This is a genomic window from Pseudomonas fluorescens (assembly GCF_000967965.1).
GTDB lineage: Bacteria > Pseudomonadota > Gammaproteobacteria > Pseudomonadales > Pseudomonadaceae > Aquipseudomonas > Aquipseudomonas grandcourensis.
This window is the reverse complement of sequence record NZ_LACC01000017.1, coordinates 115,344-165,166: the sequence shown is the minus strand read 5'-3', so window position 1 is coordinate 165,166 and position 49,823 is coordinate 115,344. Positions and strand designations below refer to the sequence as shown.

The following is a 49,823-nucleotide window of genomic DNA, read 5'->3' as shown; positions in this document are numbered from 1 at the left end:
CGAGACCTTTTGGTTACTTTTAAGGCGCTTGTTAAAAGTGACTCGCCGTAAGGGCGAAACCATAAGCCGCCGTTACCGCAGAAACGGATATGTACTCAATCAAAAAAGCAGCCTGGTCGGCCCGAAGGCCGCCAAGGTCAAACCCTCAAACCGACTCTTTGCGAACCCGAAACCAGGCAGCATAAAGGGCAGGCAAAAACAGCAGCGTCAACGCCGTAGCCACAATCAACCCCCCCATGATCGCCACCGCCATCGGCCCGAAAAACACACTGCGCGACAACGGAATCATCGCCAACACCGCCGCCAGCGCCGTCAACACAATCGGCCGGAACCGCCGCACCGTCGCCTCGATGATCGCCTGCCAGGGCTTGAGTCCCGCCGCGATATCCTGCTCGATCTGATCCACCAGAATCACCGAGTTACGCATGATCATCCCGGACAAGGCGATGGTCCCCAGCATGGCCACAAAACCGAACGGCTGACGGAACACCAACAGAAACAGCGTCACCCCGATCAACCCCAGCGGCGCGGTCAGGAACACCATCGCCGTGCGCGAAAAACTTCGCAGCTGCAGCATCAGCAAGGTCAACACCACCACGATGAACAACGGCACGCCGGCCTTCACCGAGTTCTGTCCGCGCGCCGAGTCTTCCACCGTGCCACCGACATCCAGCAAGTAGCCATCCGGCAATTCAGCGCGGATCGGATCGAGGGTGGGCATGATCTGCTGCACCAGCGTCGCCGGTTGTTCCTTGCCGTAGATGTCGGCGCGAACGGTCACGTTGGGCAGGCGATTGCGATGCCAGATGATGCCCTCCTCGAAACCGTATTCCAGGGTCGCGATCTGCGACAGCGCGACACTGCGACCGTTATCGGTCGGGACCGCCAGGCTCGGCAGCAATGACAGCTCGGTGCGCTCATGCAAGGTGCCGCGCAACAGGATCTCGATCAACTCGTTGTCTTCACGGTACTGGCTGACGCTGGAACCGGTCAGGGAGCTTTGCAGGAACCTCGACAGGTTTGCCGTGCTCACACCCAGCGCCCGCGCACGGTCCTGATCGATGTTCAGGTACACCACCTTGCTCGGCTCTTCCCAATCCAGGTGGACGTTGACCACATGCGGGTTCTCGCGAACCTTGGCCGCGACTTTACGCGCCAGTGCCCGCACTTCCTCGATGTGCTCCCCGGTCACGCGGAACTGCACCGGATAGCCAACTGGCGGGCCGTTTTCCAGGCGCGTGACCCGAGAGCGCAGAGCCGGGAATTGCTCGTTGAGGGTTGAGATCAACCAGATGCGCAGGGTTTCCCGTTCTTCGATGGTTTTCGCCAGAACGACAAACTGGGCGAAGCTCGCCGCCGGCAGTTGCTGATCGAGCGGCAGGTAGAAACGCGGCGAACCTGTGCCGACGTAGGCCACGTAATTGTCGATCCCGGCCTTGTCCTTGAGCAGCGCTTCAAGGCGCTTGACCTCGTCGGCGGTGTTGCTCAGCGAAGCACCTTCGGCCAGTTTCAGGTCGACCATCAATTCCAGGCGACCCGATGCCGGAAAGAACTGTTGCGGCACAAAACGGAACAGCACGATGGAGCCGATGAACAACAGCACGGTCGCCAGGATCACGGTTTTGCGCCAGCGCACGCACCATTCCACCAGACGCCGGACGCGCTGATAAAACGGCGTGCCATACGGATCGGGCTGGCCGGCACCATGCTTGGCTGCGTGAATCTTCGCCAGGTCCGGCAGGAGTTTTTCCCCAAGGTACGGCACGAAGACCACCGCGGCCACCCACGACGCCAACAGCGCGATAGTGACCACCTCGAAGATCGAACGGGTGTATTCGCCAGTGCCCGACTGCGCCGTGGCAATCGGCAGGAAGCCGGCCGCGGTGATCAGCGTACCGGTGAGCATCGGGAACGCGGTACTGGTCCAGGCATAGCTCGCCGCTTTGACCCGGTCGAAGCCCTGCTCCATTTTGATCGCCATCATTTCCACGGCGATGATCGCGTCGTCCACCAGCAAACCCAGGGCCAGTACCAGCGCGCCGAGGGAGATCTTGTGCAGGCCGATACCGAGGTAATACATGCAGGCGAACGTCATCGCCAGCACCAGCGGAATCGCCAGGGCCACCACCATGCCGGTGCGCACGCCGAGGGAGAAGAAGCTCACCAGTAACACAATGGCCAGCGCCTCGACCAACACTTGCACGAACTCGCCAACACCGGTTTTCACCGCCGCCGGTTGGTCGGAGACTTTGCGCAGCTCCATGCCGGCCGGGAGGTTTTTCTGGATGCGGGCGAACTCGATTTCCAGTGCCTTGCCCAGCACCAGGATGTCACCGCCGTCCTTCATCGCCACCGCAAGGCCGATGGCGTCTTGCGCCATGAAGCGCATGCGCGGCGCCGGTGGATCGTTGAAACCACGGCGCACGTCGGCCACGTCGGAGATGCGGAAGGTGCGATCACCGACGCGGATCGGGAAATTCTTGATCTCGTCGACCGTCTGAAAATTCCCCGTCACCCGTAGCTGCAATCGTTCGCTGCTGGTTTCGAAGAATCCTGCCGTGGACACCGCGTTCTGTTCTTCAAGGGCTTGCTGGACCGCCGCCAGCGGCAAGCCGAGGGTGGCGAGCTTGACGTTGGAGAGTTCGATCCAGACTTTCTCGTCCTGCAACCCCAGCAATTCGACCTTGCCCACATCCTTGACCCGTTGCAGCTGGATCTGGATGCGGTCGGCGTAATCCTTGAGCACGGCGTAGTCGAAACCCGCGCCGGTCAGGGCGTAGATATTGCCGAACGTGGTACCGAATTCATCGTTGAAGAACGGCCCCTGGATCCCCGGAGGCAAGGTATGACGGATGTCGCTGATCTTCTTGCGCACCTGATACCAGAGCTCCGGGATCTCCACCGAGTGCATGGAGTCGCGCGCAATGAAGGTCACCTGGGATTCGCCGGGACGGGAGAACGACACGATGCGTTCGTATTCGCCGGTTTCCATCAGTTTCTTTTCGATGCGTTCGGTGACCTGGCGCGAGACTTCCTCGGCGGTCGCCCCCGGCCAGTTGGTGCGAATCACCATGGCCTTGAAGGTGAACGGCGGGTCCTCACTCTGGCCGAGCTTGGTGTAGGAAAGTGCGCCGACGATGGCCAGCAACAGCATCAGGAACAGGACGATCTGGCGATTACGCAGCGCCCATTCGGAAACGTTGAAGCGCATCGGGGCTTACTCCTTGTCCGCCAGATTGACCACGCGATTGGAGCGATCCACCGGGCGCACCTGCTGCCCTTCGAGAAGCACATGGACACCGGCGGCCACCACCCAGTCGCTGGCGTTAAGCCCTTCAAGCACCGGTACGGTTTTTTCGCCAAAGGCACCGATTCGCACCGGGGTTTTCTTCAAGGTGTTGTTGGCACTGACGACCCAGACATAGGTCACGCCGTTTTCCGCCGTCAGCGCAGACAGCGGAACGGATAGCGGAACCACGTCGGCGGCCTGCACGAACACTCGGGCGCTCTGGCCCAGTTCAACAGGAACCTTGCCGGAACTGAAGGCAATGCGGGCCGCGAAGGTGCGAGATTTTGGATCAGCCGACGGCGACAGTTCACGGATACGCCCTTCGAATCGCTGATCGGGCTGGGTCCAGAGTTCCACCGACACCGGTTCACCGACCTTGAAGCGACCGAAGTTCTGCTCCGGCAGGCTGATCAAGACTTCACGCTCGCCATCGGTTGCCAGTGTGAACACCGTTTGCCCGGCAGCCACGACTTGCCCGACTTCCACCAGACGCTTGGCCACGACGCCGTCCTGTGGCGCACGCAGTACGGCATAGCTGGCCTGGTTATTGGAAACGTTGAATTCGGCTTTGATCTGCTTGAGCCGCGCTTCGCCTGAGCGGTAGAGGTTTTCGGCGTTGTCGTATTGCGAACGACTGACCAGTTGGCGCTCCATCAGGGTCTTGTAGCGATCACGCTCGGAACGCACCAGGTTCAGATTGGCTTCAGCGGCTGCGACCTGGGCCCGGGTGGCCTCCAGTTGCAGGCGCACGTCCTGGGGATCGAGCTCCGCCAAGGCTTGATCAGCCTTGACCCGCTGCCCTTCCTCGACCAGTCGTCGGCTGACTTTGCCGCCGATACGGAACGCCAGGTCCGGCTCATACCGCGCGCGAACTTCACCGGGATAGCTTTCCATGGCCTGCGCCGAAGGCTCTGGCTGGACCACCATGGCCGGGCGCACGCTGACCTGCGGCGCCTCTTCATGACCACACGCAGACAATAAAAAAGCCAGGGTGACTGGCAACGCGAGGGGCAAGGCATAGCGGAACATGGTGAAGGACCTTTCGCTAATGGTGCTTTGAATAATTATACTGAGCAGTATGTTATTAATAGCAAACTCACCAGTCCAGTAATAAAAACGAATATGCCAAACAATCTTTCAGCACCCAATGGCCCAGGCAGACCCAAGGACCTGGTCAAGCGCCAGGCAATTCTCGATGCGGCGAAAGCGCTGTTTTTGAGTAAGGGGTATGCCAATACCAGCATGGATGCCGTCGCGGCCGAGGCCGGTGTGTCGAAGCTGACGGTCTATAGCCACTTCAACGACAAGGAAACGCTGTTCTCCGCCGCGGTGATGGCCAAGTGCGAGGAGCAGTTGCCACCGCTGTTCTTTGAACTGCCGGAAGGCGTGGCCGTGGAAACCGTGCTGCTGAACATCGCGCGCGGTTTTCATCACCTGATCAACAGTGATGAATCGGTGAACCTGCACCGCTTGATGATGACCCTGGGCAGCCAGGACCCGAAACTCTCGCAGATCTTCTTCGAGGCCGGGCCGGAGCGCATGCTGCACGGCATGGAGCGCTTGCTGAGCAAGATCGATGAAAGTGGCGTGCTAAGCATCGACAAGCCGCACAACGCGGCCGAGCACTTCTTCTGCCTGCTCAAGGGTGCGGGTAATTTCCGCTTGCTGTACGGCTGCGGCGAGCCGCCGGTTGGCGAAGAGGCAGAGAGCCATGTGCGGGAAGTGGTGGGGTTGTTTATGCGGGCTTATCGGCCTGAGCAGATCTGATGGATTTGCAGTATCGGGGCTTAAGCTATCGCGAGCAGGCTCGCTCCTACACTGGCTCTATGCAACACCATAGATCCCTGTAGGAGCGAGCCTGCTCGCGATGGGAGCAACTCGGTCTTACGGCTTGAGCGCCTTCTTCGGATAGATGTCATACCGACTGGACTTGCCATCCAGCGCATGACTCGGCTTAGGCCCCTCAATGCACGGTGCTTTGCGCGGACGCTTGACCACCACCCGGTGGCTGGCCAGGGCCAACGCGGCCTCAAGCAGTGCCGGCGCATCCGGGTCATCGCCCACCAGCGGCCGGAACAGGCGCATTTCCTTCTTCACCAGCGCGGTTTTCTCACGATGCGGAAACATCGGATCGAGGTAGATCACCTGGGGCGGTTCGCCCTCCCAGTTGCGCATGACCTCAATCGAATTGCCCTTGAGCAAGCGCATGCGCGCCACGATCGGCGCCACGTCGAAATCTTCCGCGCCACGGGCCAGGCCGTCTTCCAGCAAGGCACCAATCAGCGGCTGACGCTCGATCAGGCTCATCTCGCAACCGAGGCTGGCCAGCACAAACGCGTCCTTGCCCAGCCCTGCCGTGGCGTCCAGCACCCGCGGGCGCACGCCTTGGGCGACGCCGACAGCCTTGGCAATCATCTGCCCGCTGCCACCACCATACAACCGGCGATGGGCCGCACCGCCCTCGACGAAGTCCACCCGCACCGGCCCCGGTGCATCCGGCCCCAGTTGTTGCAACTGCAAACCCTGGTCGCCCACCTGCAAGGCAAATTCGCCGTCCTCCACTTGCATTGGCAAGCCCAGGCGCTCGGCCCATTGCTCGGCTTGTGGCTCGAAAGCCGCGTCGAGGGCCTGGACATGGATGCGGCAGGCCGCAGGTTGATCAATCATCGGAAAACACGCTCAAAAAATTAATGATCGGCAAAAACTGCCGATAACAAAACTATCGAGCATTTTGCCAGAGCTGAGCGTCGACCGAGAGAAATGTCAGACATTCAACCCACATTCACAGGTTTTATCTCGCCCTACGGCGACTACAACCTGCGAAACACCCAGACACTGAGCGGCGTCAGCCACATCTGGCAGGATTTCTTTGCCCGAGCGCTGGCCGAACAGTCGGGTGAAGTGCTGCCTGAATCGCTGAATTTTCCACCGGTCGATCTCGAAAGCCCGGTTGAACCCACGGTCGGCAGCGACCTGCTGGCGCACATCGTGTCCCAGCGTGAATGCGACGTGAAGGACAACGAAATCCGCCCGCCCGAGCCGCTATTCCTGCCAATTGCCGAATTCGAAATGGACCTGGCCGACAAGCCGTTCCCACCATTCCCGGCGGACGAAATCGTCGCCCAGCAAAAACAGCAGGACTTCGAAAGCGGTTGGGTTCGCCCGATCGTATTGAACGCCGGTCAGCCGGTGCCAGAAGCTGGCCCTGCCCCGCAACCGCGTTCGCTGCACCTGCCCATCGCCGAGTTCGAACTCGACCTGCTCGACAAGCCGTTCCCGCCGTTCTCGCCGCAAGAACGGGTGGAGCAGCAGAAACAACTCGATTTCGACAATGGCTGGGCGCGCCCGATCATCTTGCAGAACCTGCGCATCGCCGCTTGACCCTCCGCCGCGCCCTCTTCCCTCAGCCTTTGAAAAACTGATTGGCCTTCTGATACGGCATCGACCGGGACGTGAAACCGAACGTGCCTGACGTCTGGATTTCTTCGGCAGCGCGGAAGAATTCGCCATAGGCCGCCAATGCCAGCGCCGAACCGACGCTGATGCGTTTAACGCCCATCTCACCCAACTGCGCGACCGTCAGCTTCAAGCCGCCCGACATCAACACATTCACCGGTTTTGGCGCCACGGCACGCACCACCGCCAGCACATCCTCGGCGCTACGCAGGCCCGGCGCGTAGAGCACATCGGCACCGGCCTCGGCGAATGCCTGCAAACGGCGGATGGTGTCGGCCAGATCGGGATTGCCGTGCAGGAAGTTTTCCGCCCGGGCAGTCAACGTAAAGTGGAACGGCAGACTGCGAGCGGCAGCCACAGCGGCTTCGATGCGCGCCACAGCGTGTTCGAAACAATAGATCGGGCCTTCTTCGCGGCCGGTGGCATCTTCGATCGAACCACCGACCGCGCCGACCTCTGCCGCGCGCAAGATACTTTTGGCGCAATCGGCCGGGTTGTCGGCAAAACCGTTTTCCAGGTCGACGGCAACCGGCAGGTCGGTGGCGGCGACAATGGCTTGAACGTTCATCAGGGTGTCGTCGAGGGTCAATCCGCCATCGGCACGGCCCTGGGAAAAGGCATAACCGGCGCTGGTGGTCGCCAGCGCCTCAAAGCCGAGGCTAGCGAGCATTTTCGCTGAACCGGCATCCCACGGATTGGGAATCACAAAAGCCCCGGGGCGGTCGTGAAGGGCTTTGAACGCCTGGGCTCGAAGGGTTTGCGCATCCATTGGGCAGGCTCCTGAAGAGGGGAAAGAATCCGCCTCAGAGCAGGCCAAGTTGCTCGGCGACGGGTTCTCTGTATAGCTCAGGCAGCGCCGGCAAGCCAGGCAAACGCAGCATCAGCCGGGCATGAAAACGCTGCGCCAGCTTCGCCGCCAGCAGGTTGTCCGCCGTGTGCAGGAAGATATACGGCGTTCGGCCTTCTTCGATCCATAGCGCGATTTTCTCGACCCATGGCTCCAGGAACGTATCGTTGGCTTCAAGCGTCGGGTGGCCGATAAAACGCACCTGCGGGAATTGCGTGAACGCCGCAGGGCGCGGCGGCACCCGGGGTTTCTTCGATTGGGCGTGGAGCACCGAGGGCTCGGTCGAGGTGCAACTGAACAGCGCACGGGGGTCGAGACAGATGCGTTCGACACCGCGATCCAGCAGCAAACGGTTGAGCATTCGCTCGCTATCGCCCTTGGCGAAAAACTCGTCATGCCGCACCTCCACAGCCAGCGGTCGCTGCAGGGCATCAATAAATCCAGCCAGCTCAGGCAAACGTTGGGGTGTGAAGCTTTTCGACAGCTGCAACCACAGTGGCGACACCCGCTCACCCAGCGGGCGGAGCAATTGCACGAAGGTTTCGGCTGCGGTCAGTTGCTCGCGCAGATCGCCTCCGTGGCTGATCTCGCCGGGAAACTTGGCGGTGAAGCGAAAGTGCTCGGGCATGGTCTCGGCCCAACGCTGCACGGTGCTGGCAGCCGGGCTCGCGTAGAAGGTCGTGTTGCCTTCCACGGCATTGAAAACCCGGGAATAGAGATCAAGAAAATCGGCGGGTCTGGCGTCCGGCGGATACAGGTAGTCGCGCCAGGCGTTTTCGCTCCAGGACGGACAACCGAGGTAATACGGCAGCAACATCAGATGTACAGGTCGAGACCCAGCACATCCGCTTCCCAATCGACGAAACCGGCGGTGCTCAGGTAGCTGGCCAGGGCTGTCGCCACGCTTTTGCTCATGGCACGGTGGTAAATCATGTCTTGCTGACGGGCGGGGAGATTGCTCAGTTTTTGCGCAGAGGCTTTGGCGGCGCGGGCAGCCAGTTGCTCTTCAGTCGGGAACTCCAGCTCGCCTTCGATATCAATGGCGTCGTCTTCCACCACACGGCCTTTGCGAGGCTTGCGCTTGATGGGGTAGGACTGAGAGGAAAGGCCGTCTATACGCATACATGCATACTCGGAATCAGTGATGGCAGTTTAGTGGCGCAAAACCCACTTCGCAAACCGCCGAGTGATAACTAGAACACATAAAAGGCAAAAGGTTTAAAAGCTGGGGTTAGAAACTGATGATTGGCTGTATCTGGAATGCTTACTGTGGCGAGGGGGCTTGCCCCCGTTGCACTGCGAAGCAGTGCCAAAACAATAGAATCCGATTCGCCTGTTACACCGCATCAGTTGATCTGCGACTGCTGCGCAGCCGAACGGGGGCAAGCCCCCTCGCCACAAAGCTCCCTTGCCACAGAATTGCGCGTATCAACGCGCTTTAGGCGTCGCCACCTTGTCACGCAGATAAACCGGCTGCGCCTCATCGGCCACGATCCCCTCGCCGCGTTCCCAGGCAAACCGCGCCAAAGTCAGCAAGTCTTGCGCATGGGGCAACATGCCCGCGTCCTGCCCGCTCAGGCTGACGTCAATACGCTCGGCATAACCCCAACCGGTGCCTGCGCCGAACCATTCGCCGCTGGCATCGGCCGGCAATCCAACGGACTCCGGCGGCAATACCGCTTCGGCACCCACCAGGCGCATCTCCCCGGCCGTTTCGCGGTAGCAACCCCAATACACTTCATCCATGCGCGCATCGATGGCGGCGGCGACCTGAGTGGCGCCGTGTTCGCGCAGCGCACGTTGCGCCAGCACGGCCAGGTTCGACACCGGCAGCACCGGGCGCTCCAGGGCAAACGCCAGGCCTTGCACCACGCCGATGGCAATGCGCACGCCGGTGAAGGCGCCCGGGCCACGGCCGAACGCAATGGCATCGACCGCTTGCAGCGTGGTGCCCGCATCGGCCAGCAATTGCTTGATCATCGGCAACAGCTTCTGTGCGTGCAGGCGCGGGATCACCTCGTAATGGCTCGTGACCTTGCCGTCATGCAGCAAGGCAACGGAGCAAGCTTCAGTCGCGGTGTCCAGGGCCAGCAAGGTGCTCATCGATGTATCCACAAGAGAGATCAGAAAAAAGTGCGTCAGTATAAACAACTACGGCCCGCAAGCGGGCCGTGGATGATGCAGCGGATCAGACTTTTCAGCTCAGGGCTGCAAGCACCTTGGCGGTGATCGCTTCAACCGAACCGACGCCTTCGATGTGGCTGTACTTCGGCTTGCCATTGGCAGCCGACAGCTTCTGGTAGAAGTCCACCAGCGGCTTGGTCTGGGAGTGGTAGACCGACAGGCGATGACGCACGGTTTCTTCAGTGTCGTCCTTGCGCTGTACCAGCTCTTCACCGGTGACGTCGTCTATGCCAGCCACTTTCGGCGGGTTGTAGACGATGTGGTACACGCGGCCGCTGGCCTCGTGAACACGGCGACCGGCGATACGCTGGACGATTTCTTCGTCTTCAACGGCGATTTCAACCACGGCATCCAGTTCGACGCCTGCAGTCACCAGGGCTTCAGCCTGGGGAATGGTGCGCGGGAAACCGTCGAACAGGAAACCGTTGGCGCAGTCGGACTGGGCGATGCGGTCCTTGACCAGTGCGATGATCAGGTCATCGGAGACCAGGCCACCGGCATCCATGATGCTCTTGGCCTTGATGCCCAGCTCGGTGCCGGCCTTGACCGCTGCACGCAACATGTCGCCGGTGGAGATTTGCGGAATGCCGAATTTTTCGGTGATGAACTTAGCCTGAGTACCTTTACCGGCCCCGGGAGCTCCCAGCAGAATGACGCGCATCGATGTGCTCCTCAATTTTTTATATGGATAACGTCAGATTCGCCTCGTGGGGCCAATCTCAAAAATAGGGTCGTGACCGCCCAAACGGTCAAAGGCTGATCAAGATACACAGCAGGCTGCGCCCACACAAGACGCCAAAAGTCGGAGAAACCGCTGCCTCTTGCGACCATTGCGCGCAGTTTCCCAAGTCGCAACCCCATCATTAACTGTCGCCTGACAGCACTTTTGCACCCGTCAAACGGCGGCATCCGGCTCACCTGCCGGATGCCTGATCCCACGGCAAAAACCTTAGCCGGTGTTACGCAAACCGGCGGCAATCCCCGCCACAGACACCAGCAAGGCCTGTTCTACCGGGCTGCCCTGCGCCACGTCCTGCACTCTTGAACGGGCCAGCAACTCGGCCTGCAATAGATGAAGCGGGTCGAGGTAGGTGTTGCGCAAGCGGATGAACTCAAGGGTCGCTGGGCTATGTGCCAGCAGCTGCGACTGCCCGGTCAGGCCCAGAACGATGGTGCACGCCTGCGACAATAGGTCGCGTAAGTGCGCACCCAATGGCAACAGTTTCGGCTCCACCAGACGCTCATCGTAGGACTGTGCAATGTCGGCATCGGCCTTGGCCAGGACCATTTCCAGCATATCGATGCGGGTGCGGAAGAACGGCCACTGCTCGCGCATTTGCCCCAGCAGCTCACCTTCGCCACGTTCCAGCGCCTTGCTCAGGGCCGCCTCCCAACCCAGCCAGGCCGGCAGCATCAGGCGCGTCTGGGTCCAGCCGAAGATCCATGGAATCGCCCGCAGGCTTTCGATCCCCCCGGCCCGGCGCTTGGCCGGACGACTGCCCAGCGGCAAACGACCGAGTTCCTGCTCCGGCGTGGACTGGCGGAAATACTCCACGAACTGCGGGTTTTCCCGCACCACGGCGCGGTAGGCACTGACACCGTCTGCGGCCAGCTCGTCCATCAAATGGCGCCACTCGGGTGTAGGTGGCGGCGGAGGCAGCAAGGTCGCCTCCAGCACGGCGGCCAGGTACAGATTGAGGTTTTGCTCGGCGATGTCCGGCAGACCGAACTTGAATCGAATCATTTCGCCCTGTTCGGTAGTGCGGAAACGCCCCGCCACCGAACCCGGTGGCTGCGACAGGATCGCCGCGTGGGCCGGGCCACCGCCTCGCCCCACGGTGCCACCACGACCATGGAACAACAGCAGTTCGACGTCGTGCGAACGGCAGATATCCACCAGCCGCTCCTGCGCCCGGTACTGCGCCCAGGCCGCCGCGGTGGTGCCGGCGTCCTTGGCCGAATCCGAGTAGCCGATCATCACTTCCTGCGGCCCTTGCAGGCGCGCGCGATAGCCCGGCAACAGCAGCAGCTTCTCGATCACCGGCCCCGCGTTGTCGAGGTCGGCCAGGGTTTCGAACAGCGGTACCACGCGCATCGGCCGCAGCACGCCGGACTCTTTGAGCAGCAATTGCACGGCGAGTACATCGGAAGCCGCACCGGCCATGGAAATCACATAGGAACCGAGGGATGCCGACGGCGCAGCGGCGATTTCCCGGCAGGTCGCCAGCACCTCGGCGGTGTCGGCGGAAGGTTTGAAGTACGTCGGCAACAAGGGCCGACGATTGCTCAATTCGCGCATCAGGAAGGCGATGCGCTCTTCCTCGCTCCAGTCCTCGTAGCGACCCAGGCCGAGGTAGTCGGTGATTTCGGTCATCGCGGCGGTGTGCCGCGACGAGTCCTGGCGTACATCCAGACGAACCAGGAACAGACCGAATGTCACTGCCCGGCGCAGGCAATCGAGCAACGGCCCGTCGGCGATCACGCCCATGCCGCACTCGTGCAAGGAGCGGTAGCAAAGCTCCAGTGGATCGAGCAGTTCGCGGTTGTCTTGCAGTACATCGATCGGTGCCGGTGTTGGTGTCGACAACGCAGCGTGTGCCCAGTTACGCGTTGCCCGCAAGCGATCGCGCAGCTGCTTGAGCACTGCCCGGTACGGTTCGGCGCTGTCTCCCGCCTTGGCCTTCAATTCATCGCTGGCCTGCTGCATCGACAGCTCGGCGGCCAGGCGATCGACATCGCGCAGGTACAAATCGGCCGCCATCCAGCGCGCCAACAGTAAAACTTCTCGGGTCACCACCGCCGTCACGTTCGGGTTGCCGTCGCGGTCGCCGCCCATCCACGAGGCAAAGCGAATCGGTGCAGCCTCCAGTGGCAGGCGCAGGCCGGTGGCAGCGTGCAGGGCCTGATCGGCCTTGCGCAGATAATTGGGAATGGCCTGCCACAGCGAATGCTCGATCACCGCGAACCCCCACTTGGCTTCGTCCACCGGCGTAGGGCGCGTGCGGCGGATTTCCTCGGTATGCCAGGCTTCGGCGATCAGGCGTTGCAAGGTGGTCTTGATCTGCTCGCGCTCGGTACTGGTCAGGTCACGGTGATCCTGAGCCGCCAGTTGCGCGGCGATGGCGTCGTACTTCTGGATCAGCGTGCGGCGTGCAACTTCGGTGGGATGCGCCGTGAGTACCAGCTCGATCTCCAGCCGACCCAATTGCCGGGCCAGCGCGTCGGCGCCATGCCCCTCGGCGCGCAGGCGCGCGAGCAACTCCGGCAGCACCCGGGCTTCGAACGGCGCCTCCCGGGATTCCTCGCGACGGTGAATCAACTGATATTGCTCGGCGATGTTGGCCAGGTTGAGGAACTGGTTGAACGCCCGCGCCACCGGCAGCAACTCGTCTTCGCTCAGCTGGTTGAGGCTGGCGCTGAGTTCGGCGTCCATGGAGCCGCGTCGGTCAGCCTTGGCGCCCTTGCGGATCTGCTCGATCTTGTCGAGAAAACCGTCGCCATATTGCTCACGAATGGTGTTGCCCAACAGCTCACCCAACAGGTGAACGTCCTCGCGCAAGCGTGCATCAATATCGGTCATCAGCAGGTCTCCAGCAAAAAATCCGGGCGGCTAAGAAACAAGAGAGTGCCGCCCCAGACAGGTTCTTACAAGCAAGACGACGAAGGGCCTGTAAACCCTGCCTGTTGAGGCTAGTCTGAACGGTAAGCCGTACAACGGTTGTCACCGGCCAGTGCCGGACACTCACTCTGCCTGCCACGAGCGGGAGCGCAATGAGGTCAATATGAAAATCCGCGAGCTTGCCCACCACTGGGAAGAAAACGCCAAGGGTCGCCTGACCGACACCGGCTACTCGATTCATCTGGACGTGGAGTCTGCCGCACGGCTGGCTGCGCTCGTCGAGATGTACCCCAAGCGGCATCCCGAAGAACTGCTCGGCGATCTGATCGGCGCCGCACTGGAAGAACTGGAAAGAAGCTTCCCGTACGTCAAAGGCACGACCGTGGTCGCCACCGATGAAGAAGGCGATCCGCTGTACGAAGACATCGGGCCGACCCCGCGCTTTCTGGCGCTGTCCCGTCGGCATTTGCACGATTTGTCGGTGCCGGACGACAAACAGAAACACTGATTTCCACAGAACCTGTGGGAGCGGGCTTGCTCCGGGCGGCGTTCCGACGAAAGCGGTGTATCAGTCAACATTATTGTTGAATGTTAAACCTCATTCGCGAGCAAGCCCGCTCCCACATTGGATCGTTGTTGTTAGTTAGAACCGGGTTACTGCTCCAGCTTCTGCGGCGTCTCCTGCCCCATGCAGCGCACGGCTTTTTTCTTGCTGTCGACCAACACGCCGGTCAGACCTTTTTGTTCCATGTCGAACAGCACCAGCACGCCATCGATGCACTGCGCCACTTGGGCGGCCGGTTCCAGTGAGACTTTGTAGTCTTCACCCGGCACGGTCTTGAGCATGGTGAATTCGTTGAGCAGCAACGCATCCTCAGGCTTGGCGAAGTGCAGGTAGCCGTACCACCACAGGGCACCGACGGTGCCGAGGATGCTGCAGATACCGGTGATGATCAGCGGGATGGCGTTACGTTCTTCACTCATTGCGGACTCTCTGGTGGTTCATCTTCTGAATTCGGGGGTGCCGGGTAGTTGGGGATTTCACCCAGGCGGCGCAGGCCGTTGAAATGCTGCGGATCATCGAGATAACGCAGCATGACCTTGCGCCAGACCGGGTCGGCGAACGTCTGCACATGACCGCCACGGGTCAGTTGCAGCACCCGTGGCGGCGGCGCAGCTTGATACAGTCGGATGCCGTTGGAAAGAGGCACGATCGGATCGTCGATGCTGTGGTAGAGCAGTTTCGGCACATCTTTAAGCTGCGCCATGGAGTTGATCGCGCTGTCGCCGTCCGGCACCAGCCACGACAACGGCACCTGGAACGGCCAGGTCATCCACGAATTGCTCAGGGCAAACTGACCGATGCTTCGGTAACTGGCGGGCACACCGTCGAGGACAATAGCCTTCAGTTGTTTCTGCCGTTCCGGGTGCTGAACCAGATAATGCACGGCCATCGAGCCACCGAGGCTCTGGCCGAGCAGGATCAGCGGCTTGCCTTTGACCTCCGGCGCCTGGTCGAGCCATTTGTAGGCCGCGTCGATGTCCTGATAGATCGCCGGCAGGCTTGGCTCGCCTTCGGACAGGCCATAACCGCGATAGTCCACAAGCAACACCTGGTAACCATTTTTCGGCAACCAAAAGCTCCCGCCGAGGTGCATGGGCAGATTTCCGCCGTTGCCGTGCAGGTGCAACACCGTGCCTTTGACCTCGACACCCTGCTTCGCCGGCAGCCACCAGGCATTCAGCTTGAGGCCATCGGCGGTGATCAGGGTGACGGTGCGGTATTCGAGCCCGGCCTTTTCCGGGGTGAACAACTGGCCGGGTTCGGGGTAGAACAACAGTGAGCTGCAACCGCTCAAGACCAGGAGAAGGCAGAAAATGCCGAGGATTCTCATCCGTTGAAACCTCGCGAAAAATGGCATTGGAATGCGTCTCCCTGTAGGAGCTGGCTTGCCAGGCCCTACAGGGAATATCACCAGGATTACAGGATGTTGGAGTAATCCGCCTCGATCCGGTCCAGGCTCAGGTGGTTGAGGAAGTTGGAGAAGCACATCCACGCCGACAACGCGTTCATGTCGCGGAACTGTTCCGGCAGGTACTTGGGCGGCACTACCAGGCCTTCGTCCACCAACTGGCGCAAGGTACGCATGTCTTCCAGGGTGGTCTTGCCGCAGAACAACAGCGGTATCTGCTCCAGCTTGCCTTTGCGCACAGCCAGCTGAATGTAGTTGTAAATCATGATGAAGCCCTTGAGGTAGGACAAGTCTTTGGTAAATGGCAGACCTGTCGGCACCGAGCCGCGGAAAACGCGACTGGCGTTGCTGTAGCTCTCGGGCATTTCGAAGCCTTGCTCACGGAAGAACTCGAACACCTGCAGGAAGTCGGCGCCCTCCTCCACCATGTGAATGGCGCGGGTGCGGTTGGTGAGTTTGCGCAGGCGGCTCGGGTACGAGGCGAAGGTGATGATTTCCATCAGGATCGCCAGGCCTTCCTGGGTCACCGTCGACGAGGGCGGGCCCTTGGCGAGGAAGGTGCAGATCGGCTGGTTCAGGCCATTGAGCGTGGTGCCGACATGCACCAGCCCTTCATGAACTTCCAGTGCCCGCACGTCGCGGTCGTTGAACATCGCGTCGGCGCGGATCTTGATGTAGTCGGCACCCGCCGCCGCATCGGCGACGATGCCGTCGGACTCGAACACCCGGATGGTTTCCTCGGCCTCGCCGAACACCTTGTTCAAGCGGTGTTGCAGCAGATTGACGGCATCTTTGGCGGTCAATGTCTTCGGCTCATCCTTGAGGTCGCCACGGCCGTCGATGTTGTTCAGGTATTCGGACAACATCATGCTCAGGTCGGACAGCGTCGGGTCACCGGCGTGGAACGCGTCGGACGCGGCGCCGTACAACTCCTGGGAAATCAGGCCGAAATCCTCGGTGCCGCGCGCTTCGAGCATGCGCACCACCATGCGGTATTCCTTGCACATGCGGCGCATGATCTGGCCGACCGGGTTGAACTGGCCGAGCTGGCGGGTGATGTCGCGCTCGATGTTCTGAAACTCCAGCTTCACTTTGCTGGAGTCGAACGCCAGCGGCCGGTTGAGATAGTAGTCGCGATCCACCGCCGGCATTTCCTTGCCCTTGGCCTTGAGGAAACCCTTACGAATGTTGTCGTCCCACTTGACCGCATCGAGGACACGGATCGGTGTCTGCGCCAGCACGATGCGATCGGACAAAATGCGTATCGACTGTTGGTAATCGTCCACCCGAAACTCCTGTAGAAACCTGTTGGTGCTGCTTATTTGGCTTTGGCCTGACGCTGGTAGCGTACGGCTTCGACGAACACATCGGAATTGGCCGGGTCGTCGAGATAGGCGGTGACTTGATCCATGTGGTTGTCAATCAATACGCCATCGCCGTCGTGAGTCTGGAAGCTTTCGCCGCTCAGGGCTTTTTGCTTGATGGCCTGGTTGATCTGGTCGAGGTCGAGGTTGTAGACCACCAACTCATGTTTGTCGGTCAGCTCAAAACCGGCCAGGGTGAAGTGCCCGCCGAACTGCGCCGGCACCTTCGCCGACAGGTACCAGCGGTTGCCATGGCGCGTCACTGTAAAGGGATAGGCCTCCCGCTCCTTGGGTCTGGCCCGGTAATAGCTGACGGCCTGATAGCGGTTGTCGCCGATACGGGTCAGCTCGAGGTTGAGCGGCTCGCCCCAGGCATTGGTGCTGGTCCATTTGCCGAGCAATCCCTTGGGCGCGGGTTCGCTTGCAGGCAGCGGTTCCTTGAAGGCCACCAGACAGCCACTGAGCAGCAGGAACGACAAGGCGATCACAACGACACGCCAGGCTTTCATTCAAAACTCCCTATGAACATACCGCTGACCTGTAGGAGCGAGCCTGCTCGCGATGAGGGTGTGCCAGACAACCTCTATGTTGAATGTTAAGCCGCCTTCGCGAGCAGGCTCGCTCCTACAGGGATAACTCCGCCCGGAATCACACCGACGCCAGCACCAGGTGCATGTAGCGCGTCAGGATGCCGAGCATTTCCTCTTCGGCGGCGGGCTCGTCTACATTGAGCAGGCCCTGATATTCCATCCGGCCGATTATCGCCGTCAACACCTTGGCATCCTGATGCGGCTCGCGCGAGCCCAACACCTGGAACAGCTGGCAAGAGCCCTGCAACAGGATTTGCTGATGCGAGCGCACCAGTTCGGCCAGGCGCGGGTTGAGCAATGCCTCCTGACGGAACGCCTGCTCGGCCATCAAATGTTCGCGGCGATTGACCAGTTGCCGGTGAACGTAATCGGTCATCAGCCGTGCAATGTCGTCCGCCAGCTTCGAGCGCGCCTGCGGGCTGCCATCACCACTGTCGATCATCTCGCGCAGCAGGCCCTCGTTGTTTACCCACAGTTTGCCCATGTACGCCGCACTGCGTTCCACATATTGGGCGAATGTATCGGTGAGCAGGTCATCGATATCCTTGAAATAGTAAGTGGTCGCCGACAACGGCACTTGTGCCTCGGCAGCCACCGCACGGTGCCGTACGGCCCGTACGCCGTCACGCACGACAATGCGCATGGCGGCATCCAGGATTTCCTGTCGTCGCTGTTCGCTGCCCTGTCGGCTGGCCTTGCGGCCCTGGTACTGAACGCTTTCAGCGACCGCTGTGGCGATACCCGCTGCACCTTCTTGAGCCATTGCACGAATCACGACAGGTATTTCCTCTCAGATGAAAGTAACAAGTTGATACGTTTGTACCAGACAGGCAATAAAAAGCCGCCTCAAAGGCGGCTTTTTAATTGAAACACTTACGCTTGCGGCCGCATGTGCGGGAACAGGATCACGTCGCGGATCGACGGGGAGTTGGTCAGCAGCATCACCAGACGGTCGATACCGATGCCTTCACCCGCCGTTGGCGGCATGCCGTACTCCAGCGCACGAACGAAGTCAGCGTCGTAGTGCATGGCTTCGTCGTCGCCGGCGTCCTTGTCGGCCACCTGGGCCATGAAGCGCTCGGCCTGGTCTTCCGCGTCGTTCAACTCGGAGTAGGCGTTGGCGATTTCGCGACCACCGATGAACAGCTCGAAACGGTCGGTGACGTTCGGGTTGTCGTCGTTACGACGGGCCAGCGGCGACACTTCGAACGGGTACTGGGTAATGAAGTGCGGCTGTTCCAGCTTGTGCTCGACCAGCTCTTCGAAAATCATCACCTGCAGCTTGCCCAGGCCTTCGAAGCCCAGCACCTTGGCGCCGGCCTTCTTCGCGATGGCACGAGCCTTGTCGATGTCGTTCAGGTCGTCAGCGGTCAGCTCGGGGTTGTACTTGAGGATCGAGTCGAACACCGACAGACGCACGAACGGCTCGCCGAAGTGGAACACCTTGTCGCCGTACGGCACGTCGGTGCTGCCCAGAACCAGCTGCGCCAGTTCGCGGAACAGTTCTTCGGTCAGGTCCATGTTGTCTTCGTAGTCGGCGTAGGCCTGGTAGAACTCCAACATGGTGAATTCAGGGTTGTGACGAGTCGAAACGCCTTCGTTACGGAAGTTGCGGTTGATCTCGAACACTTTCTCGAAGCCGCCAACAACAAGGCGCTTGAGGTACAGCTCCGGCGCGATACGCAGGAACATGCCCATGTCCAGCGCATTGTGATGGGTTTCGAACGGCTTGGCTGCCGCGCCGCCAGGAATGGTCTGCAGCATCGGCGTTTCCACTTCCAGGAAGTCACGCTTCATCAGGAAGCTGCGGATGTGCGCGATGACTTGCGAACGCACGCGGAACGTCTGGCGCACGTCTTCGTTGACGATCAGGTCAACGTAGCGCTGGCGGTAGCGCTGTTCGGTGTCGGTCAGGCCGTGGTGCTTGTCCGGCAGCGGGCGCAGGGATTTGGTCAGCAGGCGCACGTTGGTCATTTCAACGTACAGGTCACCCTTGCCGGAACGGGCCAGGGTGCCTTCGGCGGCAATGATGTCGCCCATGTCCCAGGTTTTCACCGCGGCCAGGGTTTCTTCGGACAGGGTCTTGCGGTTGACGTAGACCTGGATGCGACCGGTCATGTCCTGGATCACCATGAACGAGCCACGGTTGAGCATGATACGACCGGCAACCTTGACCGGGATCGCAGCCTCTGCCAGCTCTTCCTTGGTCTTGTCCGCGTACTGTTTCTGCAGTTGTTCGCAGTAGTTTTCGCGGCGGAAGTCGTTCGGGAAGGCATTGCCCTTGGCGCGCTCGGCAGCAAGCTTTTCCTTGCGCAGGGCGATCAGGGAGTTTTCTTCCTGTTGCAGGGCTTGCGGGTCGAGTTCTAGGTCGCTCATGTCTTTAAAAATTCCATCAGGTTCGTTGTCCCCAGCCTGCGGCTGGGGATCGCGGGCAAGCCCGCTCCTACAAGGATCGCGCTGAGTCAGCCGATCCTGTATTGCATTGCTTACAGCCCGGACTTCAGGCTCGCTTCCAGGTATTCGTCGATGTCGCCATCGAGCACCTTGTCACAGTCGCTGCGTTCAATGTTGGTACGCAGATCCTTGATCCGCGAGGCATCGAGCACGTACGAACGGATCTGATGACCCCAGCCGATATCGGACTTGGTGTCTTCCAGCGCCTGGGACGCCGCGTTGCGCTTCTGTATTTCCTGCTCGTACAACCTGGCCCGCAGCATTTTCATGGCGGTGTCTTTGTTGGCGTGCTGGGAACGTTCGTTCTGGCAGCTGACCACGGTGTTGGTCGGTACGTGGGTGATACGTACGGCCGAGTCGGTGGTGTTTACGTGCTGACCACCGGCACCCGAGGAACGATAGGTGTCGATCCGCAAGTCTGCCGGGTTGATTTCGATTTCCACCTTGTCATCGATCTCAGGCGAGACGAACACCGCGGAGAACGAGGTGTGGCGACGGTTGCCGGAATCGAACGGGCTCTTGCGCACCAGACGGTGCACGCCGATCTCGGTCCGCAACCAGCCAAACGCGTATTCGCCCTTGATGTGCACGGTCGCGCCCTTGATCCCGGCGACTTCACCGGCGGACAGTTCCATGATGGTCGCGTCGAAACCGCGTTTGTCGGCCCAGCGCAGGTACATGCGCAGCAGAATGTTGGCCCAGTCCTGGGCTTCGGTGCCGCCGGAACCGGCCTGGATGTCCAGGTAGGCGTTGTTCGGGTCCATTTCATGGCTGAACATGCGGCGGAATTCCAGCTTGGCCAGACTTTCCTCGAGACGGGCCAGTTCGGCGACGACATCGCCCACTGCGCCTTCGTCGTTTTCTTCGACGGCCATGTCCAGCAGGTCGCGGCAATCGGCCAGACCGGTGTTCAATTCGTCCAGGGTATCGACGATCTGCGCCAGCGCAGCGCGCTCACGGCCCAGTTCCTGGGCGTATTCAGGTTTGTTCCAGACACTCGGATCTTCAAGCTCGCGATTGACTTCGGTCAGACGCTCATGCTTTTGATCGTAGTCAAAGATACCCCCGAATAGTTTCGGAGCGCTCGGACAGGTCCTTGATGGTGTTCAGGATCGGGTTGATTTCCATGACGGGCAGCACTCGTTGGCGAACTTTTGAAAGCCGGCGAGTATACCGTAATCAAGCGCCCCCGGCAGCCCGCATGGCGGGTTTACCGGCGAATGGTTTCAGTCAGCGGCCACCTGCCAACTGCAAATCAAGCAGTCACCACCCACCTGTGGCGAGGGGGCTTGCCCCCGTTCGGCTGCGAAGCAGTCGTAAAACCAGTCAATGCGGTATGTCTGGCAGACATAGGCGGCGGTTTTGGGGCCGCTTCGCGACCCAATCGGGGCGGTGCGGCGATCCGACAAGCCCCCTCGCCACAGGTTCATCACCATCAGGTCGAGCGTTACTCGACCCCCACCTGATTACGCCCATTGTTCTTCGCCGAATACAGCCCCTTGTCCGCCGCTGAAATCAGATCACGGCAGTTGCTGCCCGCTTTCGGCGTGATGGTCGACAGGCCGATGCTGATGGTCAGGCTCGAACCTTCGGTTGGCGAGGTATGCGGGATCTTCAGGGCGGCCACGGTCTGGCGCAGCTTCTCGGCCACCAGCCGTGCACCGCCCTGGGAGGTGTTGGGCAGTACCAGAGCAAACTCTTCGCCGCCGTAGCGGGCCGGCAAGTCCGAAGGACGGGCGCTGGCGTCCTTGATCGCCGTGGCGACCTTGCGCAGGGCTTCATCGCCTTCCAGGTGGCCGAAGCTGTCGTTGTAGGCCTTGAAATAGTCCACGTCGATCATCAGCAACGACAACTGGCTCTGCTCACGCAGCGAACGGCGCCACTCCAGCTCCATGTATTCATCGAAGTGCCGACGGTTCGACAACCCCGTCAGGCCATCGGAGTTCATCAGGCGTTGCAGCACCAGGTTGGTGTCGAGCAATTGCTGCTGACTGACGCGCAACGCGCGGTACGCCGCGTCCCGTTGCAGCAGGGTCATGTAGGAGCGCGAGTGATAGCGAATGCGTGCGACCAGTTCGATGTTGTCCGGCAGCTTGACCAGATAATCGTTGGCCCCGGCGGCGAAGGCCGCGCTCTTGATCAGCGGATCTTCCTTGGTCGACAGGACGATGATCGGAATGTCCTTGGTCGCCGGGTGATTGCGGTACTCGCGCACCAGGCTCAGACCGTCCAGCCCCGGCATGACCAGATCCTGCAGGATCACTGTCGGCTTGATGCGCACCGCGTGGGCGATGGCCTGGTGCGGATCGGCGCAGAAGTGGAAATCGATGTTCTCTTCGTTCGACAGTCCACGACGCACGGCTTCGCCGATCATGGCCTGATCGTCCACCAGTAACACCATGGCGGCGTTTTCGTCGGTCTTGAAGTCGTCGAGCTGTAATTCATTCATGTGCGGTCACCTGAGTACTACCTGAGCCAGGAATGAGGGAAAAAGTGCTCATTTGGCGAAAATCTCCAGCAATCGTGGCGCTATCTTGTCCAGCGGGCGAATCTCCACGGCAGCGTCGATGGCTGCGGCCGCCTTCGGCATGCCGTACACCGCACTGCTGTTTTGGTCTTGTGCGATGGTCAGGTAGCCCTGTTGGCGCATGAGTTTAAGCCCTTGGGCGCCATCACGCCCCATGCCTGTAAGCAAAACTCCTACGGCGTCGCCATTCCAGTAACTGGCCACGCTCTCGAAGAACACATCGATGGAGGGCCGGTAGATCTCGTTGACCGGTTCGGCGGTGTAGGCCAGCGTGCCGTTTTTGAGCAAGCGAATATGATGATTGGTGCCGGCCAGCAACACCGTGCCGCCTTGCGGCGGCTCGCCCTCCTGGGCCAGGCGCACGTCGAGGCCGCTGGCGCTGCCGAGCCACTCGGCCATACCGGCGGCAAACACCTGGTCAACGTGCTGCACCAGCACGATGGCCGGAGAGAAATCACGCGGCAGTCCCTTGAGCAAGACTTCCAGCGCTGCCGGCCCACCCGCGGATGAGCCAATGGCGATCAGGCTCTGGCGAGAGCCCGAACTGCGCAACGGTGCCGGCGTCGAGCGCGGGCTGTTGCCCTTGTCGCCGATCAGCCAGACGATGTTCATGATCTTGCGCAACAACGGCGCGGCCGCTTCCTGGGCATTGCCGGCGCCGAGGGCCGGGGTGTCGACCACGTCCAGCGCACCGTGGCCCATGGCCTCGAACACCCGGTGCACGTTCTGCTGGCGATCCACGGTGACGATGACGATGGCACAGGGGGTCTCGGCCATGATCCGCCGCGTAGCCTCGACGCCATCCATTACCGGCATGATCAGGTCCATCAGAATCAGGTCCGGCGTGTCCAGCGCGCACTGGCGCACCGCTTCGGCACCATTGCCGGCGACCCAGACCACCTCGTGGGCCGGCTCGAATGCCAGGGCGCGGCGCAGGGCCTCCACCGCCATGGGCATGTCGTTGACGATTGCGATCCTCATGCCCGCGCTCCTCCAATGAGCTCAACCACTGCATCGAGCAAGGCGTCGTCATGAAAACTGGCCTTGGCTAGATAATAGTCGGCCCCGGCATCCAGTCCACGGCGCCGGTCCTCTTCACGATCCTTGTAGGACACCACCATCACCGGCAGCGATTGCAGGCGATTGTCCCGACGCAGCAGCGTGACCAATTCGATACCGTCCATGCGCGGCATATCAATGTCGGTGATCAGCAGATCGAAATCCTCCGAACGCAGCGCGTTCCAGCCGTCCATGCCGTCCACCGCAACCGCCACGTCGTAGCCGCGATTGAGCAACAGCTTACGCTGCAACTCTCGCACGGTCAGGGAATCATCCACCACCAGAATTCGTTTGCGGGCCGCCTCGACCACCTGATTGCTGTGGCGGGCAATGCGCTCCAGGCGACCGGTGTTGAGCAGCTTATCCACCGAACGCAGCATGTCTTCGACGTCGACGATCAGCACCACCGAGCCGTCGTCGAGCAGGGCCCCGGCGGAAATGTCTTGCACCTTGCCCAGACGCTCATCCAGCGGCAGCACCACCAAGGTCCGCTCACCGATAAACCGCTCCACGGCCACGCCGTAGATCGCATCGCGCTCGCGAATCACCACGACCTTCAGGGTTTGCCCGCTGTTCTGGCTGGCCGGACGTTGCAACAACTGACTGGCCGCCACCAGGCCGACATGCCGGCCTTCGTGCCAGAAATGCTGGCGGCCTTCGACCTGCACGATATCCGCCGGCTCCAGGTCGCACATGCGCTCAATGTGCGCCAGCGGGAAGGCATAGGCTTCGTCGCCGACTTCCACCACAAGGCTGCGCACCACCGACAGGGTCAGCGGTACCTCGAGGTGGAAACGACTGCCCTCGCCCGCCGTCTGCTCCAGCACCACCGCGCCGCGCAACTGCCGGACCATGTGCTGCACCGCATCCAGGCCGACGCCGCGACCGGACACCTCGGTGACCGTGTCCCGCAGACTGAAACCGGGCAGGAACAGGAACGTCAGCAATTCCTCTTCGCTCAACTGCGCGGCGGTTTGCGCGGGCGACAAACTTCGTTCAACGATGCTGCGACGGACCTTTTCCAGGTCCACGCCGTTACCGTCATCGCTCAGTTCAAGCACCAGCAAACCGGCCTGATGAGACGCGCGCAGGCGAATCAAACCTTCCGCCGGCTTGCCCGCCAGCAGGCGTTGCTCCGGGGTCTCGATGCCGTGGTCGACCGCGTTGCGCAACAGGTGAGTCAGCGGCGCTTCGAGCTTTTCCAGTACGTCGCGATCGACCTGGGTCTTTTCGCCTTCAATCTCCAGCCGCACCTGTTTGCCCAGATCGCGCCCCAGATCCCGGACCATCCGCACTTGCCCGGTCAGCACATCGGCAAACGGCCGCATGCGACAGGCCAGCGCCGTGTCGTATAACACTTGCGCCCGCTGGCTGGCATGCCAGGCGAACTCATCGAGTTCGGCGTTCTTTTCAATGAGCAATTGCTGGGATTGCGCGAGCAGCCGCCGCGCATCCTCAAGGGCTTCCTGGGCCTCCAGGCTCAAGGCGTGATCCTTGAGATGCACATTGAGATTCTCCAGTGCGCGCAGGCTGTTGCTCTGCATGCGCTTGAGTCGCTGCATGGTCGCCAGGTGCGGTTTGAGCCGCAGGGTTTCCACCAGGGATTTGCTCGACAGATCGAGCAGGCTGTTCAGGCGCTCGGCGGTAACACGCAGCACTCGCTCGCCGTTTTCGGTGGTGCGTTTGGTCTTGCGCGGGGTCGGCGCCGATGGCGGTTCGACGGCAGGCACCGGCGGCTCGACCCTTGGCGACGGCGCTTCGAGCTGAAGTTCGGCCATCACCGGTGCGGAAGGCGCAACCAGCGGGGCCGTCGGGTCCAGCAATCGCGCCATCAACGCCACGTAGACCTCGATGTCCGCGGCCTCCGGGTTGTTATTCGGCGTGGCGATACGCATCAGCAAATCAGTGCCTTGCAGCAACGCATCGATGTGCTCGGGGCGCAGCAACAGGCGGCGTTCCTGGGCACTGACCAGGCAATCTTCCATCACATGGGAGACGCTGACCCCGGCGTCGACACCGACGATCCGCGCCGCGCCCTTGAGCGAGTGCGCAGCGCGCATGCACGATTCAAGTTGATCGGCCTGGGTCGGGTCGCGCTCAAGCGCCAGCAGGCCGGCGCTCAAGACCTGGGTCTGGGCTTCGGCCTCCAGGCTGAACAGCTCCAGCAGAGAGGCGTCGCGCATTTGCTCGGGGGTCATGTGAGACTCCGGGTCACGGCGGACAGCAGCTGTTCTTCATCCAGCCAACGCAGGCTGCGACCTTTGAATTGCAACACGCCACGGGTGTATTTGGCACTGGCCTGGGCACCCGAGCGCGATGCGCTATCGAGAATGCGCTCGTCGATGGCGTGAATCCCGTCGACCTCATCCACCGGCACCACCACCGGCCCGCCATCGGCGGCGATGATCAACATGCGTGGCATGACCCGCGTGCCGGACACCGCGTTGCCAGTGCTGTCGAGCCCCAGCAACTCCACCAGCGACAGGCAGGCGACCAGCGCGCCGCGCACATTCGCCACGCCGAGCAAGGCCCGGGAACGTTGATGCGGCAAAGAGTGAATCGCTTGCAGCGGCGCCACCTCTACCAGGCTTCGGGTCGCGAGCCCCAGCCACTCTTCACCCAGACGGAACATCAACAGCGAGCGGGTTTTCACCTCGTTTTCTAGCGCAACGGACACGATCCCGCGATCTTCCTGCTGCAACGCATAGCGATCGAGCAAGCGTGTGGCGGCCGCCGAATACACCGCACAATTGCGGCAATGAATATGCTCGCTGAGTAGCGGGCAGGACTTGTCGCCGTGGATACCGATGCGGTTCCAGCAATCGTCGATGGCCTGGGCATCCCGGGTGACGCTAAAGGTGTCGGAGGCAATCATCGTTTACGCTCACTGTCGGCGAAACGTGCGCTGCGGGCGGCACGCTCCTGCAATCGTCTGGCTCCCATCGCGTCGCCCTGGGCCTGCAGCAACCCGGCAAGGTGCATCAACGCTTCGGGATGTTGCGGTTCGAGGTACAACGCCTTGCGATAAAAACCCTGGGCTTCAAGGGTATTGCCGGCCACATCGCTGAGCAGTCCCAGCCAATAAAAGACCTGGGCCACCGGCTCATGGCTGCGCAAATAGCTTTCACACGCCGCTCGCGCCTCGGCGCTTTTGCCTTCATCGGCCAGCACGGCGATATTGGCCAGCAGCGCGGCAGTGTCGGCGCCGGAGATTGCAGGTGCAGGCCGCAGCGGCGCAACCCGGACAAACGGACGGCTGCGCACTGGCGCAGGCGGCGGATTGCGCAGCGGTTGCGGCACTGGCAATGGCGCTGGAACGAATGCCGGCAAGGGTTCAGGGTCCGCAGTGCCCTGTCGACTGAACGCAAAGGACTGCGGGATGCCGATCGAGCGCATCCCCAAACGCCCCAGCAGACTGCCTTCGGCCGGCCCGATAAACAGCACGCCGTCTACATGGGTCAGGCACTTGAGCACTTCGAAGACCTGCTTCTGGGTCGGCTGGTCGAAATAGATCAGCAGGTTGCGACAAAACACGAAATCAAAGGACGGTTCACCGGCCAGCAAGGCCGGATCCAGCAGATTGCCAACCTGCAGGCGCACTTGCTCGAGCACCCGCTGATCGAGGCGATAGCTCTCGCCTTCGGCAATGAAATGACGGTCGCGAAATGCAATGTCGTCACCCCGAAAGGAATTCTTGCCGTACAACGCCCGCCGGGCTCTTTCCACTGATAACGGGCTGACGTCCAGGCCATCGACCTTGAACTGGTGCGGTTTGAGCCCGGCATCGAGCAACGCCATGGCGATCGAGTACGGTTCTTCGCCGGTGGAGCACGGCAGGCTGAGAATCCGCAGTGCGCGCAGGTTGTTGATCTCGGCCAGACGCTTGCCAGCCAGTTTCACCAGGGTGACGAAGGATTCCGGATAACGAAAAAACCAGGTTTCCGGAACGATCACCGCTTCGATCAAAGCCTGCTGCTCGTCCCGCGAGCCCTGTAAGGTGCGCCAATACTCATCGGCCGAGACTGCTTGCGAAACGATGCTGCGCTGGCGCACCGCTCGCTCGATGATCGCAGGCCCCACCGAGGTCACGTCGAGTCCGATAGTTTCCTTGAGGAAGTCGAAAAAACGCTGGTCGCTGTTCATGGCCGCTCCTGCAGCAGCGCCGAATCCATAGGCGGCGAGGGAAACAACAAGGCGCGCACCTGATCGTCCAGCAGATCGCCGACCCGCACCCATTGCAGCAAGCCCTGCTCGTCCTTGCGCACCGGCCCGAGGTAGGGCGTCTGGCGATTGTCCAGGCCGTAGGGCTGAAAATCCGCCGGATCGCAGCGCAAGGTGTCAGTCGCCTGCTCCAGAATCAGTCCGAGCAGCTGCGTCTCGGCGGTTTCATCCGGGCGATAGTTGACCAGCACCAGTCGCGTGCTGGTACGGGCCTGTGCAGGCATGCCAAAGGTCAGTGCGCTCAAGTCGATCACTGGCACCACCGAGCCCCGATAGGCGAACACCCCGGCGACCCATACAGGCGCATGGGGAACAGGCTTCAACGGCAGGCGCGGCAGCACTTCAGCCACTTCGATAGCCTTCAAGGCATAGCGTTCGTTACCGATGCGAAACACCAGAAACAAGGCTTGCAGCGCCTGCTTCACGGCAGAGCGTTTGGCCGTGATTTCGCTCATCAGACTTTGAATCGCGAAACGCCGCTGCGCAGCCCAACGGCCACCTGGCTCAGCTCATCGATGGCGAAACTGGCCTGGCGCAAAGACTCAACGGTCTGGCTGCTGGCATCACCCAACTGCACCAGCGCGTGGTTTATCTGCTCGGCACCGGTGGCCTGGGCCTGCATGCCTTCGTTGACCATCAGCACCCGCGGTGCCAGCGCCTGGACCTGATGGATGATCTGCGACAACTGCTCACCGACCTGCTGCACCTCGGACATGCCGCGACGCACCTCTTCGGAGAACTTGTCCATGCCCATGACCCCGGCCGATACCGCCGACTGGATCTCGCGGACCATTTGCTCGATGTCGTAGGTGGCCACGGCCGTCTGGTCCGCCAAGCGCCGTACTTCGGTGGCGACCACGGCAAAACCGCGTCCGTATTCCCCGGCCTTCTCGGCCTCGATGGCGGCGTTGAGCGACAACAGGTTGGTCTGGTCGGCGACCTTGACGATGGTCACCACCACCTGATTGATGTTGCCGGCCTTCTCGTTGAGGATCGCCAGCTTGGCGTTGACCAGATCGGCCGCGCCCATCACCGAGTGCATGGTTTCTTCCATGCGCGCCAGGCCCTGCTGCCCGGAGCCGGCGGCCACGGAAGCCTGATCGGCGGCGGTGGAGACCTCGGTCATGGTGCGCACCAGATCCCGGGAAGTGGCGGCGATCTCACGGGAGGTCGCACCGATTTCCGTGGTGGTGGCGGCAGTTTCGGTGGCGGTGGCTTGTTGCTGCTTGGACGTTGCGGCGATCTCGGTCACCGACGTGGTCACCTGCACCGACGAACGCTGGGCCTGGGACACCAGAGAAGTGAGCTCGGACATCATGTCGTTGAAACCGGTCTCTACCGCGCCGAATTCGTCCTTGCGCTCCAGGTTCAGGCGGCTGCTGAGGTCGCCGGTGCGCATGATTTCAAGGATTTTCACGATGCGGTTCATCGGCGCCATGATGGCGCGCATCAATAGCAAACCGCAGAGGCCGGCAGCCAGGACGGCCACCAGCAGGGAAATGCCCATGCTGATTTTTGCCGAAAGCACGGCGTCGTCGATGGCGGCCATTTCGTGGTCGGCCACCAATTTGTTTTCGCGGAGGATTTCGTTGAGCTTCGTGCGACCTGCGGTCCAGACCGGGGTCAGTTGCTCGGTGAACAACTTGACGGCCTCGGCTTCCTGGTTGCGGCTGTGCAGATCGAGCACTGCCGTCAGAATCCTGCTGAACTCCTCGTGCCGTTGTTCGAAAGCGGCAAACTCGACCTTGTCTTCATCGGTCGTGATGGTGTTGCGGTAGTTACCTATCTGCTCCAGCAGACGCGCTTCGAAAGCCTTGAATTCCGCAGCGTCTTCGCTGCTGATGCCCTGCCCTTCTTTCAATCCGAGCAATTCCTGAGTCTGCAGGAAAGTGTCGACCCAAGCGCTGCGAATCATCGAGCTGTAATAAACCCCCGGCAAAGCGTCGTCCCGCACGCTGGCTTCGCTCTCTTCGATCCTCAGCAATCGCGAATAGGAGAGGACCACCATCAGCAACATGATGGCGATAATTACCGCAAAGCTCGCCAAAATGCGTTGGCGTAACGTCCAGTTCTTCACAGTCAATCCTCGGGGCCTGATTCGAAATGCGGGGAGTATAGCCGAGGGCGGTGTTTCATTTATAAGACGGTGCGCACCGCTTCTCATCCCGTTGAAAAAAGGCGCGATGGGCTCTGGGTTGGGACTGTCCGCTAATGAAGGGGATGGGTGCCTGGGGTGATTGGGCAGAAAGGGACCATGCAATGGTCATTGGGGAGGTGTTGTGGCCGAAAACGCCATCGCGAGCAAGCTCGCTCCCACATTGAATATCTAGCGTACACAGAAACTGTGATCACTGAAGATCCCGTGTGGGAGCGAGCCTGTTCGCGAATGCAGTCTGAAGGTTTACAGGGAAGCCTGGCGAACCTGCTTCTCCAGCTCGGCCTTCAACCCCGGCTCCAGCTTGAGCTGGCGCGCCAGCTCATCGAGGTAGGCCTTCTCCATGAAGTTTTCCTCGTCCACCATCATCACGCTGGCGATGTACATCTCGGCGGCGATTTCCGGGGAGCGGGCGGCGCGGGCGACATCGCTCGGGTCCAGTGGCTTGTTGAGCTCGGTGTGCAGCCAGTGTTGCAGCTCCTGGTCGCTGTCGAGCCGGGTGAATTCGCCTTCGATCAAGGCACGCTCACGCTCATCGACATGACCGTCAGCCTTGGCCGCCGCCACCAGCGCCCTGAGAATCGCCTGACTGTGTAGCTCGACTTGCGCGGCCGGCACGCGGTCCAGGGTTTGCGGTTCCGTACCGGCCGCACCGCCCTGCTGCGCCTGCCAGTTACCGTAGGCTTTATAAGCCAGCACGCCCAACGCGGCGAGACCGCCGTAGACCGCGACCTTGCCCCCGACTTTACGGGCCTTTTTGCTGCCGAGCAGCAAGCCCATGGCGCCTGCCGCCAATGCCCCGCCACTCGCGCCGGAGAGCAAGCTGCCGAGGGCACTGGTGCCGCCGCTCGCACCCTTTTGCTGTGAGCTACCGGCCTTGTTCTGCAACAGGTCCTGGCCGGACTTGAGTAGTTGATCGAGCAATCCACGGGTGTTCATTTACCGCCTCCACAAGACGTTTAACCTGAAACCAAGGCCACCAGCCTAGATCGAAAGTGCCAACGTCCCGTGGGCGAGAGTGCTTCCGGATGTTGCATTCCCTCAATGCGCCCATTGCCGCTCGCGCCGGCCTATCAGAAAAAAAGATATACACTCTCGCCAATCGATAAAAACAGCCCACCGGGTACTTTCCCATGATGACCTTGCGTCAGATCCGTCACTTCATCGCCGTGGCCGAGACCGGCTCGATCTCGGCCGCCGCGCAAACCGCGTTCATTTCCCAGTCGACCCTGACCCTGGCGATCCAGCAACTGGAGGAGGAAATCGGCGTCAGCCTGTTCAGCCGCCACGCCAAAGGCATGACCCTGACCCACCAGGGGCATCAATTCCTGCGTCAGGCGCACTTGATCCTGGCCACCGTGGATAACGCCAAGCGCAGCCTGCAACAGAGCACCGACCAGGTCGCCGGGCAACTGATCGTCGGCGTGACCAGCCTGGTGGCCGGTTACTACCTGGCGGATTTGCTCACCCGCTTCCAGCGCGCCTACCCCAACGTGGAAATCCGCGTGATGGAAGATGAGCGCCCGTACATCGAGCATTTGCTGGTCAGTGGCGAGATCGATGTCGGCGTGTTGATCCTGTCCAACCTCGAAGACCGCCACGCCCTGCAGACCGAAGTGCTGACCCACTCGCCGCACCGGCTATGGCTGCCGGCCCAGCATCCGCTGCTGGAACACGACAGCATCAACCTCGCCGACGTTGCCCGCGAGCCATTGATTCAACTGAACGTCGATGAAATGGACCGCAACGCCCAGCGCATGTGGTCGGCAGCCTCCTTGCAACCGCGCATCACCCTGCGCACCGCCTCGACCGAAGCGGTGCGAAGCCTGGTGGCCGCCGGTTTGGGCGTATCGATCCAGCCCGACATGACGTATCGCCCGTGGTCACTGGAGGGCGACATCATCGAAGCGCGGCCGATCGCCGACCTCAGCCAGACCCTGGATGTCGGCCTGGCCTGGCGTCGCGGCACCGCGCGGCCGGCGCTGGTAGACCCCTTCCTCACGGTCGCCCGCGAGCAACCCCACGGCGGGCGCAAGCCATCTATTTAATCGAACGCCACCTTCAGTATTTGGTATTTGTTGTCCTCGGGTCTGCGAACTAGTCTTGTTACATCTATATAAGACGGCCGGGCCCCAATTACTGGGAACACCATGGCCACACAAGAAAAGAGAACCCGAAAAATGGCTGGCGCGCAGACCCCGTTGTTCACCGCATTGTTGATTGATGGTGAATTAGTCGCCGGTCAAGGCTGCGTCGAGCCGATTCTCAACCCGGCTACCGGCGAAGTCGTCACGCAGATCGCCGAAGCCAGCACCGAGCAGGTCGAAGCCGCCATCCTCGCCGCCCATCGTGCCTTTGCCGGTTGGTCGCGGACCACGCCACAACAGCGTTCGAACCTGTTGCTGGAGATCGCCAACGCCATCGAAAAGAATGCCGACCTGCTGGCACGCCTCGAATCCATGAACTGCGGCAAGCCGTTGCACCTGGCCCGTCAGGATGACCTGAGTGCCACGGTCGACGTGTTCCGCTTCTTCGCCGGTGCCGTGCGTTGCCAGACCGGCCAGCTCAGCGGCGAATACCTGCCGGGTTACACCAGCATGGTCCGTCGCGATCCTATCGGGGTCGTGGCGTCGATTGCGCCGTGGAACTACCCGATCATGATGGCCGCGTGGAAAATCGCCCCGGCCCTCGCCGCCGGCAACACCTTGGTGTTCAAGCCGTCCGAACACACGCCGCTGTCGATCCTGGCCCTGGCCCCGGCGCTGGCCGAGATCCTGCCGCGCGGTGTAATCAACATCGTTTGCGGTGGCGGCGAAGGTGTCGGCAGCCATCTGGTAAGCCATCCGAAGATCCGCATGGTGTCGCTGACCGGCGATATCGTCACCGGCCAAAAGATTCTCCAGGCCGCATCGAAGACACTCAAACGCACCCACCTCGAACTCGGCGGCAAGGCTCCGGTGATCGTCTGCAACGATGCCGACATTCAGGCCGTGGTCGAAGGCGTACGCACCTACGGCTACTACAACGCCGGACAGGATTGCACCGCCGCTTGCCGCGTTTACGCCCAGGCCGGGATTCATGACCGTCTGGTGGCCGAGCTCGGCGCGGCCGTCAGCAGCCTGCGCTTCGCCGGCAAACGCGACGCAGACAACGAAATCGGCCCGCTGATCAGCACCCGCCAACGTGACCGCGTGGCCAGTTTTGTCGAGCGCGCCCTCGGCCAGCCGCACATCGAGCGGGTGACCGGCGCGGCGGTGCATTCCGGCGCCGGCTTCTATTACCAGCCGACCCTGCTGGCTGGCTGCAAGCAAAGTGACGAGATCGTCCAGCGCGAAGTGTTCGGGCCGGTGGTCACCGTGACCCGCTTCGAAGAGCTGGAACAAGCGGTGGACTGGGCGAACGATTCGGAATACGGCCTGGCCTCGTCGGTCTGGACGCAGAACCTCGACAAGGCCATGCAGGTCGCGGCGCGCTTGCAGTACGGCTGCACCTGGATCAACAGCCACTTCATGCTGGTCAGCGAAATGCCCCATGGCGGCCTGAAACGTTCGGGCTACGGCAAAGACCTGTCCAGCGATTCGCTTCAGGACTACAGCGTGGTGCGGCACATCATGGCCCGCCATGGCGAACATCTCTGACTACGCTAATAACAAGCCGCCAACGGCATGCTTCACCACGTTCAAAACACTGCCCCGACCATAATTAAAGAAGAGGGAATTCCAATGTTCGTGCACAAGACCGCACTGCTCAGTGCAATCACCACCGCGCTGCTGGCCAGCGCAAGTGTCCAGGCCGCCGAGCCGCTCAAAGCTGTCGGGGCGGGCGAAGGACAACTGGATATTGTGGCCTGGCCCGGCTACATCGAACGTGGCGAGAGTGACAAGGCCTACGACTGGGTGACCGGTTTCGAGAAAGAAACCGGCTGCAAGGTCAACGTCAAGACCGCGGCCACCTCCGATGAAATGGTCAGCCTGATGGCCAAGGGCGGTTACGACCTGGTCACCGCGTCCGGCGATGCGTCCCTGCGCCTGATCGTCGGCAAGCGTGTGCAGCCGATCAACACCGCGTTGATCCCGAACTGGAAAAACCTCGACCCGCGCCTCAAGGATGGACCGTGGTACGTGGTCAACAAGCAGACCTACGGCACCCCGTATCAGTGGGGCCCGAACGTGCTGATGTACAACACCAACGTGTTCAAGACCGCGCCCACCAGCTGGGGCGTGCTGTTCAACGCGGAAAACCTGCCGGACGGCAAGCCGAACAAGGGCCGCGTGCAGGCCTATGACGGCCCGATCTACATCGCCGACGCGGCGCTGTACCTGAAGACCGCCAAGCCGGAACTGGGCATCCAGAATCCGTACGAACTGACCGAAGCCCAGTACAAGGCCGTGCTCGACTTGCTGCGCGCCCAGCAGCCGTTGATCCACCGCTACTGGCACGACACCACTGTACAAATGAGCGACTTCAAGAACGAAGGCGTGGTTGCCTCCGGTGCCTGGCCGTATCAGGTCAACGGCCTGATGAACGAGAAGCAGCCAATCGCCTCGACCATTCCGAAAGAAGGCGCCACCGGTTGGGCCGACACCACCATGATGCACGCCGAGGCCAAGCACCCGAACTGCGCCTACAAGTGGATGGACTGGTCGCTGCAACCGAAAGTCCAGGGTGACGTAGCAGCGTGGTTCGGCTCGTTGCCAGCGGTTCCGGCGGCGTGCAAAGAAAGCGAGTTGCTCGGCGCCGAAGGTTGCAAGACCAACGGATTCGACCAGTTCGACAAGATCGCCTTCTGGAAAACCCCGCAGGCTGAAGGCGGCAAGTTCGTGCCGTACAGCCGCTGGACCCAGGACTACATCGCGATCATGGGCGGCAGGTAAAAGTCATTCCGGTAGCTACTGCGCGTCGACCAGCCGCGCCCGGGCAGTGCTCGCCTCCTCACGTACTGACGTACGCTCCGGGGGCTGCGCGCTGGCCGGACACGGCTAATCGCCGCTCGCTACGCTCCCGAAACGACTTTATGTGATCGACGCTTTTCAAGAAGCAAAGCTGATTTTCGAATGACTGTTTTTTCAGAAGTCCAGGCAGGGCCGCTGCGACGGCCTTCGCCTTTTTGGAGCACCGCACCATGACGCTTGCAGTCCAGTTCACCAACGTTTCCCGTCTATTCGGTGAAGTGAAAGCCGTAGATCGGGTTTCCATCGACATCCAGGACGGCGAGTTTTTCTCCATGCTGGGGCCGTCCGGCTCGGGCAAGACCACCTGCTTGCGCCTGATCGCCGGTTTTGAACAACCGAGCGCAGGCTCCATCCGCATTCATGGCGAAGAGGCCGCCGGCCTGCCGCCGTACCAGCGCGACGTGAACACCGTGTTCCAGGATTACGCGCTGTTCCCGCACATGAACGTTCGCGACAACGTCGCCTACGGCTTGAAAGTCAAAGGCATCGGCAAGGCCGAACGCCTCAAGCGCGCCGAAGAATCCCTGGAGATGGTCGCCCTCGGCGGCTACGGCGAACGTAAGCCGGTGCAGCTCTCCGGCGGTCAGCGCCAGCGTGTGGCCCTGGCCCGCGCCTTGGTCAACCGTCCACGGGTGCTGCTGCTCGACGAACCCCTCGGTGCCCTTGACCTGAAACTGCGCGAGCAAATGCAGGGCGAGTTGAAGAAGCTGCAACGCCAGCTCGGCATCACCTTCATTTTCGTCACCCACGACCAGACCGAAGCGCTGTCGATGTCCGACCGGGTGGCGGTGTTCAACAAGGGGCGCATCGAACAAGTCGATAGCCCGCGCAACCTGTACATGAAACCGGCCACCACCTTCGTGGCGGAATTCGTTGGCACCTCCAACGTGATTCGCGGCGACTTGGCCAAGCAGCTCAGTGGCAATCCGCAGCCGTTCTCGATTCGTCCGGAACACGTGCGATTCGCCGAAGGCCCGCTGGCCAGCCACGAGATTGAAGTCAGCGGTTTGCTCCACGACATCCAATACCAGGGCAGCGCCACCCGCTACGAACTGAAACTGGAAAACGGCCAGACCCTGAACATCAGCCAAGCCAACAATCAGTGGATCGACAGCAGCTCGCAACACCAGACCGGGCAGCGCCTGAGCGCACGCTGGGCACGGGAAGCGATGGTCCATTTGCACGACACCCTTGCAGGCGGGGTGTGAGATGAGCACCTTGGCTATTACTCAAACCTCGTCAGGCGGCTCGCCGTTGCGCAGGTTTTCCAACCTGTTGTATCGCCGGCCGAACCTGTACCTGTCGATGCTGCTGGTGCCGCCGTTGCTGTGGTTCGGCGCGATCTACCTTGGCTCGTTGCTGACGCTGCTGTGGCAGGGTTTCTACACCTTCGATGACTTCACCATGGCGGTCACCCCTGACCTGACCCTGGCAAACTTCACCGCGCTGTTCCAGCCATCGAACTTCGACATCATCCTGCGCACCCTGGGCATGGCGATTGTGGTGTCGATTGCCAGCGCCATCGTCGCGTTCCCGATTGCCTACTACATGGCGCGCTACACCACCGGCAAAACCAAGGCGTTCTTCTACATCGCGGTGATGATGCCGATGTGGGCCAGTTACATCGTCAAGGCCTACGCCTGGACGCTGCTGCTGGCCAAGGGCGGCGTGGCGCAGTGGTTCGTGCAGCACCTGGGGCTGGAACCGGTCCTGCAGTTCGTGCTGGGCATTCCGGGCGTTGGCGGCAGTACCTTGTCGACCTCACACCTTGGCCGCTTCATGGTGTTCGTCTACATCTGGCTGCCGTTCATGATCCTGCCGATCCAGGCCTCGCTGGAACGCCTGCCGCCCTCGCTGCTGCAAGCCTCCGCCGACCTCGGTGCCAAGCCGCGCCAGACCTTCACGCAAGTGATTCTGCCGCTGTCGATCCCGGGCATTGCCGCAGGTTCGATCTTCACCTTCTCGCTGACCCTGGGCGACTTCATCGTGCCGCAACTGGTCGGCCCGCCCGGCTACTTCGTCGGCAGCATGGTGTATGCCCAGCAAGGCGCAATCGGCAACATGCCGATGGCCGCCGCCTTCACCCTGGTGCCGATCGTGCTGATCGCCATCTACCTGTCCATCGTCAAACGACTGGGGGCCTTCGATGCACTCTGAGAAAGCCTCAATAGGCCTGAAAATCGCAGCTTGGGGCGGGCTAGTGTTCCTGCACTTCCCGATCCTGATCATCTTCCTGTACGCCTTCAACACCGAAGACGCGGCATTCAGCTTTCCACCCAAGGGCTTCACTCTGAATTGGCTCAGCGTGGCGTTCTCACGGCCGGACGTGCTCGAAGCGATCAAGCTGTCGTTGCAGATCGCCTCGATTGCCACCCTGATCGCCATGGTCCTCGGCACGCTGGCGTCCGCCGCGTTGTATCGCCGCGACTTCTTCGGCAAGCAAGGCATCTCGCTGATGCTGATACTGCCGATCGCCCTGCCGGGGATTATCACCGGGATCGCATTGCTGGCGACCTTCAAGACATTGGGAATCGAGCCGGGGATGTTCACCATCATCGTCGGCCACGCGACCTTCTGCGTGGTGATCGTCTACAACAACGTCATCGCCCGCTTGCGCCGCACCTCCCACAGTTTGATCGAGGCCTCGATGGACCTCGGCGCCGACGGCTGGCAGACCTTCCGCTACATCATCCTGCCGAACCTCGGCTCGGCGTTGCTGGCCGGCGGCATGCTGGCGTTTGCCCTGTCGTTCGACGAAATCATCGTCACCACCTTCACCGCCGGCCATGAACGCACCCTGCCGCTGTGGCTGCTCAACCAGCTCAGCCGCCCACGAGATGTGCCGGTGACCAACGTCGTGGCGATGCTGGTGATGCTGGTGACCATGCTGCCGATTCTCGGCGCCTATTACCTGACCCGTGGCGGCGAAAGCGTTGCGGGCAGTGGTGGGAAATAACCGAATAACCACTGAAGGAACCGAATCTCTGTAGGAGTGAGCCTGCTCGCGATGACTGACTGTCATTCAATAGTGATGTCGACTGTATGACCGCTATCGCGAGCAGGCTCACTCCTACATTTAGATCCGGTTCAGGCAGAAAAATAAAAGTGTTAGTGAGGACAGAACCATGCAAACCAAACTCTTGATCAACGGCCAACTGCAAGACGGCGAAGGCCCCGCCCAACCCGTATTCAACCCGGCCTTGGGCCGTGTGCTGGTGGACATCAACGAAGCCAGCGCAGCCCAGGTCGATGCCGCCGTACGCGCCGCCGACGCCGCGTTCGACAGCTGGTCGCATACCCCGCCGAAAGAGCGTTCGCTGCTGCTGCTCAAACTCGCCGATGTCATCGAAGCCCACGGCGAAGAGCTGGCCAAACTGGAGTCGGACAACTGCGGCAAGCCCTACAGCGCCGCACTGAACGACGAGATCCCGGCGATTGCCGACGTGTTCCGTTTCTTCGCCGGCGCCAGCCGTTGCATGAGCGGTTCGGCCGGTGGCGAATACCTGCCAGGGCACACCTCGATGATCCGTCGCGATCCGGTGGGCGTGATCGCCTCCATCGCGCCGTGGAATTACCCGCTGATGATGGTCGCCTGGAAAATCGCCCCGGCCCTGGCCGCCGGTAATACCGTGGTGCTCAAGCCGTCGGAACAAACCCCGCTGACCGCCCTGCGCCTGGCCGAGCTGGCGTCGGAGATCTTCCCGGCCGGTGTGCTCAACCTGGTGTTCGGCCGTGGTCCTACCGTCGGCAGCCCGCTGGTGAACCACCCGAAAGTGCGCATGGTGTCGCTGACCGGTTCGATTGCCACCGGTTCGAACATCATTTCCAGCACCGCCGACAGCGTCAAACGCATGCACATGGAACTGGGCGGCAAGGCCCCGGTGATCATCTTCGACGACGCCGACATTGACGCCGCCGTCGAAGGCATCCGCACCTTCGGTTTCTACAACGCCGGGCAAGACTGCACCGCTGCCTGCCGCATCTATGCCCAGGCAGGCATCTACGACAAGTTCGTCGAGAAACTCGGCGCCGCCGTCAGCAGCATCAAGTACGGCTTGCAGGATGATCCATCGACCGAACTCGGCCCGCTGATCACCGCGCAACACCGCGACCGCGTGGCCGGTTTCGTCGAGCGCGCCATCGCCCAGCCGCACATTCGTTTGATCACCGGCGGCAAGGCGGTTGAGGGCAATGGCTTCTTCTTCGAACCGACCGTGTTGGCCGATGCACAACAGGACGACGAAATCGTCCGTCGCGAAGTGTTCGGGCCAGTGGTGTCGGTGACCAAATTCAGCGATGAAGCGCAGGTGCTGGGTTGGGCCAACGACTCGGTCTACGGCCTGGCCTCCTCCGTGTGGACCGCCAACGTCGGCCGCGCCCATCGCCTGGCAGCGCGCTTGCAGTACGGCTGCACCTGGGTCAACACGCACTTCATGCTGGTCAGCGAAATGCCCCACGGCGGTCAGAAACTGTCCGGCTATGGCAAGGACATGTCCATGTACGGGCTGGAGGACTACACCGTTGTGCGGCATGTGATGTTCAAGCACTAAAAACCTTTCAGGCAAACCCGATCCCTGTGGGAGCGGGCTTGCTCGCGAAGGCGTCACCACGGTTCCAAGGAAGAAGCCGGTACCCAGCACCACCAGGCTCCACCCCAAAGAAGACAAAACAATAACCACCGATCCGGGCGGCGCTCCCAAAGCCCCGTCACGGTTTCGGACATCCGAAATCTGCCGATTTTCCGGAGCAATCACACATGAGTGCATCACCCGATCTCTCTGCAGCCCTTGCCGACAGCGATGCCGAGCAACTGCGCAAACTCGGTTACACCTCCAACTTCAATCGCAGCATGAGCCTGTGGGAAAACTTCGCCCTGGGCTTCACTTATCTGTCTCCGGTCGTAGGGGTTTATACCCTCTTCGGCCTGTGCCTCGCCGCCGGCGGGCCACCGATGTTCTGGGCTTACTTGCTGGTCGGTTGCGGCCAACTGCTGGTGTGCCTGATCTTCGGCGAAGTGGTTTCGCAGTTCCCGATTTCCGGCGGTGTGTACCCCTGGGCTCGCCGCTTGGTGGGCAAACGCTGGGCGTGGATCGTCGGCTGGATCTACTCCATCGCCCTGTGCGTCACTATCGCGGCGGTTGCAGTGGGTGCCGGTCCGTACCTCGCCGCCATGATGGGCTTTGAGCCGAGCAACAACACCAACATCATCATCGCCCTGTTCCTGACGCTGTTCGCCACCCTGGTCAACCTCAGCGGCACCAAAGTGCTGGCGCGAATCGCCATGTTCGGCTTCCTCTGCGAACTGGTGGGCGCGGTGATCGTCGGCGTTTACCTGCTGATTTTCGAGCGCCATCAACCCATCAGTGTGTTGTTCAACACCTTCGATATCAGCGTCGACGGCTCGTACCTGCCGGCCTTCCTCACCGCCTCGCTGGCGGGGATGTTCCTGTACTACGGCTTCGAGGCTTGCGGCGACGTGGCCGAAGAAACCCCGAACCCGAGCAAGAAAATCCCGGTGGCCATGCGCATGACCATCTACATCGGCGGCATCGCGGCGATGTTCGCCTGCCTGGCGCTGATCCTCGCCGTGCCGGACATGCAAGCGGTGATCAACGGTACCGACAAGGACCCGGTCACCACCATCCTCAACAACGCCTTCGGCCCGGTCGGTTCGAAAGTGGTGATGGGCGTGGTGATGATTTCCTTCATCTCCTGCGTGATCAGCCTGCAAGCGGCGGCCAGTCGTCTGCTGTATTCCTACGCCCGTGACGAAATGGTCATCGGCAGCCGACTGCTGAAGAAGATTTCCCCTACAACTCAAGTTCCAGTTGCCGCGCTGTTCGTGTCCGGTGTCCTGCCGGCACTGATCATCATCCTCGGCTTCTTCCTGCAAGACGCGGTCGCCACCATCGTCAGCTTCGCGGCCATCGGCATCTACCTGGCGTTCCAGATGATCGTGCTTGCGGCCCTGTACGCCCGCATGAAAGGCTGGAAACCGAGTGGCAAATTCACCCTCGGCGCCTGGGGCTGGGCGGTGAACATCGGCGCGCTGGTCTATGGTGTCGGTGCCATCATCAACATGGCCTGGCCACGCACCCCGGATGCCGCGTGGTACATCAACTACGCGATGGTGCTGAGCACTGCCATCGTGATTGGTCTGGGCCTGCTCTACATGTGGATCGCCAAGCCGTATGACCACGGTACGGCACCTGCGGGGGATGCGTGGAAGGTTAGTCACTAATGAAAATCGCCCCGGGATCAAGTGCGATCTCGGGGCGAGTTCTGCCCAGTGCAGACACAAGAAATTCCTACAGGCGCAGCCTTCCTGAAAAACCCTCGTTTCCTACAACAAGTGTCGCCAGAGTAGACTTGGCGCCGCGAGCGCCTGACCGATAGGCTTTGCTCCGTCGCTGCCAAATCAGCGGCCCGGAGTCGAAGCCGGAACAAGTCAAAACGGTGCTCGTGTGCCCCCATAGAACTGTGGCTGTTTTATGCCTTCAGTTCTGCTTTATGGCGGGCCGTGTGGCGCGGGCCTTCCGGCTTCCGTTTTGATTGGAAGTGTCCCGGCTTCGAACGTCACTCGGTCCGCCACCCAACCTGTCGAAGGGTTGGTGGCGACTTTCCAAGCCAAAACGGAAATCACGCCATGCCAATGCATCCTCAAAGCTCGCCTCTTCCCTATTTCGATCCCTCCGTCTTCACCCGCCACAACCGTTTCCTCCACGCCTTCATGCAAAACAACCAAGCTTGGTTCTGTGCCCAGGATCTGGGTCGCTTGATGGGCAAACCACTCAATGAACGCCTGACCCTGAAACTCGACCCCGACCAACGTCGCACCGTCTGGCTGCGCAAAGACGGCAAAACGGTCGAAACCCTGATGGTCAGCGAATCAGGCATGTACGCCTTGCTGGTCCACCACTTCGCCCCGGAAAACCGCAATCTGCGCCAGTGGTTGAGCAACGAAGTCATTCCCTCGCTGCGTGATGCGAAATCAGAGCCTGTGGAAAACCTGCCAAGCCTGAGCTCCTTGAATTGGGCCGGAGTTTCGGTGCCCTTGCTGCATTACCAACATCACGCCTGGATCAAGTGGCGAGACATGCCTGAGCTGATGCAGGTACAGCGCCCCTTCCCAATCGCGGGCACTTGCCGTTGAAGGGATAAATCGAGCTGATCAAAAAGGGACAGACTTCACAGTCCGTCCCTTTGGTTTGAGTCCTCTCAATTAATTGTCCTGCTGAATGAGTTACATCCACATGAACGAGACTCGCAGCGACAAACGAAACATCATCGAAATGATTCCATGTGATAGCTCGTTTGCAGAAGCGTATCTCCATAAGCTCGACCAGCAATCTGTCCGACAGCCAGCAATAGACGCTGGCATAGCCGACGCTGATGCAGGCAGGTTAACCAGCCTGGCCACCGTGAAGGCCAAATGGCTCTCACGGTAACCCGCCCTGCTCAAAACCGCGAAACACTCCTCATCGCATCCACCAGATACCTCATCGCGATCCTGTCGCTCTCCGACAGTTCCCGATAGCGTTCCACCAGTTTCATTTCCTCGCTATTGAGCCGGCGTCTTCGTCGCCCCAGGGCCAGACACGGAAAGATTCCCAACATTTCGGTGATGCCTTGTACTTTCGACATGGACGATGTCCTTCTAAACGTCAAAGAAAACTGCAAAAAAAACGCATCGCCCTCCCCCTTTTCAGCAGCCGCAATGTGCCGACTGAACCGCACCGGTCTTTCGGGCATAAACCGGTCATGTGTACAGAATAGAAATATTCCGGGCGCTGAAAAGCGGTTTTTAGAGTAATTAGTCGAAAAAAGCAGAAATGCCCTGTAAATCAGAAGCCCCTGTCGGAATTGTTTCCCGACATGTCTTGTTTCATTGCCGAGCCGGCGCAGTGCCATCAATCAATTTTGCTCTGCAATCGAACGGTTTAAGCTGTCGGGCATCTGTTTAAAAGTCCGTTGCGTTTGGCCGAAGGCATGTCCGAACCGATATTTCTGATCCAGCACGTGCCAGGAACGGCGCGGGATTGTTCACGACAGGTTGTATTTATGCACCGCAGGAACTTGCTCAAAGCCTCCATGGCCATCGCGGCCTACACCGGTTTGTCCGCCACGGGCCTGTTGGCCGCCAAGGCCTGGGCCGCCAGCGGCGGCACCGCTGATGGCGAGGCCACCGCGTTCGATTTCGAGGCGCTCAAGCTCCAGGCCAAACAGCTCGCCAGCAATCGCTACCAGGACACCAAGCAGCAGTTGCCGCCGACCCTGGCGACCATGACGCCGCAGAACTTCAATGCGATCCGCTACGACGGCAATCATTCGTTGTGGAAAGAGCTCAAGGGCCAGTTGGACGTGCAGTTCTTCCATGTCGGCATGGGCTTCAAGCAGCCAGTGCGCATGTACAGCGTCGATCCGAAAACCCGCATGGCCCGCGAGGTGCATTTCCGCCCGTCGCTGTTCAACTATGAAAACACCACGGTCGACACCGCGCAGCTCAAGGGCGACCTGGGTTTCTCCGGCTTCAAGCTGTTCAAGGCCCCGGAACTGGACAAGCACGACGTCGTGTCCTTCCTCGGCGCCAGCTATTTCCGTGCGGTGGACGCCACCGGCCAGTACGGCTTGTCGGCCCGCGGACTGGCCATCGACACCTACGCCAAGAAGCGCGAAGAGTTTCCCGACTTCACCAAGTTCTGGTTCGAGACGCCGGACAAGGACAGCACCCGCTTCGTGGTCTACGCCTTGCTCGACTCGCCGAGCGCCACCGGTGCCTACCGCTTCGATATCGACTGCCAGGCCGAGCGCGTGGTGATGGAGATCGATGCCCACGTCAACGCACGCACCGCCATCGACCAACTGGGCATCGCGCCAATGACCAGCATGTTCAGTTGCGGCACCCACGAGCGCCGCATGTGCGACACCATTCACCCGCAAATCCACGACTCCGACCGCCTGGCCATGTGGCGCGGCAATGGCGAGTGGATCTGCCGCCCGCTGAACAACCCGGCCACCCTGCAATTCAATGCCTTCGCCGATACCGACCCGAAGGGCTTCGGCCTGGTGCAGACCGACCACGAGTTCGCCAGCTATCAGGACACCGTCGACTGGTACAGCCGCCGCCCGAGCCTGTGGGTAGAACCGACCACCGCGTGGGGCGAAGGCTCAATCGATCTGCTGGAGATCCCGACCACCGGCGAGACCATGGACAACATCGTCGCTTTCTGGACGCCGAAGAAACCGGTGGCTGCGGGGGATTCGCTGAACTACGGCTACAAGCTGTACTGGAGCGCATTGCCGCCAGTCGGAACGCCGTTGGCACGGGTCAACGCGACCCGTTCGGGCATGGGCGGTTTCACCGAAGGCTGGGCACCAGGCGAACATTACCCACCAGTCTGGGCCCGTCGTTTTGCCGTGGACTTCACCGGCGGCGGCTTGGACCGCTTGCCTGAAGGCGCGGGCATCGAGCCTGTAGTCACTTGCTCGAACGGCGAGGTCAAGGATTTCAGCGTGCTCAAGCTCGATGACATCAAAGGCTACCGCATCCTGTTTGACTGGTACCCGACCAGTGACAGCGTCGAGCCTGTCGAGCTGCGGCTGTTCATCCGCACCAACGACCGCACGTTGAGTGAAACCTGGTTGTATCAGTACTTCCCGCCAGCGCCGGACAAGCGCAAATACACCTGACACCCGAGTAGCACCCAGCCACCATTCGGTTTTCCGAACGCGACCTGCGGGTCGGTTCGGTTAACCGGACCATCTCACTGAAATTTCAACGCGAAAAATATTTAATTTCCTTATAAATCAATTACTTGATCAATTGAGACTGGTCTGGCACGAGTCATGCTCTACACTTCTTCGACGAATGTCCTTTGCGCCGACTCTCAATAGCGCTCAGGTGTTTTGCAGCACAAAAGGGCCGATGAACTGGCTCCATAAAAAAAACAATGTCGAGGAAAATTTGATGCGCATCGTTCCCCACATCCTGGGCGCAGCCATTGCTGCCGCTCTGATCAGCACGCCAGTTTTCGCCGCCGAACTCACCGGCACCCTGAAGAAGATCAAAGAGTCCGGCACCATCACCCTGGGCCATCGCGACGCTTCCATTCCGTTTTCCTACATTGCAGACGCTTCCGGCAAACCGGTCGGCTACTCCCACGACATCCAGTTGAAAGTCGTCGAAGCGTTGAAAAAAGACCTCGACATGCCGAACCTCCAGGTCAAGTACAACCTGGTGACCTCGCAGACCCGTATCCCGCTGGTGCAGAACGGCACCGTGGACCTCGAGTGCGGTTCCACCACCAACAACGTCGAGCGTCAGCAGCAAGTTGACTTCTCCGTTGGCATCTTCGAAATCGGTACTCGCCTGCTGTCCAAGGCAGACTCCAAGTACAAGGATTTCCCTGACCTGGCCGGCAAGAACGTCGTGACCACCGCCGGCACCACGTCCGAGCGCATCCTCAAGGCGATGAACGCCGACAAGCAGATGGGCATGAACGTCATCTCCGCCAAAGACCACGGCGAGTCGTTCCAGATGCTGGAAACCGGCCGTGCAGTGGCTTTCATGATGGACGACGCCCTGCTGGCCGGTGAAGCCGCCAAGGCCAAGAAGGCAAGCGACTGGGCCGTGACCGGCACTCCACAGTCCTACGAAATCTACGGCTGCATGGTGCGCAAAGGCGACGAGCCGTTCAAAAAGGCTGTGGATGACGCCATCAAGGCCACCTACGCATCGGGCGAGATCAACAAGATCTACGAAAAATGGTTCATGCAACCAATCCCGCCAAAAGGCCTGAACCTGAACTTCCCGATGAGCGACGAACTCAAGGCCCTGATCGCCAAACCGACTGATAAAGCGGCTGACGACAAGAAGTCCTGATTTCTGACTAACCTTATCTCCTGAGAGGGCCCTGGCCCTTTCAGGAGGTGGTCACTTCCTGCTGGCATTTTTTGGAAACACTCGAACCGGTGGCTGTCGAGCCGGGGGCGTGTGCCTGATCGAAGTGGCCTGTACGGTTAGTTCGTTAGCTCAAATTCGGATGCCAGAAGTTCATAGCCAAGGCGCTGTGACGAGTCATAGCCCGCTATGGCGAGGAACAGCAACGAAGGATATGGACTTCTGGTGCCGAAGTTGAGCTAACAGAACTGACCACACAGGCCACCTGGGTCGGGCGGGAACGGAGCTTCCCCCAAGCGGGCACTTGTACATCGATTGAACTGAGGGGAGACCCTAATGAATTACAACTGGGACTGGGGCGTGTTCTTCAAGTCCACCGGCGTGGGCAGCGAAACCTATTTCGACTGGTACGTGACCGGCCTGGGCTGGACCATCGGCATCGCTATCGCGGCCTGGATCATCGCCCTGACATTGGGCTCGGTCCTGGGCGTCATGCGTACCGTGCCGAATCGCATCGTATCGGGCATCGCCACCTGCTACGTCGAACTCTTCCGTAACGTGCCGCTGCTGGTTCAGCTGTTCATCTGGTACTTCCTGGTACCCGACCTGCTGCCGGCGGACCTGCAAGAGTGGTACAAGCAGGATCTGAACCCGACCACCTCGGCCTTCCTCAGCGTCGTCGTGTGCCTGGGCCTGTTCACTACCGCCCGGGTTTGCGAACAGGTGCGCACCGGTATCCAGGCCCTGCCAAAAGGCCAGGAATCCGCGGCCCGCGCCATGGGTTTCAAGCTGCCGCAGATCTACTGGAACGTGCTGCTGCCCCAGGCCTACAGGATCATCATTCCGCCGCTTACCTCGGAATTCCTGAACGTCTTCAAGAACACCTCCGTGGCCTCGCTGATCGGCTTGATGGAATTGCTCGCGCAGACCAAACAGACCGCCGAGTTCTCCGCCAACCTGTTCGAAGCCTTTACCCTGGCAACGCTGATCTACTTCACCCTGAACATGAGCCTGATGTTGCTGATGCGCCTGGTCGAGAAGAAAGTCGCCGTACCGGGCCTGATCTCCGTAGGGGGTAAATGATGGAATTCGACTTCTCGGGCATCATCCCGTCCCTGCCGGGCCTGTGGAACGGCATGATCATGACCCTCAAGCTAATGGCCATGGGCGTGATCGGCGGCATCATCCTCGGCACCGTCCTGGCGCTGTGCCGTCTGTCGCACAACAAACTGCTGTCGAACCTGGCCGGCGCCTACGTCAACTATTTCCGCTCGATCCCGCTGCTGCTGGTGATCACCTGGTTCTACCTGGCGGTACCGTTCGTGCTGCGCTGGATCACCGGCGAAGACACGCCGATCGGCGCATTTGCCTCCTGCATCGTGGCGTTCATGATGTTCGAAGCGGCGTACTTCTGCGAAATCGTCCGTGCCGGTGTGCAGTCGATTCCAAAAGGCCAGATGGGCGCTGCCCAGGCGCTGGGCATGACTTACGGGCAGATGATGCGCCTGATCATCCTGCCGCAAGCGTTCCGCAAGATGACACCGCTGCTGCTGCAGCAGAGCATCATCCTGTTTCAGGACACCTCGCTGGTCTACGCCGTCGGCCTGGTGGACTTCCTCAATGCTTCGCGCGCCAGTGGCGACATCATTGGCCGCTCCAATGAGTTCCTGATTTTCGCGGGTCTCGTGTACTTCACCATCAGCTTTGCCGCCTCGCAGCTGGTCAAGCGTCTGCAAAAAAGGTTCGCCGTATGATCTCTATCAAAAGCATCAACAAGTGGTATGGGGACTTCCAGGTACTGACTGATTGCAGCACCGAGGTCAAAAAAGGCGAAGTGATCGTGGTGTGCGGGCCATCCGGTTCCGGCAAATCGACCCTGATCAAGTGCGTCAACGCCCTGGAACCGTTCCAGAAAGGCGACATCGTGGTCGACGGCACCTCCATCGCCGATCCGAAGACCAACCTGCCGAAACTGCGTTCCCGCGTGGGCATGGTGTTCCAGCACTTCGAGCTGTTCCCGCACCTGACCATCACCGAAAACCTGACCATCGCGCAGATCAAGGTGTTGGGCCGCAGCAAGGAAGAAGCCACCAAGAAAGGCCTGCAACTGCTCGAACGCGTCGGTCTCTCGGCCCACGCCCACAAGCATCCGGGCCAACTGTCCGGTGGTCAGCAGCAGCGTGTGGCGATTGCCCGTGCGTTGGCGATGGACCCGATCGTCATGCTGTTCGACGAACCGACCTCGGCGCTCGACCCGGAAATGGTCAACGAAGTGCTCGACGTGATGGTGCAACTGGCCCACGAAGGCATGACCATGATGTGCGTGACCCACGAAATGGGTTTCGCCCGTAAAGTGGCCGACCGGGTGATCTTCATGGACGCCGGCAAGATCATCGAAGACTGTAAGAAAGAAGAGTTCTTCGGTGACATCAACGCCCGTGCCGATCGCACGCAGCACTTCCTCAACAAGATTCTGCAGCACTAAGAAAGACGGTAACTGGATTGCCCTTGTGGCGAGGGAGCTTGCTCCCGCTGGGTCGCGCAGCGGCCCAAAAACCTGAAAATGCATTGTGTCTGACACACCGCATTTATCGGTTTTACGACTGCTTCGCAGCCGAGCGGGAGCAAGCTCCCTCGCCACAGGTTCCGCGTTCGGCAGGAAACCAGAGCAAGCCCGTTGCCATGCTGGTTGACCCAAGGCATCTGTGATGAAATGCGACCCCACTCTTTATCGCGCAGCGTCGCCATCACTCGCCGTGAAACCCCGTCTGGTTCGTCATTTGTTCCTGCCGCCGCTGATCATCGCCATGATGATCGGCCTGGGCTTTATCGGCTTCTGGATCAGTGAACACTACGGCATCCGCAGCCTCAGCGAAAACGGCCAGCGCCAGCTGGAACTGCACGCCCGCGCCGTCGAAAGCGAAATCAGCAAATACACCTACCTGCCCAGCCTGCTGGAACTCGAAACCAGCGTTTCGCAGTTGCTGGCCGACCCGACTCCGGAACACCGGCAGACGGTCAACGATTACCTCGAAGGCCTGAACCGGCGCAGCCGCAGTCGGGCCATCTACGTGATGGACACCACCGGCCGCGTCATGGCCACCAGCAACTGGCGCGATGTCGACAGTTACCTGGGTGAAGACCTGTCCTTCCGTGCCTATTTCCAGAACGCCGTGCGCGGTCAGCCCGGACGCTTCTACGGCATCGGCAGTACCAATGGCGAACCCGGTTACTACCTGGCCCATGGCCTGGAAGAACACGGCAAGATCATCGGCGTCGCCGTGGTCAAGGTCCGCCTGGAAGCCATGGAAGAACGCTGGCAACGGGCACGCCTGGAAGCCTTCGTCAGCGATGAAAACGGCATCATCATTCTGTCCAGCGATCCGGCGCGGCGCTTGAAATCGGTGGTGCCGCTGAGCGAAGAAACCAAGGAAAAACTCGCCCGCAGCCTGCAGTACTACTGGTTCCCCCTCAATGAACTGCAGCCGCTGGCCCGGGAAACCCTGTCCGAAGGCGTGGAGAAACTCACGTTCCCGGCCAACAGCGAACTGGTGTCCGACGATGAAAACATCAGCTACCTGGCGCAAACCCGGCCGTTGAGCGATACGCCGTGGAATTTCACCCTGCTCACGCCGCTGCAGGATCTGCGCCGCGAAGCGATCAATCAGGGGATTCTGGTGGCCGTGGCGTTTGCCCTCTTCGCCTTCCTGTTGATCGCCTGGAACGAGCGACGCAAGGTAATCGCCACCCGTCTTGCGGCCCGGGAAGCCTTGCAGGAAGCCAACAATCAGCTGGAGCGTCGGATTACCGAACGCACCACCGACCTGCGCGCCAGCAACGAACGGCTCAAGGGGCAGATTCGCGAACGCCGGCTCGCCGAAGAGACGTTGCGCCGCGCCCAGGATGAACTGGTACAGGCCGGAAAACTCGCGGCCATCGGCCAGATGTCCACCAGCATCGCCCACGAACTGAACCAGCCGCTGGCGGCGCTGCGCACCTTGTCCGGCAATACCGTACGCTTCCTCGAGCGCGGCCAGCTCGACGTGGCCAGCACCAACCTCAAGACCATCAACGAACTGATCGACCGCATGGGCCGGATCACCGCCAGCCTGCGCTCGTTTGCCCGGCGCGGGGACGACAAGGGTCAGGCCTGCCTCGGCAAAGGCGTGGACGCCGCCTTGCAATTGCTCGGCGGCCGGGTGGAAAACATTCACCTGCAACTGCACCGCGATT

General features: G+C 60.9%; 43 protein-coding genes (1 of these 43 only partly in view). 18 read left to right on the top strand and 25 right to left on the bottom strand.

The annotated features are described in order from the left end of the window. Window positions 1-145: 145 nt before the first annotated feature. Together VC35_RS14965 and VC35_RS14960 are read right to left on the bottom strand one after the other, a co-directional pair. Complete coding sequence (locus VC35_RS14965; protein WP_046041094.1) at window positions 146-3,211, bottom strand: efflux RND transporter permease subunit; 3,066 nt, start codon at window positions 3,209-3,211, stop codon at window positions 146-148. A 6-nt stretch (window positions 3,212-3,217) separates the two neighbouring features. Further along, window positions 3,218-4,318, bottom strand: a complete 1,101-nt coding sequence (locus VC35_RS14960) for an efflux RND transporter periplasmic adaptor subunit (protein ID WP_046041093.1) — start codon at window positions 4,316-4,318, stop codon at window positions 3,218-3,220. Between the two features lie 93 nt (window positions 4,319-4,411). On the opposite strand from VC35_RS14960, the gene VC35_RS14955 reads away from it, so the two are divergent. Further along, window positions 4,412-5,056 carry a TetR/AcrR family transcriptional regulator gene (locus VC35_RS14955; RefSeq protein WP_046041091.1) on the top strand — a complete coding sequence of 215 codons (645 nt, stop codon included), beginning with the start codon at window positions 4,412-4,414 and terminating at the stop codon, window positions 5,054-5,056. Between the two features lie 117 nt (window positions 5,057-5,173). On the opposite strand, the gene VC35_RS14950 is transcribed toward VC35_RS14955, so the two are convergent. Next, the gene (locus tag VC35_RS14950) at window positions 5,174-5,956 is read right to left on the bottom strand and encodes a class I SAM-dependent methyltransferase (RefSeq protein ID WP_046041089.1); all 783 of its coding nucleotides are present in this window, start codon (window positions 5,954-5,956) and stop codon (window positions 5,174-5,176) included. A gap of 93 nt (window positions 5,957-6,049) precedes the next feature. On the opposite strand from VC35_RS14950, the gene VC35_RS14945 reads away from it, so the two are divergent. Further along, window positions 6,050-6,670 carry a hypothetical protein gene (locus VC35_RS14945; protein WP_046041087.1) on the top strand — a complete coding sequence of 207 codons (621 nt, stop codon included), beginning with the start codon at window positions 6,050-6,052 and terminating at the stop codon, window positions 6,668-6,670. 22 nt (window positions 6,671-6,692) lie between these two features. On the opposite strand, the gene VC35_RS14940 is transcribed toward VC35_RS14945, so the two are convergent. The 6 genes from VC35_RS14940 to ppc form a co-directional block, all read right to left on the bottom strand. Continuing rightward, window positions 6,693-7,514 carry an isocitrate lyase/PEP mutase family protein gene (locus VC35_RS14940; RefSeq protein WP_046041086.1) on the bottom strand — a complete coding sequence of 274 codons (822 nt, stop codon included), beginning with the start codon at window positions 7,512-7,514 and terminating at the stop codon, window positions 6,693-6,695. Window positions 7,515-7,548: 34 nt separating this feature from the next. Then, the gene (locus VC35_RS14935) at window positions 7,549-8,409 is read right to left on the bottom strand and encodes a DUF72 domain-containing protein (RefSeq protein ID WP_046041084.1); all 861 of its coding nucleotides are present in this window, start codon (window positions 8,407-8,409) and stop codon (window positions 7,549-7,551) included. Then, window positions 8,409-8,714: a hypothetical protein gene (locus VC35_RS14930; protein ID WP_046041083.1), complete on the bottom strand. Its 306-nt coding sequence runs from the start codon at window positions 8,712-8,714 to the stop codon at window positions 8,409-8,411. Before VC35_RS14930 ends, VC35_RS14935 begins: the two co-directional genes overlap by 1 nt. 306 nt (window positions 8,715-9,020) lie before the next feature. Next, window positions 9,021-9,695, bottom strand: a complete 675-nt coding sequence (gene tsaB, locus VC35_RS14925) for a tRNA (adenosine(37)-N6)-threonylcarbamoyltransferase complex dimerization subunit type 1 TsaB (RefSeq protein WP_046041082.1) — start codon at window positions 9,693-9,695, stop codon at window positions 9,021-9,023. Between the two features lie 94 nt (window positions 9,696-9,789). Then, window positions 9,790-10,437 carry an adenylate kinase gene (adk, locus tag VC35_RS14920; RefSeq protein WP_046041080.1) on the bottom strand — a complete coding sequence of 216 codons (648 nt, stop codon included), beginning with the start codon at window positions 10,435-10,437 and terminating at the stop codon, window positions 9,790-9,792. Between the two features lie 288 nt (window positions 10,438-10,725). After that, window positions 10,726-13,356, bottom strand: a complete 2,631-nt coding sequence (gene ppc, locus VC35_RS14915) for a phosphoenolpyruvate carboxylase (protein ID WP_046041079.1) — start codon at window positions 13,354-13,356, stop codon at window positions 10,726-10,728. 202 nt (window positions 13,357-13,558) lie between these two features. On the opposite strand from ppc, the gene VC35_RS14910 reads away from it, so the two are divergent. Beyond that, window positions 13,559-13,903 carry a hypothetical protein gene (locus VC35_RS14910; protein ID WP_008051389.1) on the top strand — a complete coding sequence of 115 codons (345 nt, stop codon included), beginning with the start codon at window positions 13,559-13,561 and terminating at the stop codon, window positions 13,901-13,903. A 146-nt stretch (window positions 13,904-14,049) separates the two neighbouring features. Here VC35_RS14910 and VC35_RS14905 read toward each other — a convergent pair whose 3' ends face one another. From VC35_RS14905 to VC35_RS14825, 15 genes are all read right to left on the bottom strand, one after another. Then, complete coding sequence (locus tag VC35_RS14905; RefSeq protein ID WP_046041078.1) at window positions 14,050-14,379, bottom strand: PA3694 family proteiin; 330 nt, start codon at window positions 14,377-14,379, stop codon at window positions 14,050-14,052. After that, a complete protein-coding gene (locus VC35_RS14900) occupies window positions 14,376-15,290 on the bottom strand; it encodes an alpha/beta hydrolase (RefSeq protein WP_046041077.1) in 915 nt (304 codons plus the stop codon). The genes VC35_RS14905 and VC35_RS14900 overlap by 4 nt, the downstream gene beginning before the upstream one ends. Window positions 15,291-15,376: 86 nt before the next feature. After that, the gene (locus VC35_RS14895; RefSeq protein WP_046041076.1) at window positions 15,377-16,654 is read right to left on the bottom strand and encodes a flavohemoglobin expression-modulating QEGLA motif protein; all 1,278 of its coding nucleotides are present in this window, start codon (window positions 16,652-16,654) and stop codon (window positions 15,377-15,379) included. Between the two features lie 32 nt (window positions 16,655-16,686). Continuing rightward, window positions 16,687-17,241, bottom strand: coding sequence for a hypothetical protein (locus VC35_RS14890; protein ID WP_046041075.1), 555 nt, complete (start codon window positions 17,239-17,241; stop codon window positions 16,687-16,689). Window positions 17,242-17,380: 139 nt separating this feature from the next. After that, complete coding sequence (locus VC35_RS14885; protein WP_046041074.1) at window positions 17,381-18,097, bottom strand: TetR/AcrR family transcriptional regulator; 717 nt, start codon at window positions 18,095-18,097, stop codon at window positions 17,381-17,383. A gap of 98 nt (window positions 18,098-18,195) precedes the next feature. Beyond that, window positions 18,196-19,698 (bottom strand): lysine--tRNA ligase, encoded by a 1,503-nt coding sequence (lysS, locus tag VC35_RS14880; RefSeq protein WP_008051377.1) that lies wholly within the window; start codon window positions 19,696-19,698, stop codon window positions 18,196-18,198. Window positions 19,699-19,808: 110 nt separating this feature from the next. Then, a protein-coding gene (prfB, locus tag VC35_RS29540) for a peptide chain release factor 2 (protein ID WP_185754790.1) occupies window positions 19,809-20,904 on the bottom strand; the annotation gives its coding sequence in 2 pieces (ribosomal slippage) (window positions 19,809-20,831 and window positions 20,833-20,904; 1,095 coding nt in all). A 319-nt stretch (window positions 20,905-21,223) separates the two neighbouring features. Next, window positions 21,224-22,225 carry a response regulator gene (locus tag VC35_RS14860; protein ID WP_046041070.1) on the bottom strand — a complete coding sequence of 334 codons (1,002 nt, stop codon included), beginning with the start codon at window positions 22,223-22,225 and terminating at the stop codon, window positions 21,224-21,226. Between the two features lie 48 nt (window positions 22,226-22,273). Then, window positions 22,274-23,284 carry a chemotaxis response regulator protein-glutamate methylesterase gene (gene cheB / locus VC35_RS14855; RefSeq protein ID WP_046041068.1) on the bottom strand — a complete coding sequence of 337 codons (1,011 nt, stop codon included), beginning with the start codon at window positions 23,282-23,284 and terminating at the stop codon, window positions 22,274-22,276. Further along, window positions 23,281-25,560 (bottom strand): hybrid sensor histidine kinase/response regulator, encoded by a 2,280-nt coding sequence (locus VC35_RS14850; protein ID WP_046041067.1) that lies wholly within the window; start codon window positions 25,558-25,560, stop codon window positions 23,281-23,283. Before VC35_RS14850 ends, cheB begins: the two co-directional genes overlap by 4 nt. Next, window positions 25,557-26,237 carry a chemotaxis protein CheW gene (locus tag VC35_RS14845; protein WP_046041065.1) on the bottom strand — a complete coding sequence of 227 codons (681 nt, stop codon included), beginning with the start codon at window positions 26,235-26,237 and terminating at the stop codon, window positions 25,557-25,559. The genes VC35_RS14850 and VC35_RS14845 overlap by 4 nt, the downstream gene beginning before the upstream one ends. Further along, window positions 26,234-27,505 carry a CheR family methyltransferase gene (locus VC35_RS14840; protein ID WP_046041064.1) on the bottom strand — a complete coding sequence of 424 codons (1,272 nt, stop codon included), beginning with the start codon at window positions 27,503-27,505 and terminating at the stop codon, window positions 26,234-26,236. The genes VC35_RS14845 and VC35_RS14840 overlap by 4 nt, the downstream gene beginning before the upstream one ends. After that, window positions 27,502-28,038 (bottom strand): chemotaxis protein CheW, encoded by a 537-nt coding sequence (locus VC35_RS14835; RefSeq protein WP_046041063.1) that lies wholly within the window; start codon window positions 28,036-28,038, stop codon window positions 27,502-27,504. Before VC35_RS14835 ends, VC35_RS14840 begins: the two co-directional genes overlap by 4 nt. Continuing rightward, the gene (locus tag VC35_RS14830) at window positions 28,038-29,660 is read right to left on the bottom strand and encodes a methyl-accepting chemotaxis protein (RefSeq protein ID WP_046041062.1); all 1,623 of its coding nucleotides are present in this window, start codon (window positions 29,658-29,660) and stop codon (window positions 28,038-28,040) included. The genes VC35_RS14835 and VC35_RS14830 overlap by 1 nt, the downstream gene beginning before the upstream one ends. Before the next feature lie 324 nt (window positions 29,661-29,984). Continuing rightward, the gene (locus VC35_RS14825) at window positions 29,985-30,677 is read right to left on the bottom strand and encodes a tellurite resistance TerB family protein (protein WP_046041060.1); all 693 of its coding nucleotides are present in this window, start codon (window positions 30,675-30,677) and stop codon (window positions 29,985-29,987) included. 194 nt (window positions 30,678-30,871) lie between these two features. On the opposite strand from VC35_RS14825, the gene VC35_RS14820 reads away from it, so the two are divergent. The 9 genes from VC35_RS14820 (at window position 30,872) to VC35_RS14775 (ending at window position 41,843) form a co-directional block, all read left to right on the top strand. Beyond that, window positions 30,872-31,786 carry a LysR family transcriptional regulator gene (locus VC35_RS14820; protein ID WP_007975056.1) on the top strand — a complete coding sequence of 305 codons (915 nt, stop codon included), beginning with the start codon at window positions 30,872-30,874 and terminating at the stop codon, window positions 31,784-31,786. Between the two features lie 102 nt (window positions 31,787-31,888). Next, on the top strand, window positions 31,889-33,376 hold the full coding sequence (locus VC35_RS14815) for a gamma-aminobutyraldehyde dehydrogenase (RefSeq protein WP_080925318.1): 1,488 nt from the start codon (window positions 31,889-31,891) through the stop codon (window positions 33,374-33,376). A gap of 84 nt (window positions 33,377-33,460) precedes the next feature. Beyond that, window positions 33,461-34,612 (top strand): putative ABC transporter substrate-binding protein YdcS, encoded by a 1,152-nt coding sequence (ydcS, locus tag VC35_RS14810; protein ID WP_046041056.1) that lies wholly within the window; start codon window positions 33,461-33,463, stop codon window positions 34,610-34,612. A gap of 248 nt (window positions 34,613-34,860) precedes the next feature. Continuing rightward, window positions 34,861-35,898, top strand: a complete 1,038-nt coding sequence (locus VC35_RS14800; RefSeq protein WP_046041054.1) for an ABC transporter ATP-binding protein — start codon at window positions 34,861-34,863, stop codon at window positions 35,896-35,898. Between the two features lies 1 nt (window position 35,899). Continuing rightward, window positions 35,900-36,847 carry an ABC transporter permease gene (locus VC35_RS14795; RefSeq protein WP_046041053.1) on the top strand — a complete coding sequence of 316 codons (948 nt, stop codon included), beginning with the start codon at window positions 35,900-35,902 and terminating at the stop codon, window positions 36,845-36,847. Then, entirely contained in the window at window positions 36,837-37,646 is an 810-nt protein-coding gene (locus VC35_RS14790; RefSeq protein ID WP_046041051.1) for an ABC transporter permease, read from the top strand. Before VC35_RS14795 ends, VC35_RS14790 begins: the two co-directional genes overlap by 11 nt. 169 nt (window positions 37,647-37,815) lie before the next feature. Continuing rightward, a complete protein-coding gene (locus VC35_RS14785; protein ID WP_046041049.1) occupies window positions 37,816-39,240 on the top strand; it encodes a gamma-aminobutyraldehyde dehydrogenase in 1,425 nt (474 codons plus the stop codon). Window positions 39,241-39,446: 206 nt separating this feature from the next. Further along, window positions 39,447-40,931, top strand: a complete 1,485-nt coding sequence (locus VC35_RS14780; RefSeq protein WP_046041047.1) for an APC family permease — start codon at window positions 39,447-39,449, stop codon at window positions 40,929-40,931. A gap of 405 nt (window positions 40,932-41,336) precedes the next feature. Further along, the gene (locus tag VC35_RS14775) at window positions 41,337-41,843 is read left to right on the top strand and encodes a BRO-N domain-containing protein (RefSeq protein ID WP_046041044.1); all 507 of its coding nucleotides are present in this window, start codon (window positions 41,337-41,339) and stop codon (window positions 41,841-41,843) included. Window positions 41,844-42,148: 305 nt separating this feature from the next. Here the strand turns inward: VC35_RS14775 and VC35_RS14765 are convergent, their stop codons facing one another. Continuing rightward, window positions 42,149-42,334, bottom strand: a complete 186-nt coding sequence (locus VC35_RS14765; protein ID WP_046041279.1) for a hypothetical protein — start codon at window positions 42,332-42,334, stop codon at window positions 42,149-42,151. Between the two features lie 417 nt (window positions 42,335-42,751). Between VC35_RS14765 and VC35_RS14760 the strand changes: the two genes are divergently transcribed. From VC35_RS14760 to aauS, 6 genes are all read left to right on the top strand, one after another. Beyond that, window positions 42,752-44,380, top strand: a complete 1,629-nt coding sequence (locus VC35_RS14760; protein WP_046041042.1) for a glucan biosynthesis protein D — start codon at window positions 42,752-42,754, stop codon at window positions 44,378-44,380. A gap of 277 nt (window positions 44,381-44,657) precedes the next feature. Further along, window positions 44,658-45,572, top strand: a complete 915-nt coding sequence (locus VC35_RS14755) for a glutamate/aspartate ABC transporter substrate-binding protein (protein WP_046041277.1) — start codon at window positions 44,658-44,660, stop codon at window positions 45,570-45,572. Window positions 45,573-45,926: 354 nt separating this feature from the next. After that, complete coding sequence (locus VC35_RS14750) at window positions 45,927-46,673, top strand: amino acid ABC transporter permease (RefSeq protein ID WP_046041041.1); 747 nt, start codon at window positions 45,927-45,929, stop codon at window positions 46,671-46,673. Next, entirely contained in the window at window positions 46,673-47,344 is a 672-nt protein-coding gene (locus tag VC35_RS14745; protein ID WP_046041040.1) for an amino acid ABC transporter permease, read from the top strand. The genes VC35_RS14750 and VC35_RS14745 overlap by 1 nt, the downstream gene beginning before the upstream one ends. Continuing rightward, the gene (locus VC35_RS14740) at window positions 47,341-48,075 is read left to right on the top strand and encodes an amino acid ABC transporter ATP-binding protein (protein WP_007985725.1); all 735 of its coding nucleotides are present in this window, start codon (window positions 47,341-47,343) and stop codon (window positions 48,073-48,075) included. Before VC35_RS14745 ends, VC35_RS14740 begins: the two co-directional genes overlap by 4 nt. A gap of 223 nt (window positions 48,076-48,298) precedes the next feature. Further along, window positions 48,299-49,823 carry the 5' portion of a two-component sensor histidine kinase AauS gene (gene aauS / locus VC35_RS14735; protein WP_046041038.1) on the top strand. 377 nt of this gene lie beyond the right edge of the window, so only the first 1,525 of its 1,902 coding nucleotides appear in the window; it begins with the start codon at window positions 48,299-48,301; the stop codon falls past the right edge of the window.

Bases quoted from the DNA above. Each gene is read 5' to 3' on its own strand.
- VC35_RS14965 (WP_046041094.1), bottom strand. From the start codon at position 3,211: ATGCGCTTCAACGTTTCCGAATGGGCGCTGCGTAATCGCCAGATCGTC.
- VC35_RS14960 (WP_046041093.1), bottom strand. From the start codon at position 4,318: ATGTTCCGCTATGCCTTGCCCCTCGCGTTGCCAGTCACCCTGGCTTTT.
- VC35_RS14955 (WP_046041091.1), top strand. From the start codon at position 4,412: ATGCCAAACAATCTTTCAGCACCCAATGGCCCAGGCAGACCCAAGGAC.
- VC35_RS14950 (WP_046041089.1), bottom strand. From the start codon at position 5,956: ATGATTGATCAACCTGCGGCCTGCCGCATCCATGTCCAGGCCCTCGAC.
- VC35_RS14945 (WP_046041087.1), top strand. From the start codon at position 6,050: ATGTCAGACATTCAACCCACATTCACAGGTTTTATCTCGCCCTACGGC.
- VC35_RS14940 (WP_046041086.1), bottom strand. From the start codon at position 7,514: ATGGATGCGCAAACCCTTCGAGCCCAGGCGTTCAAAGCCCTTCACGAC.
- VC35_RS14935 (WP_046041084.1), bottom strand. From the start codon at position 8,409: ATGTTGCTGCCGTATTACCTCGGTTGTCCGTCCTGGAGCGAAAACGCC.
- VC35_RS14930 (WP_046041083.1), bottom strand. From the start codon at position 8,714: ATGCGTATAGACGGCCTTTCCTCTCAGTCCTACCCCATCAAGCGCAAG.
- tsaB (WP_046041082.1), bottom strand. From the start codon at position 9,695: ATGAGCACCTTGCTGGCCCTGGACACCGCGACTGAAGCTTGCTCCGTT.
- adk (WP_046041080.1), bottom strand. From the start codon at position 10,437: ATGCGCGTCATTCTGCTGGGAGCTCCCGGGGCCGGTAAAGGTACTCAG.
- ppc (WP_046041079.1), bottom strand. From the start codon at position 13,356: ATGACCGATATTGATGCACGCTTGCGCGAGGACGTTCACCTGTTGGGT.
- VC35_RS14910 (WP_008051389.1), top strand. From the start codon at position 13,559: ATGAAAATCCGCGAGCTTGCCCACCACTGGGAAGAAAACGCCAAGGGT.
- VC35_RS14905 (WP_046041078.1), bottom strand. From the start codon at position 14,379: ATGAGTGAAGAACGTAACGCCATCCCGCTGATCATCACCGGTATCTGC.
- VC35_RS14900 (WP_046041077.1), bottom strand. From the start codon at position 15,290: ATGAGAATCCTCGGCATTTTCTGCCTTCTCCTGGTCTTGAGCGGTTGC.
- VC35_RS14890 (WP_046041075.1), bottom strand. From the start codon at position 17,241: ATGAAAGCCTGGCGTGTCGTTGTGATCGCCTTGTCGTTCCTGCTGCTC.
- lysS (WP_008051377.1), bottom strand. From the start codon at position 19,698: ATGAGCGACCTAGAACTCGACCCGCAAGCCCTGCAACAGGAAGAAAAC.
- VC35_RS14860 (WP_046041070.1), bottom strand. From the start codon at position 22,225: ATGAATGAATTACAGCTCGACGACTTCAAGACCGACGAAAACGCCGCC.
- cheB (WP_046041068.1), bottom strand. From the start codon at position 23,284: ATGAGGATCGCAATCGTCAACGACATGCCCATGGCGGTGGAGGCCCTG.
- VC35_RS14850 (WP_046041067.1), bottom strand. From the start codon at position 25,560: ATGACCCCCGAGCAAATGCGCGACGCCTCTCTGCTGGAGCTGTTCAGC.
- VC35_RS14845 (WP_046041065.1), bottom strand. From the start codon at position 26,237: ATGATTGCCTCCGACACCTTTAGCGTCACCCGGGATGCCCAGGCCATC.
- VC35_RS14840 (WP_046041064.1), bottom strand. From the start codon at position 27,505: ATGAACAGCGACCAGCGTTTTTTCGACTTCCTCAAGGAAACTATCGGA.
- VC35_RS14835 (WP_046041063.1), bottom strand. From the start codon at position 28,038: ATGAGCGAAATCACGGCCAAACGCTCTGCCGTGAAGCAGGCGCTGCAA.
- VC35_RS14825 (WP_046041060.1), bottom strand. From the start codon at position 30,677: ATGAACACCCGTGGATTGCTCGATCAACTACTCAAGTCCGGCCAGGAC.
- VC35_RS14820 (WP_007975056.1), top strand. From the start codon at position 30,872: ATGATGACCTTGCGTCAGATCCGTCACTTCATCGCCGTGGCCGAGACC.
- VC35_RS14815 (WP_080925318.1), top strand. From the start codon at position 31,889: ATGGCCACACAAGAAAAGAGAACCCGAAAAATGGCTGGCGCGCAGACC.
- ydcS (WP_046041056.1), top strand. From the start codon at position 33,461: ATGTTCGTGCACAAGACCGCACTGCTCAGTGCAATCACCACCGCGCTG.
- VC35_RS14800 (WP_046041054.1), top strand. From the start codon at position 34,861: ATGACGCTTGCAGTCCAGTTCACCAACGTTTCCCGTCTATTCGGTGAA.
- VC35_RS14795 (WP_046041053.1), top strand. From the start codon at position 35,900: ATGAGCACCTTGGCTATTACTCAAACCTCGTCAGGCGGCTCGCCGTTG.
- VC35_RS14790 (WP_046041051.1), top strand. From the start codon at position 36,837: ATGCACTCTGAGAAAGCCTCAATAGGCCTGAAAATCGCAGCTTGGGGC.
- VC35_RS14785 (WP_046041049.1), top strand. From the start codon at position 37,816: ATGCAAACCAAACTCTTGATCAACGGCCAACTGCAAGACGGCGAAGGC.
- VC35_RS14780 (WP_046041047.1), top strand. From the start codon at position 39,447: ATGAGTGCATCACCCGATCTCTCTGCAGCCCTTGCCGACAGCGATGCC.
- VC35_RS14775 (WP_046041044.1), top strand. From the start codon at position 41,337: ATGCCAATGCATCCTCAAAGCTCGCCTCTTCCCTATTTCGATCCCTCC.
- VC35_RS14765 (WP_046041279.1), bottom strand. From the start codon at position 42,334: ATGTCGAAAGTACAAGGCATCACCGAAATGTTGGGAATCTTTCCGTGT.
- VC35_RS14760 (WP_046041042.1), top strand. From the start codon at position 42,752: ATGCACCGCAGGAACTTGCTCAAAGCCTCCATGGCCATCGCGGCCTAC.
- VC35_RS14755 (WP_046041277.1), top strand. From the start codon at position 44,658: ATGCGCATCGTTCCCCACATCCTGGGCGCAGCCATTGCTGCCGCTCTG.
- VC35_RS14750 (WP_046041041.1), top strand. From the start codon at position 45,927: ATGAATTACAACTGGGACTGGGGCGTGTTCTTCAAGTCCACCGGCGTG.
- VC35_RS14745 (WP_046041040.1), top strand. From the start codon at position 46,673: ATGGAATTCGACTTCTCGGGCATCATCCCGTCCCTGCCGGGCCTGTGG.
- VC35_RS14740 (WP_007985725.1), top strand. From the start codon at position 47,341: ATGATCTCTATCAAAAGCATCAACAAGTGGTATGGGGACTTCCAGGTA.